Below are 56,486 nucleotides of genomic sequence, written 5' to 3'. Positions count from 1 at the left end.
GTCGATCCGCTGAGCCTGGTTCAGCGGGCGTTGGCCGCTTCTTCGGCTTCCGGCGAATAGGGATGCTCGAAGAGAGACGAGGCGATGACGAAATCCGCCGTGGCCGCGTTGCAGGCCATGACGACCTGTTCGAGCGTGGCGATCCGGGTCAGTGCCTTGACATCCACGTCATGCGGCATCGCGGTCAGCGGGTCGGTGAAAAAGATCAGGATATCGAGCTGGCCATCGGCGATCATCGCGCCGAGTTGCTGGTCGCCGCCGAGCGGTCCACTCTTGAGCCGCCGCACCTCGAGCGCCGCGCCTTCGGCCACGAAGCCGCCCGTCGTTCCGGTGCCGACGAGTTCATGCGCGGACAGCACGTCGCGGTTGCGCTTCGCCCAGGCGACCATCGCCGGTTTCATCGCGTCATGCGCCACCAGCGCGATACGCTTCCGTGCAGCCATACGTGTCATCGGGCGTTCCTCATCTGATCTCGCGACATCCTCGCGGCCCTCCTACGCTTCAACCACGCGTTTGCGCAAGCCAGCGCAAGCCGGGACCCATGGCGGCCTGCGAACCAGTGCCCGATAGCGTCAGGACTGGTATTGCACCTTCATGCTGCCTGCGGGGGGATGGCTTGCCATGATCTCTGCAATCCCGGCCAGGTCCAGCCGGTGCGTGACGACCTTTTCGATCGACGGGCCGATATCGGAGATTACGGCGAGCGCCTCGGGAATGTTGTGATTCAGCGAATGGGTTCCGAACACCGTCAGCTCGCGCCGGAAGATCTCGAAAGGCGAAAACTCGACGCGCGCATCCGGAGGGCAGACGCCAAAGACCAGCGCCGCGCCGCCATTGGCGACATACCCGGTGAGCGATTGCACCACCGCGGGGACGCCGGTCGCATCCGCTGCCAGATCGCAACTCAGCGCCAGGCGTTCGAGAGACTCGCTCCCGACGGGAACGCCGGTCAGACCCTGCATCTCGGCCAGTTCGAGGCGGGATTCGTCGAGATCGACCATGTTGACCTCGGCGATGCCGCGCGCCTTCAGCGCCATCCCCATGAGGAGCCCGATCGGCCCTGCTCCGAAGACCGCGGCGCGTTCGATGAGCCGGCCCTTGAGCGGCCTCAGCCCATTGAGAATGCATCCCAACGGTTCGGCCAGCGCGGCCATCTCGAAGGGCATGTCACCGATCTTGTGCAGCCGGTCGGCGCGCAGGACGCTTAGTTCCGCGAAGCCGCCATTCGTCGTCACGCCATAGGCCCCCAGCGTTTCGCAGAGATGCGCCCAGCCTCGCCGGCAGGCCTTGCAGGTCCCGCATTCGAGGTTGGGATCGACCACGACACGGTCGCCCACGGTGAAGCCGGTCACCTCAGGCCCCGTCTCGATCACCTCGCCGGCATATTCGTGCCCGGGCACGAGCGGATAGGTTCCGGTGCCGTAATTGCCCTTCTTGACCTCGAAATCGGTGTGGCAGATGCCGCTCGCCCGAACCCGGATGAGAACCTCGCCCGCGCCGGGGACCGGGTCGGGCAACTCGCCAGACGTGGCCTCATTGCGTGCCGGGAAATAGACAGCTTCCATTTCAGTTCCTTTCAGCCGGCGAGATAGGCGCGCAGGGCCGCTTCGGTTCCATCGCTGTAGATGATCCGCAGCCAGGACTCGAACGCGTCGGCAAAGCGCGGTTCGTCGGCGAGATCGCCATAGGTCTGCCGCATCGCGAGCCAGGCGCGCGGCGTGTCCCGGGCCTCGAGCGCAACGGCCTTGAGATCGTCCCAGAAGGGATCGTTCGGTTCGATCGTGCTGCCGTCCTCGCGCGTGCCGGTGCACATCCGCGCCCAGAGCGCCTCGACCAGCGCCAGACCGGCGACAGGCCCTCCCGCGGCGAGCGCATCGCGCAGGATCGGCAGGACGAAGCCGGTGTGGCGCGATGAGCCGTCGAAGGCGACGCGACGCGAAGTGTCCACGATGGACGGGTTGGAAAAGCGGCGATCGATCAGTTCGACATAGGCCTCAGGCGTCATGCCCGGAACGGGCTCGACATAAGGGGCGATCTCCTCGGCCTCGACCTTGCGGAAGAACGGGCCGATCAGCGGATGCTCCATGCAGCCGGAGATGGTCTCGACCGACAGGATCTCGCCCGGATCCGAAATGACCTGGTGACCCGCGTTCAGGATGCGGATCTTCATCGTCTCGTAGGAATGGACGTCATCGGAGAAGGTCGCACCGGCCTTGTCCCAGTCGGGACGGCCATTGCAGAAATTGTCCTCGATCACCCATTGGCGGAAGTTCTCATGCGTGACCGGCGCGGCATCCTCGATGCCGAACTCGGCAACGAACCCCCTCTCGCGCGCACCGGTGGCCGGCACGATGCAATCCACCATTGCGTTCGGGAAGGTGCAGGAGGCGTCGATCCAGTCCGCCAGGTCCGGGTCGGAGAGCCGTGCGAGGGACACGACCGTCTGGCGCAGGATATTGCCATTGCCCATCAGGTTGTCGCAGCACTGGCCAGTGAACGGCGCGATGCCGGTATCGCGCCGGCGCTTCAGCGCGGCGACCATGGCACCGAAGGCCGTGCGGGGCGTGTCGGGGTTGGCGGCGTCGTGCCGGATGTCGGGGTGGTTGGTGTCGACGCTGTTGGTCACCGGGTCGATATAGTAGCCGCCCTCGGTCACCGTCAGCGCGACGATGCGGATATCGGGCTGGGACATGCGGTCGATCAGCGGGCCGTTGCCCTCCTCGATCGGCACATAGTCGATCATCGAGCCAACGACTTCGGCCGAGGTTCCGGCCGGATCGAGTTCGATCAGCGTGGTCAGGCAATCCTGCGCGAGCAGCTTCTCCCGCATGGCCGCGTCGTAGGAGCGGACACCGGCGCCGATGATGGCCCAGTCCAGCGCCAGCCCTTGCTGCATCAGCCGGTGAAGATACCACGACTGGTGCGCCCGATGGAAATTACCGAGCCCGATATGCACAATGCCGGGCGTGAGCTTCGAGCGGTCATAGGTTGGGCGGACCACGTTTTCCGGCAGGTCCTGCAGGGTGGCGTTCGACAGCTTGATGACCATTTGTATCTTCTTTCAGGTGGTTTTCAGCATTCCGCCATCGACATGATAGGCGGAGCCGACGCTGTAGGATGCGCGGGGCGAGCAGAGGAAGACGCAGAAATCCGCGAGTTCCCCGACCGTGCCGAAGCGTCGGATGTCGGCATTCTCGTCGGCGACCTCCTGGAGGTATCCCTCCCAGTCGTCGCCGCGCAGTTCGCGGGCGGTGTTCTCCCAGTCGGGCGTGCGGATCAGGCCGGGATTGACGGTGTTGACGCGGATGTTTCGCTTGATCATCTCAGTCGAGAGGCACTTTCCGAACATCAGCAGCGCCGCCTTGGTCGTGTTGTAGATCGGCTCGTACCAGAGCGGCTGGACCGCACAGATCGAAGCGTTCATCAGCATCGCGCCGCCGCCCTTTGCGTCCATCTGGTCTGCGAGGCCGCGGCTCAGGCGAACCGCGGCCATCACATGGAGGTCCCAATAGCTCTGCCACTTGGCATCCGGCGCCTCGGCGATCGTCTCGTTGGACCCGGTCCCGGCATTTGAGACAAAGACGTCCGCTCCGCCCATCTCGGCGGCGGCGTCGATCACTGCCTGGCACCCCTCGGGCGTCGACACATCGGAAGCGACCGCACGGGTATTGACGCCGTATTCGGCGGCAATCTCTGCGGCCGCCGCCTCGACGGCATCGGCCGTTCGGGCGGTGAGGACGACATCGGCGCCCTCCCGCGCGAAGGCCCGGGCGATGCCGAGCCCTATCCCCTTGCTGGCACCAGTAACGATCGCGAGCTTGCCCGTCAGCCCAAGGTCCATTGCAGGGTTCCTCAACTCATCCAGTTGCCACCGTCGACATTGAGCGTCTGCGCTGTCACGTAGCGTGCGTCCTCGGAGGCGAGGAACACGCACGGGGCGGCGATCTCTTCCGGGCTGCCCATGTAGCCAAGCGGCACGGCCTCGCCGACGAGGCGCTTCTTCTCGCCTTTCGGGCGGTTCTCGTATTTCGCGAAGAGCCCGTCGACAACGTCCCACATCGGCGTGTCGATCACGCCCGGCGCAATGGCATTCACACGAATGCCGTCCTTCGCGAGTTCAAGCGCCATCGATTGCGTGATCGAAATCACCGCTGCCTTGGTCGAGCAATAGAGCAGCACATTGGCCTCGCCCCGGCGGCCAGCCTGGGAGGAGAAGTTGATGATGCAACCGCCGCCGCGCTTCTTCATCCCCGGGACCACCGCTTGCGCGGTAAAGATCGTGCCGCCGACATTGACGTCATATTGCTGGCGATAGGACGCGTGCGTGATTTCCTCTATGGTCGACATGGTAAACACGCCGGCATTGTTGACGAGGATGTCGATTCCGCCGAAGGCCTCCTCGACCTTGGCGACACCCGCGGCGATGGAGTCGAGATCCGTCACGTCCATTGCAACCGCCATCGCGCTCTCTCCGAGCGCAGCGGCGGTCTCTTCGGCATCCTTGGCAAGGAGATCCGCCACCGCCACCTTTGCGCCCTCGGCCACAAAGGCCGCGCAAATCGCCGCGCCTATTCCGCGCGCGCCGCCGGTAACGAGGGCAACCTTGCCGTCGAGCCGTTTCGTCATAACCGTAGTCCTTCCTTGTCAAAGCGGTGCAGATGCGCCGCGTCCGGTGTCAGAAACACCTTGTCACCGTAGTGGAGATCGACCTCGCCGCCGGCGCGCACCGTGAGCGGGTCGGCAAATCCTTCGCAAGTCACATGGAAGAAGGTGTCAGAGCCCAGATGCTCGGAGACGCCGACGACACCGGGCCAGTCTCCGCCTTCGGTGGAAACCTGCGTATGTTCGGGACGGATTCCGATGGTGTGCGCATCGTGCTTCGCTGCTTCCTGGCCGTTGACGAAATTCATCTTCGGCGAGCCGATGAAGCCGGCAACGAAGAGGTTGCGCGGATTGCGGTAGAGCTCCAATGGCGAGCCCACCTGCTCGATATTGCCGGCCCGAAGCACAACGATCTTGTCGGCCATGGTCATCGCCTCGACCTGGTCGTGGGTGACGTAGATCATCGTCGTCGCGAGGCGCTTGTGCAGTTCCGAGATCTCCAGCCGCATACCCACGCGCAGCGCGGCATCGAGGTTCGAGAGCGGCTCGTCGAAGAGGAAGGCCGCGGGTTCCCGCACGATTGCCCGACCGATGGCGACCCGCTGGCGCTGGCCGCCGGAGAGCTGGCCCGGCTTCCGCTCGAGGTAGTCAGTGAGGTTCAGAACCCGTGCCGCCTCCTCGACCTTCTTGTCCTGCGCGGCCTTGTCGAGCCCGGCCATGCGGAGCGGGAAGGCGATGTTCTTGCGCACCGACATATGCGGGTAGAGCGCGTAGGACTGGAAGACCATCGCGAGCCCGCGCTTGGCCGGCGGCACGTCGGTCGCCTCCGCCCCGTCGATCCGGATCTCTCCGTCGCTGACATCCTCGAGCCCGGCGATCAGCCGCAGCAGGGTGGACTTGCCGCAGCCCGACGGGCCGACGAAGACCACGAATTCGCCGTCGTTGATCTCGAGATCGAGCGGAGGAATGACCTCGACCTCTCCAAAGCACTTGCGAACCTTGTTCAGAGTGATTTGTCCCATTGGTCTTCCCCTTACTTGACGGCGCCGAAGGTCAGGCCGCGGACCAGTTGTTTCTGGCTGAACCAGCCCATGATCAGGATCGGTGCGATGGCCATTATCGAGGCCGCACTCAGTTTGGCGTAGAACAGGCCTTCAGGGCTCGAATAGCTGGCGATGAACGCCGTGAGCGGCGCCGCCTTGGCCGCTGTCAGGTTCAGCGTCCAGAAGGCTTCGTTCCACGACAGGATGATGTTGAGCAGCACCGTCGAGGCAATGCCCGGCACTGCCATCGGGGTTAGCACGTAGAGGACTTCCTCGCGCAGGCTCGCCCCGTCCATTCGTGCCGCCTCGAGGATTTCCCCGGGGATCTCCCGGAAATAGGTGTAGAGCATCCAGATGATGATCGGCAGGTTCATCATCATCAGCACGAACACCAGTCCGACACGGGTATCGAGCAATCCCAGATCCCGGAAGATCAGGTAGATCGGCACCAGGACGCCCACCGGCGGCAGCATCTTGGTCGACAGCATCCACATCAGCACGTCCTTCGTGTGCTTGGCGGGCACGAAGGCCATCGCCCAGGCGGCCGGGATGGCGATCAGCAGACCCAGGAAGGTGGAGCCGAGGGAGATCGTGACCGAGTTCATGAAGTGCTTGAAGTAGTCCGACCGCTCCTGGACCGTGGCGAAGCTGTCCATCGTCCAGCCGGAGCTGAACAGAACCTGAAACGGCGCCCGGATCGCGTCTTCTTCCGTCTTGAAGGACAGGATGAGGATCCAGAGGATCGGAAAGAACATCAGGAAGCCGATTGTTCCTGCAACGGCCGTGTTGAAGACCTTGGTCTTGTGCGGAACTGCGCGTGCCATGGATCTCTCCTCCCTATGCGTCGAGGTTCTTGCCGATCATCCGCATCAGGAAGATGGCGACGATGTTGGCGAGGATGATGGCGATGACGCCACCGGCGCTTCCCATGCCCACGTCGAACTGAAGCAGCGACGAGACATAGATGAGGTAGGTCAGGTTCGTTGTCGCCGTGCCCGGCCCGCCATTGGTGGTGACCAGGATTTCGGCGAAGACCGAGAGCAGAAAGATCGTCTCGATCAGGATAACGACGGTGATCGCGCGCGCCAGATGCGGCAGGATGATGAACCAGAACCGGCTCGACCAGCTTGCACCGTCCATCTCGGCGGCTTCGAGCTGTTCCTGATCGAGCGACTGCATCGCGGTGAACAGGATCAGCGTCGCGAATGGCAACCATTGCCAGCTGGCGATGAAGATGATCGAAAGAAGCGGGATTTGCCCGAAGAAGTCGACCGGCTCGAACCCCATCCCGGTGGCCATCTGCCCGAAGATCCCGTTGACGGGATTCATGAACATGTTCTTCCAGACGAGCGCCGACACGGTCGGCATCACGAAGAAAGGTGCGATCACCATGATGCGGATGACGCCTTGGCCGAACATCGGCCGGTCCAGAAGCAGCGAGAGCAGGATACCTCCGATAACCGTGATCAGCAGGATGCCTCCGACCAGGAGCAGCGTGTTGATCATCGCCGCCTTGAAGCTCGGATCGGTCACGAACCAGTAGTAGTTTTCCCATCCCACGAAGGGATTCCCTGTCGGCGTGATCAGATTGTACCGCAAGAACGAAAAATAGATCGTCATCGAAAGCGGAATGATCATCCAACCGAGCAGAAGGATCACGGAGGGCGAGATCATCATCCTGGCGGCGGTGCGGGAAGCCTTGGTTGCCATTGGTATCTCCCGGAGAGCCTTGAGCGCAGCATTGAAGGCAAGGGGCCGGAGGGCACAGTCTTCGATGCCGAGCTACAGTAAAAACGTGGCGTCTGACAAAGCGGGCCGACCCTTTCGGACCGGCCCGCCCTGGGAGGAGGTTACTTGATGTAACCGGCCTTGGTCATTTCGCGGACCGCGAATTGCTGGCTGTTGGCCAGTGCATCCTCGACGCTCGACTGGCCTGCGAGTGCCGCGGCGATTTGCTGACCGACATAGTTGCCGATGCCCTGGAATTCGGGGATCGCAACGAACTGGACGCCGGTATAGGGAACCGGATCCTTGGTCGGGTTCGCCGGGTCGACCGAGAGGATCGCTTCCTTGATCGTCGCGGCGAAGGGCGCGGCTTCAAGGAGTCTCGGATCGTCATGAACCGACGCGCGGGTTCCGCTCGGAACGGCGACCCAGCCTTCGGTCTCGCCGACCATCTCGAAGTATTCCTTCGAGGTGCCCCACTTCAGGAAGTCCTTCGCGACGTCGATCTTCTGAGAACTCGCCGGAATGGCGAGAGCCCAGGACCAGAACCAGCCGGTGCCGTTCGAGGTCACCTGCATCGGCGCCTTGAAGAAGTCCGTTACGTCGGCAACGCTCGAGGTGTTCGGGTTGCGCACGTCGTTGGCTGCCGAGGTCGCGTCCACCCAGGTTGCGCACTTGCCGTCCTTGAACAGGGCGCGGTTCTCATTATGGCCGTTCGCGGTCGCACCCGGCGGGCCATAGTTGGTCATCAGGTCGACATAGTAGGTGATCGCGGCATTCCACTCGGGGCTGTCGAGCTGCGGTTGCCAGTCCATATCGAACCAGCGGGCGCCGAAGGCGTTGGCGAGCGGGCCGATGAAGGCCATGTTTTCACCCCAGCCGGCCTTGCCGCGCTGGCAGGTGCCGTAGATGCCATTCTCCGGATCGTGCAGCTTGGCAGCCATCTCCATGAAGTCGGGATCGTACAGGATCTGCTCGGTCGGCGCCTCGATGCCGGCCTTCTCGAAGAGGTCCGTCCGATAGAAAGTGAACGACGTTTCCGAGTAGAGCGGCACGGCGTAGAGGTGACCATCCGCGGACAGGCCGTTCCGCACCAGCTGGAAGATGTCCTCGAGATCGTAGTCCGCATCATCGGCGAAGTCGTCCAGAGGAGTCAGCCATCCATTGGCGCCCCAGATCGGAGCCTCGTAGGCGCCGATGAAGATGATGTCGAACGAACCGCCGTTCGTTGCGATATCCTGGGTCGTCCGCTGACGCAGGACGTTCTCTTCGAGCACGACCCAGTTGATCGTATTACCCGTCGCTTCTTCCCATTGCGGAGCAAGTTTCTGCATGACGATCATGTCGGCGTTGTTCACCGTTGCGATGGTGATTTCTTCCGACATCGCAGCGGTGGCCGCGACCGACACAAGTGCAGTGGCTGCGCAGAGTGCGCCTCTCAAGTTCATTCGATTTTCCTCCCATAGGTCTGCGTAAAGCAGTGTTGTTAGCTAAGACCCGCACCAACGAGGAGTCAACCAAAAATTTTACTCACGTAAATTTTTGCTGCGGCGCGGCGAAATCTTTACGCTGACGAGCGCAGGATCAGCTTCCCGTCGAAAAGGATCTCCGGACGCTCTCCGCCGCGCTTGCCGCCTTCCACGAGGTCGAACAGGGTCGCCACGCTCTTTCTGACGATGGACGTGTAATCCTGCGAGACCGTGGTCAATGGCGGCGTCGTGAAGCGCGACCAGGGATGGTCGTCGTGGCCGGCCACGCGCAGCGCGCATCCCTGCCCGTGACCAACGCGCAATCCCCGCTCGAAGGCCGCGGCGATGAAGCCGATGGCAAGCCGGTCATTGCTGCAGAGGATCGTGTCGGATGGCAGCGTCCGCTCGTCAAGAAGACGTCCGCCCTCATCGAGGCCGATCTGCTCGAAGTCCCAGCCTCTCCCCTCGACCCGAATCACTTTCGGATCGTGGCCGAGCTTTTCCATGGCCATGATATAGGCGTCACGCCGCTTGTTCGCATTCGGGTTGACTGGAGGCATCTCGAAGAAGCAGGGCGGCTCTCCGGTCCGGCAGAGATAGTCTACCATCATCGGGATGCTCTGAAAATTGTTCGATCCGACAAAGGCTTCGCCGAGCGGCACGTTGCTGTCGAAGATCACGGTCGGCACGTCACGGGTGAAGCGCTCGATCACCTCGAGATCCGAGGCCCTCCCCAGCGGAGCGAGCAGCGCTCCGGTCGGCCGCAGCGACAGCAAGGTCGCAAGAGCCTTGTTCTCGAGCTCCTGTTCGCCATGCGCGCTGAACAGAATCGGCCAGAATCCCGCGTCGATGCAGCGTCTCTCCATCAACCGGACCATCTCGGCGAAGAACGGGTCCGCGAGATATGGCACGAGGATCCCTATGCATTTGGTCAGCTTGCGATTCTGGTTGATTGCGAAAATGTTCGGCTGGTACTGGTGCTCCTTCAGCGCGCTCTCGATCTTGGCGCGAGTCGTCTTGCGTACACTCTCCGGATCATTGAAATATTTGGAGACGGTTGGGCGCGAGATGCCAATCGCTTCGGCGAATTCTTCCATCGTCCTGATTTTGCGCCCGGACATCTTTCTCCACCCGTGATCTTTTCCCGCGGCCCTTGGTGGTTGGTGGCCGTAGAAGGTCTACCGCACCAAGTAAAAACTTTACGCGAGATATTTTTTTATTGACAGTAAGGTCGCGGAGTGCCAACCGTCAAGAAGTTGTTGCTCCCGCCCGCATCGGGTTTCACCGCTCCGGATGTACCGGGTCGCGGGGCCGGCGGGACGCCGGCAGCGGAGGATGCAATGAAACCAATCGCCGTCATCGGGGAAGTCCTCGTCGAGATCATGGCCGACACGATCGGCGAGGGATTTCGCGGGCCCATCGCTCTGACGGGCCCCTACCCTTCGGGCGCACCGGCAATCTTCGCGGACCAGGTCGCCAGGATGGGACAGCCCAGTACCGTCATCTCGACCGTCGGTGACGACGATTTCGGTCGGCTGAACCTCGACCGGCTCGCCGTGGACGGTGTCGACATATCGGGCATCGGAATCGACCCGGACCGACCGACCGGCAGCGCCTTCGTGCGCTACCGCGCCGACGGATCGCGGGATTTCATCTTCAACATCCGTCACAGCGCCTGCGGCGTGCTTCCGGACACCGAGGCCGCGCGGAAAGTTCTCGACGCTGCCGGTCATCTGCACGTCATGGGCTCGTCGCTTTCAAGCCCGGACTTCGTGGCCCTCAATCTTCGCGCGGCCCGTGATGTCAAGGCGCGCGGCGGCTCGATCTCCTTCGACCCGAACCTGCGAAAGGAGATCCTCGACGCGCCAGGCATGCGCGCCGCGATGGCGGAGATCCTGCGCATGACGGATCTCTTCCTGCCCTCCGGCGAGGAATTGTTCCTGCTCACCGAGGCCGGCGAAGCGGAGGCCGCGGTCGCCGAGTTGCTCGGGCTCGGCATCGGGACCGTCGTGCACAAGCTCGGCGCCGAGGGCGTTCGGCACCATGATTCGGCCGGCAGCACGTTCTTTCCGGCCTTCACGGTCGAGGAAGTCGATCCCACCGGGGCCGGCGACTGTTTCGGTGGCGCTTTCACGGCGCTCTGGCTGCAAGGCGCCGGATTGGACGAAGCGCTGCCGCTGTCCGCCGCCGCAGGCGCGCTCGCGGTGACCCGTCGCGGACCGATGGAGGGCACCACGCCGCTCGACGCACTCCGCGCGTTCGTGGCAGGCCAGGAAAGGCGAACTTCATGACCCACCCGCTCCTCGACATTCCCGCCGCCTTTCATGCCGGCCGGCCGGTCGGCATCACTTCGGTCTGCTCGGCGCATCCCCTCGTCATCGAGGCCGCGCTGCGGCTCGCCTGTGAGACCGGCCGACTTGCGCTGATTGAGGCGACATGCAACCAGGTCAACCAGGACGGCGGCTATACCGGAATGACGCCGGAGGATTTCCGCACCTTCGTCGAGGGCATCGCAGACAAGGTCGGCCTGGCGCGGGAACGCATCATCTTCGGCGGCGACCATCTCGGACCCAACCCCTGGAAGGACCTGCCGGCCGATGAAGCGATGGAGAAGGCAGAGGTCATGATCGCCGCCTTCGCCGCGGCGGGCTTCACCAAGCTCCATCTCGACTGCTCCATGGGTTGCGCGGGCGAACCCGTCGCACTGCCTGACGCGGAGACGGCTGACCGCGCCGCCCGCCTGGCCGCCCGGGCCGAGGCGCATCGCGGCGCGGTCGATCCGGTCTATGTCATCGGCACCGAGGTCCCGGTGCCGGGCGGAGCACTCGAGGAGCTCGACGAGCTCGCCGTCACCACGCCCGACGCCGCCGCGCAGACCTACGAGGTTCACCGCGCCGCCTTTGACGCGGCCGGGTTGCAGGACGCCTTTGCTCGCGTCATTGCGCTTGTCGTCCAGCCCGGTGTCGAGTTTGGTCATACCGACGTGATCCACTACGTGCCGAAGGCGGCGGAGGCCCTCTCGGCATGCCTCCGCGGGATGCCGGGCCTCGTCTTCGAGGCCCATTCGACCGACTACCAGACGCGCGATGGGCTCTCCGCACTGGTCCGGGACGGGTTCGCGATCCTCAAGGTCGGCCCTTGGCTGACTTTCGCCCTGCGCGAAGCGCTCTACGGGCTCGATGCTGTGGCGGATGTCCTCGACGGGACGCTGCCCAGGGGCGGGCTGATGACGGCAATGGACGAGGTCATGCGCGCCGCGCCCGGGCACTGGTCAAAATACTACGACGGCACGGAAACGGATCTGTGGCTGCAACGCCATTTCAGCTATTCCGACCGGATCCGCTACTACTGGCCGCGCCCGCAGGCGCAGGCCGCCCTGCGCGATCTGATGGAACGGCTGTCCGGGCGTGAGATTCCCGATCCGGTTCTCCACCAGTACGTTCCGGCGGCCCCGACCGGTGGCGACGCGGAGCAGATCCTTGTGAACGCCGTGCAGGAAGTGCTCCGGATTTACGAGCGCGCCTGCACGACACAGCACGGCGTGGATTGACGGACCGCGAGACGCGCAGATGGGCGTCACACCCGGATCCGCGACGCCGGAGGTCATACGGCGAATTGTTCGTGAGGCAACATGAGTATCGAGAGTTTCCTTGCCGTCGGCGGCGAAAACCTGATCGACTACGTGACACAGGACGGCAAGGCCACGGCCCATCCCGGCGGCTCGCCCTTCAACGTGGCCATGGCGCTCGGACGACAGGGCGTCGACGTGCATTACGTCTCGCCGATCTCGACCGACACCTGGGGAGACATGCTGGCCGATAAGCTCGAGGCCTCGGGTGTCGTTCTCACAGGCGGGCGGAGGCCCGAGCCGACCACAATGGCGCGCGTCACCGTGAGCCACGGGCATCCGAGCTACAGTTTCGAGCGCAGCGGAACGGCGGAGCGGATGGTGTCTACGGCGTTCCTCCGCGCGCGCCTTCCCGCGGGCGCCAAGGCGCTTCACACGGGCTCGCTGACCCTGACCGACGGTGCAGATGCGACGGCCTGGGAGGAAATCTGCGCGGAGAGCTTCGCGGCCGGACGGCTGGTCTCACTCGATCCGAACGTGCGGCTGTCCGTGATCTCCGATGTGGATGGCTACAGGGCGCGCATCCGGCGGATGCTGACAACTTCTCATCTCGTCAAGCTCAGCGACGAGGATCTCGCGGCGCTTTTCCCCGAGTCCGCGCAGGAGGACGCGCTGGCGACGCTTCGTGGGCAAACGTCGGCCCGGCTGATCGTTCTGACCCGGGGGGATGTGGGGTGCACCGCCCTGATGGGAGAGATGCGGCTCGATCTGCCGGCGACGCCGGTCAGTGACCTGGTCGACACCGTCGGCGCCGGCGACACCTTCACCGCAACGCTTCTCGCCGGCCTCGCCGCGCAGGACGCGCTCGGCCCCGCGGCGCTCGAAAGGCTGACCCGCGACCAGTTGACCGCGCTGTTGCATTGTGCGTCCACCGCCGCCGCGATAAATTGCGGCCGGGCCGGATGCAATCCGCCCAGCCGCGCCGAACTCGACGCTGCGCTGCAATGAAAGGCTCTCCCCATCATGGATCTCTATCTCGACACCGCGGACGTCCGGGAGTGGAAGGAACTCATGCCGACCGGCCTCTTCCACGGCATCACGACCAACCCGCTCCTCGCCCACAGGGCCGGACTCGCCTATCCGGAAATCGACTGGCCGGCGCTGATGCGACAGGCCACGGATCTCGGCGCGAAGGAGCTGCATTGTCAGGTGGTCGGACCTGTCGAGGGCTTCGCCGACTGGGCCGGCGAACGCTATGAGCAAGGCCGGCGGGCCGGGCTACGCGTCGTCATCAAGGTCCCGCTTACCGAGCCTGCCATCCGGGCGATGCCCGGCATCAAGACCCTCGGCGGACCGATCCTGATGACCGCCTGCTACAGCGCAAAACAGATGTTCGTCGCCTCGGCTCTCGGCGCGGAGTACATCGCACCCTATTTTGGCCGGATGCTGGAAATGGGACTGCCGGCCTATGACGCGCTGGAGCAGATGCGCGCCATCGGCGAACTCGCGGGCGGCAAGACGCGCATCCTCGTCGCGTCGCTCCGCGATACGCGGCAGATGGCTCTGCTCGCGCGGCAGGGCCAGGACTGCTTCACCATTGCACCGGGCATTGCCCGCGACCTGCTGAACGATCGGAACACGGTTGCGGCGGCTGACGAGTTCGAGGAAGCCGCCGGGATGGCAAAAGGACCTGCGTAGGCGACCTCTGACACGGGCGGTCTCGCGCCGACTTCCGAAGACAGCAAACCCGCACCGCTGCGTAGCAGGCTGACATCGGTTGTGAATCGTAATGAAATAGTGCCGTTGCGGCGTGCAGCGCCGTCAATGACCGGGCTTGCGGAGAAGTCGGATGCGCGCTTGTCTCGCACCGGAGGTAGTGTGGTGGAGGCATTCCCGGTCCAGAGAAGCGAGCGACTTCAACGACACGGACACCATCTTTCAATCTTGTTGAAAGCAGCCCTTGTGCCGGCGACTGAAAGGCCCCATAGTTTTGAGGCGACGTTATCTCTTTGACCACTGGCTCCCTAACACGGCTTCAGTATCGACTTGATCTGACTGAGCCGGGTTGCCGCATGTACGCGGGCAACATCTATGTTAGGAGACGACACGATGGCTAATGGCACCGTGAAATGGTTTAACTCGACCAAAGGCTTTGGCTTTATCGAGCCCGAAGGCGGAAAACGCGACGTATTCGTTCACATCAGCGCCGTAGAGCGCGCGGGACTGACCGGCCTCGAAGACGGCCAAAAGGTCACGTTCGACGTGGAATCTGGCCGCGATGGCCGGGAATCCGCAGCGAATCTCGCTCTCGCCTGATCTGCCGACGGCGCTTTTCAGGCGCCGTTCCGCATAAGCTGCTCCTTCGAGAACGGGTTTTCGGAGTACTGCAGCAGGGCGCCCCGCCGCCAATGTATTTGCGTCCAGCGTGTCATTCACGTGCGGCTCGCGATTCAGACGGTGACGAATGACGGGCCACGCCGGCCGAGGTGCCGGCGGGCCCGAACATCCACGATCCCCGACCCGGATCGATTTCCGGCGGATCTGATGGATACCAGCCCAACCTAATCATGAAACTGAAGTACCGGCACGGAACCGATTCCGTGCCTTCGAACCAAGAACGGAAAAGATTTGAAGAACCAAGGAATGATACGGAACATTCAGGCAGAACTTGCTGAGCTCATTGCGCGCCTCGGTCCGGCACCATCACAGCCGCGCCCGACCGACGAGGCGCGTGACATATATTCAGAAGTCCGCTTCGGACGGGACCGGCGTGCATTTGCATTGGCGACCATCTGCTACTGGTGCGGGTTCCATCCGGCGGATGCCCTGCAACATGAAGCCAATTGGTCGTAGCCAGTCTAGCTCCGAACTCCGACGGACTTGCCTTCCTCAAGAATGTCTCCGTGCAGCGTCGCGCGGAGATCAACTGCACAAAGGCAGCCCGCTGACGAAAAACCCCGCGTCGGACCGGCGCGGGGTTTTCAATGTTTCGGCTCGGGTGGACCGGCTCAGACCATGTCCTCGAGGAGCTGCTCGAGATCCGCGACGAATTTCTCCACAACGTCCTTGTGGTCGCCCTCCGCCTCGGTCGCGCGCTTGCGGGCATCCTCGAGGAAACCCTCCAGCGCCGCCCGGCTGTCAGCATCGCCGGCGGCGGCGTGTTCGGCGAGCACCGACGTTGCCTCGGCATTGATCTCGACGAAACCGCCGGTGACGGCAAAGCTGGTCTCGCTCCCGTCAGCGCCGGTGACCTTGACAAGGCCCGGACGCAATGTGGTGATGACGGGCGCGTGGTCCGGCATCGCCGTCATGTCGCCCTCGGCGGCCGGAATCTGGACCTGGGTGGCCTCGAGCGACGCGAGCCGCTTCTCCGGGCTAACCAGGTCGAACTGCATCGTGTTGGCCATAGGCCCTCCTTACGCGGCGGCCGAGGCCATCTTCTCGGCCTTGGCAACGGCTTCTTCGATATCGCCGACCATGTAGAAGGCGGCTTCCGGCAGGTGATCGTATTCGCCGGCAACCACGGCCTTGAAGGAGGCGATGGTCTTTTCGAGCGGCACCTGCACACCCGGGAAACCGGTAAAGACCTGCGCTACGTCGAAGGGCTGGCTCAGGAAGCGCTGGATCTTCCGGGCGCGGGCCACGACCAGCTTGTCCTCTTCAGAAAGCTCGTCCATGCCGAGGATGGCGATGATGTCCTGAAGCGACTTGTAGCGCTGGAGGATCCCCTGCACGTCCCGCGCGACCTGGTAGTGCTCCTCGCCGATCACGGCGGGGTCCATCAGGCGCGAGGTTGAATCGAGCGGGTCCACGGCCGGGTAGATGCCGAGTTCGGAGATCGCGCGCGACAGCACCGTGGTGGCGTCGAGGTGCGCAAAGGAGGTCGCCGGAGCGGGGTCGGTCAGGTCGTCCGCGGGAACGTAGACAGCCTGCACGGACGTGATCGAACCGGACTTGGTGGAGGTGATGCGTTCCTGCATCGCGCCCATGTCGGTGGCGAGCGTCGGCTGGTAACCCACCGCCGAGGGAATCCGGCCCAGAAGCGCCGACACCTCGGACCCGGCCTGGGTGAAGCGGAAGATGTTGTCGACGAAGAACAGCACGTCGGCGCCGGTCTCGTCTCGGAACTGCTCAGCCAGGGTCAGGCCGGACAGGGCGATCCGCATACGGGCTCCCGGCGGCTCGTTCATCTGGCCGTAGACCAGAGCGATCTTGGAATCCTCGAGATTGTCCGGGGTGATAACGCCCGATTCGATCATCTCGTGGTAGAGGTCGTTGCCTTCCCGGGTCCGCTCACCGACACCGGCGAACACGGACACACCGGAGTGCACCTTGGCGATGTTGTTGATCAGTTCCATGATCAGAACCGTCTTGCCGACGCCCGCGCCGCCGAAGAGGCCGATCTTGCCGCCCTTGGCGTAGGGGGCGAGGAGGTCGACGACCTTGATGCCGGTAACCAGGATCTCGGATTCCGTCGCCTGGTCGGCGAATTTCGGCGCTTCCTGGTGAATGGCACGGTGGGTCTCTGTGTCGACCGGGCCCTTCTCGTCGACCGGCTCGCCGATCACGTTGAGGATCCGGCCGAGGGTCGCCTTGCCGACGGGCATGGTGATCGGCCCCTCGGTGTCGGTCACTTCGGCGCCGCGGACCAAACCTTCGGTGGCGTCCATCGCGACGGTGCGGACCGTGTGCTCGCCAAGGTGCTGGGCGACCTCGAGGACGAGGCGCTTGCCATTGTTTTCGGTTTCAAGGGCGTTCAGGATTTCGGGCAGTTCGCCGTCGAAGTGGACGTCGACCACGGCGCCGAGGACCTGGGTCACTCTGCCTTTTGGCATTCGATCTTCCTTCCGTCTAGTGTTTGAGTATATAAAGCTAACGGGTGGGACAGTTTGTCAGTAACCCTCTGGAACAAAGTCCGCCAGCGCCTCACCCGAACCATTCAGCGCAAGATGCAGAACCTTTGCGAGGTTGCGTCCTGCCGCCTCATCCGAGTATCGAGTTTTCCATGCGCTATGGGCGCGTTGCGCAAGACCGGCACGCAACTCGGGATCTTCAGCAACTCTTTCCATGGCGTCACGAAGCGCTACAGGATCTTCGGGCGGAACCGTCAACGCCGTATCCCCGTCCGTGACATAGTCGGCTATGCTGTCACATCTTGTTGCGATGACCGGAACACCAAGCATCATCGCCGTCAATAATGTGATGTGTCCAGATGCCGTGTTTTTCGACGCGATAGGCAAAACCATTGCCTCTGCACTTTTGGTCAGAGCACAGCACTCGACGTACGATATACCGTTTCGAAGCCCCACGTTCGGCGGCAATCTGACGCCTTTAAGTGCATGCTGATCCGCGATCAGAAGAAGCTTCAAATCACTTCCCCGCATTGCGTCCGCAAGAGTACGATAGTCTCGCGACATCGAACCCATGGCAATCAAATAAGGTTTCTCGACCGGTTCGAAAGGTTCTGCTTCGGGAAGCCGCCCTCTTTGAAACGGAACAAAAACCAATTTGTGCCGTGGTATACCGTAGAAACTCGAATAAATCTCAGTTTCAACGCGCGAATGGGGCACCATCAAGTCAATTCGCCTCGAGAGAAATGCGATCACAAATCTCTTAATGCGGCTATCCAAAGGTGGTATGTTATAGGACCAAGCTACAATTTTCGTGCGCCGGAACATTACCATCTTCCAAAACGCCACACTCAATGCAAGATGCGGGAAATTGGCAACCACTACGTCCGGACTGTTATGATACGCACGCCACCCCATTCCCAGCCGGCCTATCCAACGACGGAAGAGAGATGAAGTCGCTTTAAACGGCTCCACCTTTTTAAACGTGAAGCTGCTGTCTTCGACGAAATCGTCGATCCAGTTTCCGGCCGCTGAGATAGTCGGATGCGCAACAACGACATTATATGGGGGGCGAGCCATTTTCATAGAGCCTCGGCGCCCGAAATGATTTCGATGAGCTCGTTGGTGATCGCCGCCTGACGCGAGCGGTTGAACTCGATGGTCAGCTTTTCGATCATCTCGCCCGCGTTGCGCGTGGCGTTGTCCATCGCGGTCATCCGCGCGCCCTCTTCGGAGGCCGCGTTCTCGAGGAAGGCGGTGAAGATCTGGGTCGAGATGCTGCGCGGCAGCAGGTCGGCCAACACACCCTCCTCGCTCGGTTCGTAATCGTAGGGCGCCGCGGCGCTGGCTTCCGCCTCCGCGTCGGGGGCATCGAACACCGCCGGGATGATCTGCTTGACCGTCGGTTCCTGGCTGATCACCGAAACGAAACGGTTGAAGAAGATCGTGCAGACGTCGAATTCGCCATCTGCGAAACGATCCATCAGCGACTGGGCGATCCCCGCGGCATCGTCATAGCCGACCTTCTTGACGTCGCTCATGTCGATATGGGCGACGAAGAGGTTGGCATAGTCCCGCTTGAGCTGCTCGCGGCCCTTCTTGCCGATGGTGATGATCTTCACCGTCTTGCCGGCGGCCTGCAGTTCCTGGATCTTCAGCCGCGCCGCCTTCACGATCGAGGAGTTGAAGCCACCGCAAAGGCCGCGTTCCGAGGTCATCACGACCAGCATCTGCACCTGGTCGCTGCCCGTCCCGGCGATCAGCCGGGGCGCGTTGTCGCTGTCGCCGACCGAAGCGGCGAGGCCGCTCATCACGGCCTCCATGCGCTCGGCATAGGGCCGCGCGTTCTCGGCCGCGTCCTGCGCCCGCCGCAGTTTCGCGGCGGCCACCATCTGCATGGCCTTCGTGATCTTTCGCGTCGACTTGACGCTGTCGATCCGGTTTTTGAGGTCCTTAAGGCTGGGCATCTACCACTCCTCGCTTACGCGAAGCCCTTGGCGTATTCTTCCACCACGGCCTTGATACGGTCGGACGCGTCACCCTTCACCTTCGGATCTTCCTTGGTGATCCAGTCGAGAAGATCCGCATGCTTGGAGCGGACGAAGTTCAGCAGGCCCTTCTCGAACCGGCTGACGTCCTTCACCGGGATCTTGTCGAGGAAGCCGTTCACGCCGGCATAGATCACGACGACTATCTCGGCATTGGTCAGCGGCGAGTATTGCGGCTGCTTCATCAGCTCGGTGAGCCGCGCGCCGCGGTTCAGCAGCTGCTGGGTCGCGGCGTCGAGGTCGGAGCCGAACTGCGCGAAGGCCGCCATCTCGCGATACTGCGCGAGCTCGAGCTTGACCGGACCGGCGACCGACTTCATCGCGTTTGTCTGGGCCGAGGAGCCCACGCGGGAGACCGAGAGGCCGGTGTTCACAGCCGGGCGGATACCCTGGTAGAAGAGTTCGGTCTCAAGGAAGATCTGGCCGTCGGTGATCGAAATCACGTTGGTCGGGATAAAGGCCGAGACGTCGCCGCCCTGGGTCTCGATGATCGGCAGCGCGGTCAACGAGCCGGAACCGTGATCCTCGTTGAGCTTCGCGGCACGCTCGAGCAGGCGCGAGTGCAGGTAGAAGACGTCACCCGGATAGGCTTCGCGCCCCGGCGGGCGGCGCAACAGAAGCGACATCTGGCGATAGGATACGGCCTGCTTGGAGAGGTCGTCATAGATGATCAGCGCGTGGCGGCCATTGTCGCGGTAATACTCGGCCATGGCACAGGCCGAATAGGGAGCGAGATACTGCATCGGCGCGGGGTCGGAAGCGGTGGCGGCAACGATCGTGGTGTATTCGATCGCGCCCGATTCCTCGAGCTTCTTGACCAACTGCGCCACGGTCGAGCGCTTCTGACCGATGGCGACATAGATGCAGTAGAGCTTCTTGCCCTCGTCGTCGCCCGCGGCCTCGTTGTAACTCTTCTGGTTCAGGATGGTGTCGAGCGCCACGGCGGTCTTGCCGGTCTGACGGTCGCCGATGATCAGCTCCCGCTGGCCACGACCGATCGGGATCATCGCGTCGACCGATTTCAGGCCGGTCGCCATCGGTTCGTGCACCGATTTACGCGGGATGATGCCCGGTGCCTTGACGTCGGCGACGCGGCGTTCGGCGGCCTCGATCGGGCCTTTACCGTCGATCGGCATACCGAGAGCGTCGACCACGCGGCCGAGCATCGCGTCGCCCACCGGCACGTCCACGATCGACTTGGTGCGCTTGACGGTGTCGCCTTCCTTGATGTCGCGGTCAGAGCCGAAGATCACGACGCCGACATTGTCGACCTCGAGGTTCAGGGCCATGCCGCGGATGCCGCCGGGGAATTCGACCATCTCGCCGGCCTGGATGTTGTCGAGCCCGTGCACGCGGGCGATGCCGTCGCCAACGGAGAGCACCTGGCCGATTTCGGCGACCTCGGCTTCCTGGCCAAAGTTCTTGATCTGGTCCTTGAGGATTGCGGAAATTTCCGCAGCTTGCAGTGCCATTACCCGACCTCTTTCATAGCATTCTGGAGACTGGCGAGACGCGCGCGGACCGACGTGTCGATCATCTTCGAGCCCACCTGGACAATTAGTCCGCCGATGAGTCTCTCATCGACGGTGGTGTTCAGCTTGATTTCCTTGCCGAAACGGGATTTCAACATCTCGGTGAGTGCCGCGGCCTGCGCGTCGCTCAGCGTGGCGGCGGAGGTGATTTCGGCGGCGATTTCGCCCTTTTCTTCGGCGATCATCGCGCGCAGCGCGGCCAGCAGCTGCGGCAGCACGAAAAGACGACGCTTGGAGGCCATCAGCGCCAGCGCGTTCTTCGTCGTGCCGTCGAGCGACATCGCGTCCGCCAACGCGGTGATGGCAGCGGCCTGCTCGTCGCGGGAATAGACCGGCGAGGCGATCATCGCCTTGAAGTCGTCGGAGGATTCGAGCGCCGCCAACAGCGTGTCGGTGTCGGCCTCGAGCGCGGCGAATTTGCCCTCGTCCCTGGCCAGTTCGAACATCGCCAGCGCGTAGCGTTTGGCAATGGTGGAGGAAATCGAAGCCGTCTCTGCCACGTCCATCCCTCTTGCTTTGTCGCATCCGGGCGAGTGCCCCCGGACGCAAGGTGTCCCGGGCGGAAAACTGCGTTCCCCCCTCAAATCGAAGAGCCGTGTAACAGACCCGTCAGACCCCCGCAACTCTCTTGGAAGGCCCGATATCGCTCCAAAATACGGGCGCAAACCGGAGAAATCTACTGCTTGCTCTCATATTCATAGGGCTGAAGCGAACGTTAGCGCCCAAAGAAGATAATTTCTGTGTGCAACTGCATACAATGCAATGCTGCGCCGCCGCATTGCACCTGCGACATTACCTAGCGTCAGCTTATCGCGGGAATCACGCAGACCGGCCTGGGCGGGACGCCGCGGGCCGCGTCCGGCCCGGTCTACCGGCCGCAGGCAGGGGCGCGACAGAATCACCCCTCCTTCGATAACCGACGGGAATCACGCTGGCTCCGGACCGGAGGGCGCGTTCACGGCATCGAGAACGCGCAGCGGGTCTCGGACCATGTCCTTGACCGCCGAGCCGCCCGGTGTCTGCGCAAGCTTGGTCGCCTCGGCGAGAAAGACGCCGCCGGCGAGCGACGTGAAGGCCTGCCGCCCAAAGCGCTCCCACACGCCCGAGGAGCGCAGCCAGAAGCGCTTTTCCGAGGGCGGACCGAACAGAGCGGCGGTGTGGCGCTCCGGCTGGAAGCCATGCATCAGGAGCTGTGATTCGAGCTGGCCGGAAGAATAGGGACGGCCGTAGCCGAACGGCGTCGCGTCGCGTCGCGCCCAGAGGCCGGACCGGTTGGGAACGATGAAGAGCGCCTTGCCGCCCGGACCGAGCACGCGGAGGCATTCGGACAGCACCTCGGTAGGGTGGCCCGAGGTGTCGAGCCCGTGGAGCAGCACCAAGAGGTCGACCGAACCGGTGTCGAGCGGCCAGAGCATTTCCTCGCAGAGGACTGAGATATTCGGCTGGCCGGAGGGCCAGGGCATGACTCCCTGCGGCCCCGGCATCAGTGCGATGACCCGGCGGGCATGGCCGAGATACGGCCGGAGCAGCGGCACCGGGAAGCCGAATCCCGCCACCGTTCGCCCGCGCGCCTCCTCCGGTGGCCAGAATTCCACCATCCGGTCGCGGATCACCCGCTGCGCTACCCGGCCCAGCTTGGTCCTGTAGTAGAAGTTTCTCAGCTCCAGCACATCGAGATGCATTGCGCGCGGAAGGCTCCCTTGCCACCTTGGGCAAACCATACCGGGTCTCGGGCAAAAGGAAATGTCATGTCGCTGGAAATCGTCACCCTCCCCTGTCTGTCCGACAATTACGCCTATCTGCTGCATGATGCCGAAAGTAGCGCCACGGCTGTGGTGGACGTTCCCGATGCCGCACCGATCCGCGACGCGCTCGCGGATCGCGGCTGGACGCTCAGCGACATCCTGATCACCCATCACCACTACGACCATGTCGACGGTGTCGAGGAACTCCGGGCGGAAACCGGCGCGAAGGTCACCGGCGCCGCCGCCGACGCCCACCGCCTTCCGAAGCTCGACCGTGCGGTGGCGGAGGGTGACACCGTGGCGGTCGGCGGTGTCGAGGGACAGGTCCTCGACGTTTCCGGCCACACGATGGGCCACATCGCCTTCGTCTTCCCCGGCGCGGCCTTCACCGCCGACAGCCTGATGGCGCTCGGTTGCGGCCGGCTGTTCGAGGGCGACGCGGAGACAATGTGGGCCTCGCTCACCAAGCTCGCCGCGCTTCCCGAAGACACGCTGGTCTATTCGGGCCACGAATACACGGCCGCAAATGGCCGCTTCGCAGTCACGGTCGATCCCGACAACGCCGCGCTGCGCGCCCGGATCAAAGATGTGGCGCGGGCACGCGCCGCCGGCGAGCCGACGGTGCCCTCGGCGCTGTCACTGGAAAAGGCCACCAACCCCTTCCTGCGTGCCACAGCGCCGGACGTGAAGGCGGCGGTCGGGATGGCAGCCGCCCCGGATGCCGAGGTATTTGCCGAGATCCGGCGGCGCAAGGACTCGTTCTGATCCCGCACGAGTCCGCGCCCACCGAACGATCTGCGGGTTTTCCGGCCCTGGCTTCTCCCCGCCCTTCGCCCCCCGAAAGGCGATCACTTTTTGTGCATTCCTGCATCGGCGGGGCAGTACTGCCAAAAAAAACACTTGAAGCCGCGCGCACACCCACCAAACTTTAAGCAAGACGGGCCAGTCTCGACGTCGGGCGCTCCCGCCGCAGGCCCCGCAGGACAAGGAGCACGAACCGTGCCATCGTTTTCGAACACGCTCGAGCAAGCAATTCATGCCGCGTTGGGTTCCGCCAACGCGCGACGCCACGAACTCGCGACGCTGGAGCACCTCCTCCTAGCGCTGATCGACGAACCCGACGCCGCCAAGGTCATGCAGGCTTGCGACGTCGATCTCGAGGCACTGCGTGGCAAGCTGACCCAGTTCATTGAGGAAGATCTCGCCACGCTGGTGACCGAGGTGGAGGGCTCCGAGGCAGTCCCCACCGCGGCCTTCCAGCGCGTGATCCAACGCGCCGCGATCCACGTCCAGAGCTCCGGTCGCACCGAGGTGACGGGTGCGAACGTGCTCGTGGCGATCTTCGCCGAGCGCGAATCGAATGCCGCCTATTTCCTGCAGGAGCAGGACATGACGCGCTACGACGCGGTAAACTTCATCGCTCATGGCGTCGCCAAGAACCCGAGCTTCGGCGAGAGCCGGCCGGTGACCGGAGCCGACATGGAGGAGGAAAGCCGCCAGCAGGAGAGCTCCGGCTCCGAAGCCAGCGAGTCCCGGGAATCCGCGCTCGGCAAGTATTGCGTGGATCTCAACGCCAAGGCCCAGAAGGGCGACGTCGACCCGCTGATCGGCCGCGAGGCCGAGGTCGAGCGCTGCATCCAGGTGCTCTGCCGGCGGCGCAAGAATAACCCGCTGCTGGTGGGTGACCCGGGCGTCGGTAAGACCGCCATCGCCGAGGGGCTGGCGCGCAAGATCGTCTCCGGCGAGACGCCGGAAGTGCTGTCGAGCGCGACGATCTTCTCGCTCGACATGGGCGCGCTGCTGGCGGGCACCCGCTACCGCGGCGATTTCGAGGAACGCTTGAAGGCGGTGGTGTCCGAACTCGAGGACCACCCCGACGCCGTGCTCTTCATCGACGAGATCCACACGGTGATCGGCGCCGGCGCGACGAGCGGCGGGGCGATGGACGCTTCCAACCTGCTGAAGCCTGCGCTTCAGGGCGGCAAGCTGCGCTGCATGGGCTCCACGACCTACAAGGAATACCGCCAGCATTTCGAGAAGGACCGCGCCCTGTCCCGACGGTTCCAGAAGATCGACGTCAACGAGCCCTCGGTCTCCGACAGCATCAAGATCCTCAAAGGCCTCAAGCCCTATTTCGAGGAGCATCACGACATCAAGTATACCGCCGACGCGATCAAGACGGCGGTGGAACTGTCGGCGCGCTACATGAACGACCGGAAACTGCCCGACAAGGCGATCGACGTGATCGACGAGGCCGGCGCGGCGCAGCATCTGGTGCCCGAGAGCAAGCGGCGCAAGACGATCGGCACCAAGGAGATCGAGGCCGTAGTGGCCAAGATTGCCCGCATCCCGCCGAAGAACGTCTCCAAGGACGATGCCGAGGTGCTTCGGGACCTCGACGCCAGCCTCAAGCGGGTGGTGTTCGGCCAGGACACGGCCATCGAGTCGCTGGCATCCGCGATCAAGCTGGCACGCGCCGGCCTGCGCGAGCCCGAGAAGCCGATCGGCAACTATCTCTTCGCCGGCCCCACAGGCGTCGGCAAGACGGAGGTCGCCAAGCAGCTCGCCGACACGCTCGGTGTGGAGATGTTGCGGTTCGACATGTCGGAATACATGGAGAAACACGCTGTCTCGCGGCTGATCGGCGCGCCCCCGGGCTATGTCGGCTTCGACCAGGGCGGGCTCCTGACCGATGGTGTCGACCAGCATCCGCATTGCGTGTTGCTGCTCGACGAGATCGAGAAGGCGCATCCCGATGTGTTCAACATCCTGCTTCAGGTGATGGACCACGGCACGCTCACCGATCACAATGGCCGCTCCGTCGATTTCCGGAACGTGATCCTGATCATGACCTCCAATGCCGGCGCCTCGGAACTCGCCAAATCCGCCATCGGTTTCGGTCGCGACCGGCGCGAGGGCGAGGACACTGCGGCCATCGAGCGCACCTTCACGCCGGAGTTCCGCAACCGGCTCGACGCGGTGGTGAGCTTCGCGCCGCTCGGTCGCGAGGTGATCCTCCAGGTGGTCGAGAAGTTCGTGCTCCAGCTCGAGGCGCAACTGATGGATCGCAACGTGACCATCGAGCTCACCACACCGGCGGCCGAATGGCTGGCCGACAAGGGCTATGACGACAAGATGGGCGCCCGCCCGCTCGGCCGGGTGATCCAGGAGCACATCAAGAAGCCGCTCGCGGAGGAGCTGCTCTTCGGGAAGCTCACCAAGGGCGGCATCGTCAAGGTGGGCGTCAAGGACGGTGCGCTGGACCTCAAGATCGAGGAACCCGGCGCGCGGCGGCTCTCGTCGCGCAAGCCGCCGCTGCTCACCGCGGACTGATCGCTTGACGGTCTCTCGAAAAACGGGGCGCCTTCTGGCGCCCCTTCTCTTTCTGGCCTTCTCCGGTCAGGCGCCTGCCGAACCGCCCCGGCTGATACAACCCGTCGAATGCCGGCTCGGGCAGGACTGCCACATCCTCCAGAATGTCGACCGCCGGCCCGGCCCAGGGGTGGAGGATCATGCCTGCGGCACGCTCTCCAGCGAGGGCCACACCGGAACCGATTTCGCCCTCGCGACCGAGGCGCAGATGGCCGCGGGCGTCCGCGTGCGCGCCGCCGCGCCCGGACGGGTGCGCGGCCTGCGCGACGGCATGCCCGATATCGACACGAGCCTGCCCACGGCCCCGGACGTCACCGGCCGGGAATGCGGCAACGGCGTCACGATCGACCACGGTCAGGGATGGCGCAGCCAGTATTGCCACCTGCGCGCGGGGTCGATCCGGGTGCGCAAGGGGCAGATGGTCGAGGCCGGCGAAACTCTCGGCCTGATCGGCATGAGTGGAGCGGCCTCCTTCCCGCACTTGCATTTCGCGCTCCGCCGGGGCAGCGCGGCGGTCGACCCGTTTCGCCCGGATTCCTCGCGGGGATGCGGTCGGGACAGCGGACGCGGACTCTGGCAGCAGGCGATGCCCTATCGACCGGCCGGGCTGCTCGGCGTCGGGATCGCCGACCATGTCCCGGACTACGCCGTCGTGAAGCAGGGACTGCCTGAGTTCAATCCGGGGGCTCACGTCCCTGCTCTCGTTGTGTGGGGATTCGCCTTTGGCGGCCGGCAGGGCGACGAGATCCGGCTTACTCTGGAGGGGCCCTCCGGCTCGCTCGGCAGCCAGCGGTTGCGGCTCGAGGAAGATCGCCCGCGCTTCTACCGCGCCTGGGGCAAGCGTGCGCCCGAAACCGGTTTCGCGCCTGGCCGCTACAGCGCCCGTGTCGAGCTGCGGCGCGGGGTGGCCGTCCTCGACCGACGCGAGAGCTTCGTCGTCCTGCCCTGACCCTCAGCGCTCGGTGAGTTTCAGCTCGATCCGCCGGTTCCGCGCTCTCGCCTCGTCGGTATCCTCGCGGCTGACCGGTTGGAACTCGCCGAATCCGTTGGCCGCCAGCCGGTCGGGCGGGAAGCCGAGCACTTCAGTCATGAACCGCACGACCGAGAGGGCGCGGGCCTGGCTCAGCTCCCAGTTGTCGGCATATTCCCCGAAACCCGAAAGGGGCTGGTCATCGGTGTGGCCATCGACACGGATTACCCAGTCGATCTCGGGCGGAATTTCCTGCGAGATCTCTTTCAGCGTATTGGCGACGCGGGCGATCTGTGTGCGCCCACCCTCGGAGATCTCGGCCGAACCGGGCTCGAACAAAACCTCAGAGGAGAACACGAAGCGGTCGCCCTCGATCCGCACGCCTTCGCGCCCGCCGAGGATCTCCCGAAGCCGGCCGAAGAATTCCGACCGGTAGTTCTTCAGGTCCTTCGCCTCCGCCTCGAGCCGCGTCTTCTCTGCCTCGAGCCGGATGCGCTCGGCCTCCTCGAGCCGGGCCCGCTCGGCCTCCGCCTCGGCCCGCGCCGCCTCTGCCTTGGCCCGCCGCTTCTCCTCGGCCGCGACCTGCGCCAGCGCGGTGTTGAGGCGCGATCCCAGCGACTGGATCTCGACATCGGATTGCGCGTCCCGCGCCTCCGCTGCGTCCAGAAGCTCCTCGAGCGAGGCAAGCTGGCTCCGGAGCGAGGAGATATTCTCGTTCAGCAGCGCCATCCGCCGCTGGCTCTCGGCCGATTCCGCCTGTTTCTGCGACAGCTCCGTCTGCGCCGCCGCCAGCAACGCTGCGCGCTGCTCGGCTTCGCTCAGCTGCTTCGCGGCCTCCTGCTCGGCCGCCACCCGCGCCGCCAGGGCGGCGGCGAGCTTGCGGCGGATGTCCTCCGCGTCCCCGGTCTCCGCGCGCAGGCTCTGGTTCTCGGCCTCGAGCCGCGCCACTTCGGAGCGCAGATCGGCCAGATCGCCCGAGAGCGTTTCGATCGTCCGCTCGGCCTCGGCCAGCCGCTGGCCCACATCCTCGCCCTGGGAGAGCGCCGCGTCGCGTTCGGTGACCAGACGCGTCACCGTCGCGCGCTCCGCCTCGAGCTCGGCCCCGAGGCTCTCGGCCCGCGCGCGCGCTTCGGCCAGCGCCGCGACATTCGCCGCGCCGCCTTCTTCGGCCCGTGCCAGATCCACCGAAAGCGAGGCGTTCCTGGCCTCCAACCCCTCGACCGCCGAGGTCAGACGCGCGATCTCGTCCCGTGCCGCGCCGAGCGCCGCCGCCCCCTCGGACTGACCGCTGCGCGCATCCTCGAGCGACGCGGCAAGCCGGGCCCGCTCGGCCTCGGCCGATGCCAGCGCCTCACGCAGGCGCGCCGCCTCCGCGCGCGCCTCGGCCAGCGCCGCCGCGCCGGACTCCTTCGCTGCGCTCTCCGCCGCCAGGTCTTCCTCGAGCGACAGCCGCTCGAGCAGGGCCGCCGCGAGCTTTTCGTCGAGCGCCGCCTCGGCCGACTGCGCCGCTGCCAGCATCGTCAAGGTCTCCTCGGCTTTCTTGCGCTGCGCCTCGAGCGCCAGCGTCATCGCCGTCAGTTCGTCCTCGGCCCCCTTCAGCTTCTCGCGCAGCGCCTGCGCCGCGGCTACCTCGGCGAGCCGCGCTGCCTCTTCTTCGTCGAGCTTGCCGCGCAGATCATCGGCTGCCGCCTGCTGCGCCGCCAGCGCCGCGTCGGTTTCAGCACTGCGGGCCCGCAGATCGGCCACCAGCGCCTCCAGCGCCTCCCGCTTCGCCGCGGCGAGCCGCGCTTGCTCGGCCTGGTTGTCCATCTCGCTGCGGGCCGACGCCAGCGCCGTCTCCAGCGCCGCGCGTTCGCTGGCCAGCGCATCGCGTGCCTCGCTCAGCGCGTCGCGCTCCTCCTCCAGCGCGCTCCGACGCTCTTCGAGATCCGACGCCTCGTTGCGCGCCTGGTCCCGTTCCAGCAGCAACCGCGCCACCTGGGACTCGAAATCGGAAATCTGACCCGCCGCCGCGGCAAGCGCATCCTCCTGCTGGCTCACCTGCGCGGTCAGCGCTGCGATCAGGTCGGCCTGCTCGCTCGCCTCGTCGCGCACGGCCGCTAACGTCGTGTCGAGCGTGTCCACCTGGCGTTCGAGATCCGACGAGCGCGACTGCTCCAGCCCGAGCGCATTGGCCAGTTGCGAGATCTCCCGGTGCAGCAGGTCGAGTTCGCTTTCCTGTCCGGTGATCGTCTCGCGCAACATGAACTGCACGATCATGAAGATCGAAAGTACGAACATCAGCACCAGCAGGAGCGCCGTCATCGCGTCGACGAAACCGGGCCAGATCGAGGCCGAGAACCTGTCGCCACGCCTGCGCGAAAGGGCCATGCGCTCAGCTCTCCGGCCGGCCGTCCGGGCCGATCGCCAGTCCGGACTCGTCCTGCCCGGCATGCCGCCGCGACCGGCGCAGCTCGCGGATCAGCGTGGCGAGGTCTGCGCGCAGGTCGGCCACGGCCTCCTGCCGGCCCGCGGCCATTTCCTCGAGGATGCGCAGGAGCTGAACGTCGATCGAGCGCAGCCGCATCCGCGATTCCGCATCGCCCCCGGTCTCGGACATCTCACCCTCGGCCCGGGAAGCCTCGAAAGACCGGCGCAGGATCTGCTGCTGCGTCTCGTGCATCCGCGCCTGGCCTTCGAGCATTCGCTCCTGCCCTTCGACGACCCGCTCCTGGCCCTCGGCAATCCGACCCTCGACCTCGGCAAGCCGGTCCTGCCCGTCAGCGACCCGTGCCTGCGCCGCGGCAAGGCGGTCCTGCCCCTCCGAGAAGCGCTTCTGCCAGCCCTCGATCCTGTCCTGCCCCTCGCCGAGGCGCTCCTGTCCCTCGGCGATGCGCTCGAGCACATCGGTCACGCGGTCGCCGTGCTGAAGAGTGCGGGTGAGCGCGGTCACTGCCACGGCGACCTCGGTCAGCTTGTCGTCGACCATCGACCGGCTGGCATCGGATGCGTGCTGCGATCCGCGCATCGCTTCCATCTGCTCGGCCATGTGGTCGAGCACGGCGACAAGCGCGCCCGCCTCGCCGCTCATCTCGGTGTCGCCCCCCGCAAAGCCGAGCCGCGTGATCGACGAGAGCCATTCCTCAAGCTCGCGATAGAAGCGGTTCTGGCCGCGAGAGGCAAAGAGCTCCAGAAGCCCCACGACCAGCGAGCCGGCGAGGCCGAGCAGCGAGGACCCGAAGGCCGTACCCATGCCGCCGAGCTGCGCCTCGAGCCCGCCCATCAGCTTCTCGAAGACCTGCACACCGGTCTCGCCCTCCTTGGGAGCCAGCGAGCGGATGGTCTCGACCACCGCCGGCACGGTCGTGGCGAGACCGTAGAAGGTTCCAAGAAGCCCAAGGAAAATCAGAAGGTTGACCAAGTATCGCGTGATATCGCGGCCTTCCTCGATTCGGGTCGCAACCGAGTCGAGGATCGATGTAGCCGAGGTCGAGGAGATCTGCCGGTTTACCCCGCGCGAGCGCAGCAGCGCCGCGAGCGGCGCCAGAAGCCGCGGTGTCGGCGAAGAGGCGGCGGACTCGTGATCGCGGGCGAAGGCCTCGATCCATCGCACGGAGGCCGAGAGCTGCGCCACCTGCGCAAAGCAGGCCAGAATGCCTATGACAAAGACCAGCGCGATCGTGCCGTTCAGCCAGAGGTTGGACCAGAAGACCGGCTTCACGGATGGAAAGATGACCCAGCTACCCGCGGCGAACAGGGCGCAGACGATGAACATCTGGGTTATCTGGCGCACCGGCTGGGAAAACTGGGTCGGGGCTGGCCTGTCGCTCATGTCTCGGCTGCGTTCCGCGCATCGTTGAACTCGGGCGCACGTTAGTTGCGCCTCGGTCGAAAGCCAATGCGCCATCTTCAACTCGCTTCAAAGTGAGTCGGGCTGTAGCAGACACGCAAAATGCGCTGCGGATTCCGCTTCAGCCCGCAGGACCGCCTGTCAGCGCGCGCACCCGTTCCGAGAGCCATTCGAGATCCGCGTCGTGCAGGCCAAGTTCGGCGAGATGCTCGGTTGTGTTGAAGAGATACTCGGTGTTCGGTCCGCGCCCGCCGACTGCGCGGGCGATGATCTGCGCCTGTTCCTCCAGCGCCATGCCGCCGCAATACTGCACATGCGAGGGCTCAATGACATAGGCGAGCGCGATGACACTGCGCCCGTCCCGCAAGTGCAGGCGCACCAGCTCCTCGACATAGGCCGAAGACACCAGCTCTCGGGCACGCAGGGCGTCGAGGGTCTCGGCCTCCGCCCCGCGCATCACGCGGAAGGCCAGGCCATCGCAGCTCGCCCCCTCGGCGCGGTCGAGCGCGAGCACGAGCCCCGGGTCCTCGACGGTGCCACGGTGGTGGATGGAGGACATGCAGAAGGCCCTGTGATAGCCGGTAAGCCGCGCCACTGCCTGCTCCTCGACCGGAAAGCCCGGATGCCAGATCAGGCTGCCATAGCCGAAAACCCACAGCGGCTGGTCGGTATCGATTTCCTGTAGCATCTCTGGTCCCTCGCGCGCCGCACAGGTAAACCGCAAATCGGCACGATGTGAAAGGGGCCGTTCAAAGCATGCTGAGACCGATCCGCCTTTTGTGGCTCGTGGCGCTGTTCGCGGTCGGCTGGAGCGCCTGGTGGGGCTGGGGCGCCTGGCGGGCGCAGACCGGGCTCGAAAGCTGGATGGAGGCGCGTCGCGACGCGGGCTGGCTGGCGGAATGGGACAGGATTTCCGTCGCCGGCTTCCCTACGCGCATCGACCGCACGATCTCCGGGTTGGTGTTGGCCAACCCGGCCGGCGGCTGGGTCCTGACAATGCCGTTCTTCCAGATCCTCGGCCTGAACTACGAGCCAAACCACCTCGTGCTGGTCTGGCCGGACGAGATGGAGCTGGCGACGCCGCAACAGAGGATCGCGATCAGCGGCGCGGATCTGAAGGGGAGCGTGACCTTCCGGCCCGGTCCGGCGCGGGAGGTCGAAGCTGCGACCCTCGTTTTCAAGGACATCGCGCTTGCCTCGGATTCCGGCTGGACCAGCCGCGTCGGCGAGTTTCGCCTCGCCACCCGCCCTGCGGCGGGCGCGGACGCGATGCGAGATATCGGCCTCGAGATCATCGGCCTCAAACCGCGGTCGCCGGCGCTGGAGCAACTGGCCGATGCCGGCATCCTGCCCGGCGAGGTCGAGACGCTGAAAGCCGATCTCGCGATTTCCTTCGACCGCCCCTGGGATCGGAGAGCGCTTGAGGAGGCACGGCCGCAGCCGCGCGAGATCCGCATCCGGGAGATCGCGGTTCGGTGGGGCGCGCTGGAGCTTCGGCTGGCCGGATCCCTGAGTGTCGACGCGGAGGGCGCGGCGAGCGGCGAAGTCATGGTCAAATCGACCAACTGGCGGGAGATGCTGGACCTTGCTCGGCAATCCGGCGCGATTCCGGACAGTTTCATCGACACGATCGACTCGGCCTTCACCCTGCTCAGCGGGCTGGCCGGGCGGAAGGACACGCTCGACATCCCGCTGACGCTTCGCGAGGGGCGGATGTCGCTCGGCCCGGTGCCGCTCGGGCGCGCGCCGCGGCTGCGTCTGCCGTGACGACGGGCAGCGACGCCGCCCTACACTCAAGCCCAGGAGGGGATGGACCATGAGTACCGACATTCTGCAAACCGGCGACGGCTTCTGGAACATTCGCGGCACGTTCCGCGCGTTCGGACTCGTCGATGTCGGCACCCAGGCCTCGCTTGTGCGGCGGGCCGGCGGGGGCTTCCTCCTGCTCGACAGCTGGACCCTTACAGATGCACAGAAGCGCGCCGTCCACGCGCTGACCGACGGCGGCGCGGCCATCGAGGCGATCCTCAACCTGCACCCGTTCCACACGCTTCACTGCGAGGCGATGCATCGCGATTTTCCGGCTGCGAAACTCTACGGCACCCGCCGGCACCTCGAAAAACTCCCGCATCTGCCCTGGCAGGATGGGGTGACCGAGGATCCCGAAACGCAGGCGCTCTTCGCTGAGGATCTCGACTTCTTCGTGCCGCGCGGCACCGTGTTCATTCCCGAAAACGACCGGTTGCATTTCGCCTCGGTGCAGGCGCTGCACCGTGCCTCCCGAACGCTCCATGTCGACGACACGCTAATGTTCATTCGCCCGCCCGCACTGCTGCGCGCGTTCGGGATGCGCCCGCGGGTCGCCTTCCACCCGACGCTCCGGCACGTGCTCGAGCCGCGTGCCGGAGCGGCGGAGGAGTTCCGCGCCTGGGCAATGGAACTCGCCGAGGCGAATGCGGAGACGAAGACGCTGTGCGCGGCTCATATGACCGGGCCATTCGCTCCGGCGCCGGGCGAGAAGACGATCCGCGCGCGGATACTCGCCGCGCTCAAGCGCGTCGAGCCGATCCTGGCCGATCACGCCCGGAAGCATCGCTGAGCGTCGTCCGCCCGTCCTGTCGGTCGGCCGCGACCTGCGCCGCGACGGCGAGCAGACCGATCAGCGCAGTCTTACGTTTCGGACGCCCCTGCACTCCGTCCCTCTTGACCAGGGCCCGGCTTTGCGGCACCCAGCCCGGCATGGTTCCCGAGGACAGATTGAACGAGATCGTCGAGCGTTTCGAGTTTCTCGAGGCGAAGATGGCCGACGGCGTGCAGGCGGGCGAAATCTCCCGGCTCGCCAGGGAATATTCCGAGCTGAAGCCGGTGGTGGCCGAAATCGCAGCCTGGCGGCAATGTCGGGCAGGTATCGCCGAGGCCGAGGCGATGCTGGCAGACCCGGAGATGCGGGCGCTGGCCGAGGAGGAGCTGACAGCCCTCCATGCCCGCGTGCCGGAGCACGAGGCGGCATTGCAACTAGCGCTGCTGCCGAAGGATGCGGCCGACGCCCGCCCGGCGATGATCGAGATCCGCCCGGGCACCGGCGGCGAGGAAGCCGCGCTCTTCGCGGGTGACCTTCTGCGGATGTATCAGCGCTTCGCCGAGGCGCAAGGCTGGCGCTTCGAACTGGTCGCGGCGCAGGAGACCGAGCTCGGCGGTATCAAGGAGGCGATCGCCCATGTTCAGGGCGAAGGTGTCTTCGCGCGGCTGAAATACGAATCCGGCGTCCACCGCGTGCAGCGCGTCCCGGAAACCGAGTCCGGCGGCCGCATCCACACCTCCGCCGCGACCGTGGCGGTGCTGCCGGAGGCCGAGGAGGTCGATATCGACATTCCTGCCACGGATCTGCGCATCGACACGATGCGAGCCTCGGGCGCCGGCGGCCAGCATGTCAACACCACCGATTCCGCGGTCCGCATCACCCACCTGCCGACGGGAATCGTCGTCACCTCCTCGGAAAAATCCCAGCACCGCAACCGCGAGATCGCGATGCAGGTGCTGCGCGCCCGGCTCTACGACCGGGAGCGGCAGGCCGCCGACGACGCCCGTGCCGCCGACCGCAAGGCCCAGGTCGGCTCCGGCGACCGCTCCGAGCGTATCCGGACCTACAATTTCCCGCAGGGCCGGATGACCGACCACCGCATCAACCTCACGCTCTACAAGCTCGATCAGGTCATGCAGGGCGACCTGGGCGAGGTGATCGACGCGCTCGTCGCCGACGACCAGGCGCGCAAGCTGGCCGAGTTCGGAGCGTGACCTACGCCGAGGCGCTCGCGGCGTCCGTCGAGCGGCTGCGTGCCGCCGATATCGAGACGCCGGAACGCGACGCCCGACGCCTGCTCGCGTATGCCGCCGGGCTCGCGCCGGACCGGCTCACACTGCATCTGCGGGACGCATTCGACGCCGAAGCCGCTCTGGAGGCGGCGCTGATTGCGCGCGAGGCGCGCCAGCCGGTTTCCCAGATCACCGGCACGCGGCTCTTCTGGGGCCGGACCTTCCGGGTCACCCCGGACGTGCTCGACCCCCGTCCCGAAACCGAGACCCTCATCGCCGCCGCCCTGGAAGAGCCTTTCGCGCGCCTTCTGGACCTTGGCACCGGAAGCGGCTGCATCGCGCTTACGCTGCTTGCCGAACGCCCCGGCGCCACCGGGCTGGCCACCGACCTCTCGCCCGCGGCTCTCGACATTGCGCGCGAGAATGCACGCAAGCTCAGGATCGCCGCCGACTTCGCTCTGTCCGACTGGTTCGACGCGGTCACCGGTCGTTTCGACCTGATCCTCTCCAATCCACCCTACATCCCGGCGGCGGACATCGCCGGCCTCGCCCCCGAGACGCGCGACTGGGAGCCGCGCATGGCGCTGACCGACGAGGGCGACGGCCTTGCCTGTTACCGCCGCATCGCGGCCGGTGCGCCGTCCCATCTCGTCCCCGGCGGCTGCGTGATGGTCGAAGTCGGCCCCGGCCAGTCGGAGGGCGTCGCCGCGCTTTTTCGCGCCGCCGGACTTGACGCCATCCGAATCCATACCGACATGGATGGACGTGACCGGGTGGTCTCCGCCCGGCCGAAAGCAGCCTGATCCGCGCCGGAATGCGCGGAATGTCGTACCGGAACGGCAACTTGCTGCCGAAAACCCGGATTTTTGGGCTTGCCACGACGCGCGGCCCATGCAAAGCAGGTGTTGCGCGGTGTGCATGGCCATTCGGCCCCTCGCGCAGACAGTCACAAATGATTGGACCCGCCGGCGGAGATTGAAGTTCCGCAGTGGTGCGCAGGTCCCGAAACCGCAACAAGGCGGACAGTACAAGAAAATGAGATCATCCAAGTCACGTTCGCGTTCGAAGTCGAACCGTCAGCGCTCGATGGGCAACATTGTCAATCGGGTCTTCGACTCCTCCGGTCCGGAGGGCAAAGTACGTGGCACTCCGCAGCAGATCATCGAGAAATACGTTCAGCTTGCGCGCGACGCCTCGCTCGGGAACGACCGCGTCGCGGCTGAGAACTTCCAGCAGCACGCCGAGCATTACACCCGGATGCTGGGCGAGGCCCAGCGCGAACAGGAGGCGCGGCGCGAGCAGCAGGACCAGCAGCAGCAACGCGACCGCCAGCGCGACCGCAACGACGGGCCGGGCAACGGGAACGGCTACAATGGCGGCCAGCCGCAGCAGCGGCAGAACTCCGAGCCCGAAGCGTTCCAGACGGTGACGCCGCGGGACAGCCAGCCCGACCTGATCGACGATGACCCGCAAGGCGATCCGCAGCCCGACCTTCTGGTCGACAGCACCCCGCCGCGCGCCGATGCGGAGCCGGCCGCCGATCCGGCGGAAAAGCCCGAGGACGCTCCGCGTGCGCGCAAACCGCGCAGCCGCAAGCCCAAGTCCGAACCCAGCGCAGAGGATGACTCGGCCGAGAAGGCGCCCCGGCGTCGGCGGTCCCGCAAATCCGCAAGCGAAGGCGACTCCGGCACCTCGCCGGACGGGGACGGATCGTCTCCGACCGATCCGGCCGAAGCGGCGGAGTGATCCGGTCCCGGCGGACCGAAACGTCCCCGCTTACGGCAAGGGCAATGCCCGCTCCACCAGCCGCGCGAAGAAGCTTGCGCCGAGAGGCGCAACCGCATCGTTGAAATCGAATGCCGGGTGGTGACAGCGCGGCCCGAGCCCCTGCCCCAGGAACAGATACGCCCCCGGCCGCGCCTCGAGCATGAAGGAGAAGTCCTCCGCGCCCATCTCGGGCGGATGCTCGGACGTCACGTTGGTCGCGCCCGCGACCTCGCGCGCCACCTCGACGGCAAAGGCGGTCTCGGCAGGATGGTTCACGGTCACGGGATATTCCTCGTGGTAATCCAGCACGATCTCGACTGCCATCGCCGCCGCGATCCCGTCGCAGATCTCGCCGATCCGTCGTTTCACCAGCGCCTGAGCCTGCTTCGAGAAGCTGCGCACCGTGCCGGCCAGGAGCCCCTCGGCGGGGATCACGTTGCTCGTGCTGCCGGCCTCGATCCGGGTCACCGAGAGCACCACGTTGTCGAAGGCGTTCACGTTGCGCGCCAGTACCGTGTCGAGTGCCGAGGCCAGCTGCACCGCCGCGGCGACCGGGTCGGCGCAGCGGTCGGGCCAGGCCGCATGACCACCGACCCCGCGGATCCGGATCTCGAAATCGTCAACCGCCGCCATGATCGGCCCGGCCCGCGTGGCAAACACCCCGGCCTCATGGTCCGGCGAGCAGTGGAGCGCATAGACCTGCTCGATTCCGAATCGTTCCATGATGCCTTCGCGGCACATCACCTGCCCGCCGCCGCCAAGCTCCTCGGCCGGCTGGAAGATCAGCACCGCCGTGCCGGCGAAGCGCCGCGTTTCGACGAGATATTTCGCCGCGCCGAGCAACATCGCCGTGTGCCCGTCATGGCCGCAGGCATGCATCCGCCCGTCTGTCTCGCTGGCATGGGCCGCGCCGGTTTCCTCGCGGATCGGCAGCGCATCCATGTCGGCCCGAAGCCCGATCGCAGGCCCGTCACGTTGTCCACGGACGAGCGCCACCATGCCCGTGCCGGCGATCCCCTCATGCAACTCGTCGACGCCGATCTCGCGCAGCCGTTCGGCAACGAATGCCGCGGTCTTGGGCAGCTCGAAACCGAGTTCGGGGTTGCGATGCATCCAGCGCCGCCAGGTCTGCATGTCCTCGGCGAACTCGGCGACACGATTGAGAACCGGCATGGACATGCCTCCCCGAAACACCCTAATTCGGCGCGACAGTAGAACAGGCCGGGAGCGAAGCCCATGTCCAAATCTCTGATCCACGACCCGGCTGGCGGTATGGACCGCCTGCTCGAGATCATGGCGCGGCTGCGGGATCCGGAGACCGGCTGCCCCTGGGATATCGAGCAGAGCTGGGAGACCATCGCACCCTACACGATCGAGGAAGCCTACGAGGTTGCGGACGCTATCGACCGACAGGCATGGGGCGAGCTAGAAGGCGAGTTGGGCGACCTGCTGCTGCAGGTGGTCTATTTCGCCCAGATGGGCTCCGAGGAGGGCCGCTTCACCTTCGACCGGATCGCCCGGACGATCGGCGACAAGATGGTCGCCCGCCACCCGCATGTCTTCGGCGCCGAGAGCCGCGACAAGTCGGCCGAGCAGCAGACCCGCGACTGGGAGAAGGTCAAGGCGGCGGAACGCGCGGCCAAGGGTGAGGCGCGGGTGCTCGACGGGGTGGCGCTCGGCCTGCCGGCGCTGCTGCGGGCGCTGAAGCTTCAGAAGCGCGCCGCGCGCGTCGGCTTCGACTGGTCGCACAGCACCGACGTGATCGACAAGCTCCGCGAAGAGGCCGAGGAACTCGCCCGCGCCGCGGCCTCCGGCGACCACGACGCGGTCGAGGACGAGATGGGCGACATGCTCTTCGTGCTGGCCAACCTCGCCCGCCATCTCGGGGTCGACCCTGAACAGGCGCTGCGCCGCACCAACGAGAAGTTCACCCGTCGTTTCAACGCTGTCGAGGACGCGCTCCGGTCCGAAGGCCGCGCCCCCGCCGAAGCGACGCTGGAGGAGATGGACGCGCTCTGGAACGAGGCCAAACGGCAGGAGTCGCGTTGATCCGCGCGCGTTGAGTCCGAGCCATCACAGCCCTATTTCCCGAACAGGGAACACGCCGCAAGCGCAAGATGTCGCGATAGGTTTACAACCCGAGCCCCTTCAGGACCGCGGGAATCTCCTCCGGAAGATCCTCCGCAATCATTCCCGGCCCGAAGCGGCGCGCGGCTTCCACATGCAGCCAGGTGGCGGTCTGCGCCGCGCTCACCGGCCAGGCTCCCCGCGCCAGCAACCCGCAAACGAGCCCGGCAAGCACATCGCCCGACCCCGCCGTTGCCAGCCACGGCGCGCTGCGCTCGTAGCTTGCCGAATGCACCACCGCGCGCCCGCCGGGCTCCGCTATGACGCTATCCTGCCCCTTGAAGAGCAGGACGCAGCCGGCGCGCGCCGCTGCCTCCTGCGTCGCCTCGACCTTGGAGAAGGCCGGGCCGTGCTCAGGAACGGCCGCGAGCCGTTGCGCGATATCCGGAAAGAGCCTGGCGAATTCGCCGGCATGCGGGGTCAGGATCACCTTCGAATGCAGATGCGCGAAGAGTCGCGCCGGCTGGTCGGCGAAGGAGGTCAGGGCGTCAGCGTCGAGCACGCAGCGGCGGCGACTGCCGAGCGCGGTCATTACCATGTCGCAGGTCGCGGCGCCGACACCGAGGCCGGGGCCGAGACAGAGCGCATTGAGCCGCTCGTCGCCGAGAATAACGCCGAGCTCGGAGGCGCCATTGCAGCGGCGGAGCATTACCGATGTCAGATGCGCCGCGCATTCGGCCATCGCCGAGCCCGGAGCCGCGAGCGTCACCAGACCGGCACCGACACGCAGCGCCGCGCGCGCGGCCAGCCGCGCCGCGCCTGTATGGCCTGGGCCGCCGCAGAGCACGAGCGCATGGCCGTAGTCGTATTTGTGCCCGCGCGGAAAATCCTCGCCGCCCTTGCGAAGCAGCAGGGCGTCTGGAGCGGCGAGCATCGCCAGGTCCGACAGTTCCTCGCGCAGCACCTCCCGCGTGGCCCGCAGTCCGGGCTGGTCGAGCCCGATATCGGCCACCCGCACCTCGCCGCACCATTCCGGCCCGTCGGCCAGCACATGGCCACGCTTCAGCCGGTGGAAGGAGACCGTCAAATCCTGGTGCGAGGGCAGTTCGCCGTCATGATCAGGGTCGATCGGGCGGCCCGAATCCATGCAGAGCCCGGAGGGCGCGTCGACCGCGACCCGCCGAACCGTGCCCTCCGGCAGGCAGCTTTCGAGCTCCCGCAGCGCCGTGTCGAGTTCCGGGGCGAGCGGCCGGGTCAGCCCGGTGCCGAAGAGCGCGTCGACGACTAGGTCCGGCAGATCGACGGCGCGACCGGACGGGCTCCAGCGCAACGGGAACCGCCAGTCAGCGAAGGACGCGACCGGGCCGATCTCGGCCCAGCGGTCATGGTTCACCCGCGCGTCGTCCGGCAGCCGTGCCGGGTCGCCATAGAGAAAGCAGGTCACCTGCCAGCCGCGCTCCCGCAGCAGCCGGGCAATGACGAATCCATCGCCGCCGTTGTTGCCCGGCCCGCAGAGCACCGCGGCGCCAAGCGCCCCGGTGGCCAGTTCGGGAAAGCGATCGAGAATCGCCGCGACGACTCCCTCGCCCGCGCGCTCCATCAATTCCAGCCCGCTCGTCCGCCCGCTGTCGAACGCCGCCTGCTCGATGGCGCGCATTTGGGCAGATGTCAGAAGTTCGGTCATGGATGCCGCCTCATTTCTTCACATATTGCCCATCAAGTGGGCATTTAGCCTGTTTTTCGATCACCGCCTCGAGAAAGGCGGCGCCGCCCCGTCACTGCTCTCCCTCTTGAATTGTTCCGCTCCGGCGTTGATGGTCTGAGCATTGACCGGGAAGGACCTCAGGGGAGTCGGCTGCCAGCATGAAAAAAATCGAAGCCATCATCAAACCCTTCAAGCTCGATGACGTGAAGGAAGCGCTGCAAGATGCAGGAGCGCAAGGCCTCAGCGTGATCGAGGTGAAAGGTTTCGGCCGCCAGAAGGGCCATACCGAACTCTACCGCGGCGCTGAGTATGTGGTGGATTTCCTGCCCAAGGTGAAAATCGAGGTGGTCCTGCCCGAGGACCAGATCGATGCCGCCATCGAGGCGATCATGACTGCGGCCAAGACCGACAAGATCGGCGACGGCAAGATCTTTGTTTCGCCGGTCGAGCAGGCGATCCGAATCCGTACCGGAGAAGAGGGCGACGAAGCCCTCTGATCCGTGAGCCCGAACACACCACCACCCGTTTTTGACAGAGAGGGACTCAGGTCACCATGAGCACAGAAGACGTTGTCAAGAAGATCAAGGACGAAGACGTCGCCTATGTCGATGTCCGCTTCACGGACCCGCGCGGCAAGCTGCAGCATGTCACGGTCATGTCCGACGAGGTCGACGAGGACTTCTTCGAGGAGGGGTTCATGTTCGACGGCTCCTCGATCGCCGGCTGGAAGTCGATCGACCAGTCCGACATGAAGCTCATGCCGGATTCCGACTCGGCCTACATGGACCCGTTCTATGCCGAGAAGACGCTGGCCGTGCATTGCTCGGTGGTCGAGCCCGACACGGGCGAACCCTATGACCGCGACCCGCGCGGCACCGCGGAGAAATCCGAAGCCTATCTGAAATCGTCGGGCATCGGCGATGCCGCCTACATGGGGCCGGAGGCCGAATTCTTCCTGTTCGACGACGTCCGCTTCCAGGTCGGGATGAACAAGGTTTCCTACGCGGTCGACGCCATCGACGCTGCCTGGAACACCGACACCGAATACGAAATGGGCAACATGGGCCATCGGCCCGGCGTCAAGGGCGGCTACTTCCCGGTCAACCCCACCGACGACGCCCAGGATTTGCGCTCCGAGATGCTTTCGACCATGAAGCGCATGGGCATGAAGGTCGACAAGCACCACCACGAGGTCGCGTCCTGCCAGCACGAACTGGGCCTGATCTTCGGCACCGTCACCAAGCAGGCGGACGAGCTGCAGAAATACAAATACGTTGTGCAGAATGTCGCCCATGCCTATGGCAAGTCGGCCACCTTTATGCCCAAGCCGATCGCCGGCGACAATGGGACCGGCATGCATGTGAACATGTCGATCTGGAAGGACGGCAAACCGCTCTTCGCCGGTGACAAGTATGCCGACCTGAGTGACGAGGCGCTCTACTACATCGGCGGCATCCTGAAGCACGCCAAGACGCTGAACGCCTTCACCAACCCGTCCACCAACTCCTACAAGCGCCTCATCCCGGGCTTCGAGGCGCCGGTGCTGCGGGCCTATTCGGCGTCCAACCGCTCCGGCTGCGTCCGGATCCCGTGGGCGGAAAGCCCGAAGGCCAAGCGTGTCGAGGCCCGTTTCCCGGACCCGTCCTCGAACCCCTATCTCTGCTTCGCGGCCCTGCTGATGGCCGGCCTCGACGGGATCAAGAACAAGATCCACCCGGGCGAAGCCATGGACAAGGACCTCTACGACCTGCCGCCGGAAGAGCTGGCCGGCATCCCGACGGTCTGCGCATCCCTGCGCGAAGCGATGGAGTGCCTGGAGGCCGATCACGACTTCCTGCTGGCTGGCGACGTCTTCACTGCGAGCCAGATCGAGGGCTACATGGACCTCAAGTGGGAAGAGATCTACGCCTACGAGCACACGCCGCACCCGATCGAATACAAGCTCTACTACAGCTGCTGAGTCCGAAAAGGACCACGCGGGACAGTGACAGCGAAGGGCGCCTCAGGGCGCCCTTCTTTCGTTTGGGGCGGTCCGGCGCGCGGAGACATCGCCACGTCGCGGCGGACCGCAGCAAAAGGGAAAACATCCCGAAGATTCACGCGATACGCGGCGCGGTCCTACCGTTTCACCTCGGCCCGCAGGACCATCCCGAAGAGGTCCCGCGGGTCGTCCGGGTCGGCGATCATGTCGAGCATCTCGTATCGCCCGGTGCGCGCGAGTTGGTCGCGCAGATAGCGCAGCGCCGAGAAATCCTCGATCGCGAAGCCGACCGAATCGAAGAGCGTCACCTGACGCGCGTTGCGCCGCCCCTCGGCCTGCCCGGCGATGACCTGCCAGAGTTCGGTCACCGGGTGGTCGGCGGCAAGCTGTTGGATCTCGCCCTCGATCCGGGTCTGCGGCGGGTATTCCACAAAGATGTCCGAGCGCAGGAGGATGTCCCGGTGCAACTCCGTCTTGCCCGGGCAGTCGCCACCGATCGCGTTGATATGCACGCCGCTGCCCACCATGTTGTCGGTCAGGATCGTGGCATATTGCTTGTCGGCCGTGACCGTGGTGAGAATCTGCGCCCCCTCGACCGCCGCCTCGGCGCTGTCGCAGGTGGTGATCTCGAACCCCTGCCCCGCCAGGTTGCGCGCGCATTTCTCCGTCGCCGCCGGGTCGATGTCGTAGAGCCGGAGCCGGTCGATCCCGAGCAGCGTCCTGAAGGCAAGTGCCTGGAATTCAGCCTGCGCGCCGTTGCCGATGATCGCCATCGTCTCGGCACCCTCGGGGGCAAGGTATTTCGCTGCCACCGCCGACATTGCCGCCGTCCTGAGCGCCGTCAGCAGCGTCATCTCAGAGATCAGCAGCGGGTAACCGGTGTCGACATCCGCCAGAACGCCGAAAGCGGTGACCGTCTGAAGCCCCTCACGCATGTTCTTGGGGTGACCGTTGACGTATTTGAACGCGTATTCCGCGCCGTCCGAGGTGGGCATCAACTCGATCACCCCACGCGTCGAGTGCGCCGCCACCCGCGGTGTCTTGTCGAAGCTCTCCCAGCGGGTGAAATCCTGCTCGATATAGCGCGCGATCCCGGTGAGCATCTCGCCGATGCCGATATCCAGAATCGTCTCCATCATGTTCTCGACGGAGACGAAGGGAACGAGGTTGAGAGACGGCTTCGGCGAGGACTCGGAGGACATGCGCGCTTCCTGTGACATCGTTCGGGGAGAAGGCCCGTCGGGCCGGCACAGGATACGTGTTCCTTTCACCCGACAAAATGCAAAATGCTTGCAGGATCTGGCAGGACACTCTGCGAATCGACAAGACTTTCTGGCGGGATGACGCTCCATGAAAACCAGCGTCGATACCGGGCCGTCCCTCGACACACTCGACCGTGAACTCGTCTCGATCCTGCGTCGTGACAGGCGTTGGAATCTCGTGGCTGAGTTCCAAGCTCCCTCGCCAGGCGATTTCGACCGTGTCCTGCGCAAGGTTCGGTTGATCGAAGGGGTGTTGAACAGCGAAACCAGCCCGCTGCTCAGCAGCGTCTGAGCCGCGTCATTTCCACACCCACGCCGCATTCTGCCCACCATCGCACGCGAGGCTGGGGCCAATCATTCCCCGCGAGAGGCGTCTTCCCATGCCCCTGCCCACCGAGATAACCGCAACTCTCCTTCTCGCACGCCCGGCGCAGTTCGATCTCGACGCGCTTCGGGACGGTATTGAGGCCCAGCTCGGGCCTGCCTGTTCCGGCCTCCGGGAGCGTCGCTGGCGCCATGAGCCGCTGTTGAGTTCGGCGCGGCTGCACCTGCGGCTCTCAGCGCGCGATCTGCCTCTCGCGGAAGAACGGCTGCCGTCGGATATCGGCACCGGTCTTGCCGCTTTTCTGGGCGATGATCCTAACGGGTGTTTTGCGCGCCATCGAGCGGCGCTGACACTGACCGTGGGCGCCGGGCCGCTTCCGGCGGAAAAGGGCGCGGCTGTGGAGCCGACCACACCGGAACTGTTCGACCAGATGCTGATGGTCGCCCACGCGGCAGCGACGCGAATCGCCCGCACGAACCACGCATTGGCGCTCCATTGGGAGCAATCGAACCAGATACTCTCCGCCAGCCGCTTTGCCGCCATGGGCGCGATGCTGTTCCCGCTGCCGCTCTTCCTGCACCCCCGTCCGTTCCAGCAGGAGGATGAGGATCCGGCCTGGCTCTCGCTCGAGATCGAGGGCGCAGTTGATCTCGTCGGCCGGCCGCTGCGGACCGCGCCGGCCCCGGTCGAGCTTGGCTGGATCATACCGCGCGTCTATGCGCTGGTCTCGCATCTGCGGGCCACCGGTCAGCAGGTCCGGAACGGCATGGCCTTCGCAACCTGCGACGATGAGAGGTTCCAGATCCGCCTGGAGGAAGATGGCGGAATGTGCCTGGTGCTGCTGGAAAAGGACGGCAGGCCAGTTCCGAAGCCAAGCGCCCTGTCCACGGCGAGCGCCGCCTAGGCTCCGCCCAGCACCGCGCTCCTTCAGTGCAGCACTGCGAGATCTGCCGCTTCGAGGCCGGCGCGATCCAGGAGTACCGTGTGGATCGAGAACACCACCGCGCCGCTTTCGGGCAGGCGCAGCAGGCACTGGCGTTCCGACCGGAAGAAGCGCGCATCGGGTCCGCCGGCCGGGCGCGGGTCGTCCTCCGGGCGCGGCTGGAAGAGCGCCGGGTCGTCGTAGAAGAGCGCGTTGCTCCGGGCAAGCGGCTGGCCCGGCCGGATATTGTCGAGCAAACGCTGGACCCGCGCTGCCAGGGTCGCGTCGTACACATCGACGGGGACGTGGATCGCGGCCATCGGGCGGCCAAGCTTCTCCGAAAGGGTCCAGCTCGCCGGGAAGCAGAGCACCGCGCCAGCCAGCAGATGCTCCGCCGCGCCTTCGGGCTTCACCAGCAGGCAGAGATCCTCCTGCACGAGCCGACCGAGTGTGCGGAGCGGATCACTGCGATCGAGATGGACGCTCCGACCATCCGGGCATCGCATCACGTCGCCCTGACGCGCAAAGCCGGGGCGGCGCTGTAGCAGGCCGAGGACAAGGTCATAGAGCTCCCGGACCGGGGCATCGGCAGCGGGCAAGAGCGCCAGCACCGCCGCCGGATCCTCGGCGAGCAGCCGCTCGCGCTCGGCCATCTGTGCGGGATAGCTGTCGAGTTGCCAGAGCCAGTCGTCTATCCCGATCGGGGCCGTGCCGGGCAGGCGCCGGGCCTGCGGCAGACGCCAGGGCCGATGCGGGAGGTGCCGGTTGAGGATGGGGGGCATGCGCCTGTCCTGGCAGTAAAGGAAATCGTGGGCTGTCCGCCGGCCCGAAGTCTGACGGCTCCGCGGCGCTCAGGGTCCGGTCAGGTCAGCGCTCATCAGCAGGACGCGCTCGCGCGGCTCGAAACCCAGGCGCGCATAGAGCCGGCCGACCGGGCTGCCGCGATCGGCCTCCAGACGCAGCGCGCGTACGCCGGCATCCCTCAGCGCGCGGATGAGAGCCGCCAGCGCCTCGCTGCCCATGCCACGTGAGCGCACCGCCGGACGGATCCAGAACTCGTCGATGAAGCCGTCGATTCCACCATGTCCGATCGACCAGCCGAAGCTGATGGCGACATACCCGACCGGCGCGTTGCGCGGTCCGAGGATGTAGATCACTCCGAGCGGCGAGCCCTCGAGCAGCGGCAGGAGGGCCGCCCTGCGCGTCTCGACGTCCTGTTCGATGCCGCTCTCGGCATGAAAGGCCGCGACCATACCAAGGAGCCTCTCGAGATCCTCGGTATCCGCCATGTGCAGCTTGGTTTTCACCCTCGCCCCCCTTGCGCACGCGCCCGTAGCGCCCGCGTTTCGACCGTGTCGATCCAGTGCGACTTGCAACGGCCGTAGCCCGGCAGGTCCCGCAGGTGCAGCGAAGCACAGTGGCGTTTGCGCGCCTCGTAGGCAGCCAGCAGCATCGGGTCGGCGCGGAGCGCGTCGCGGAAGGCGAGATGGCGGTCGATCTCGCTGTCGCCCTCGGGCCAGCAATGCGCCTGCATCAGGCGTTTGCCTGTTGTCGGGCAGGAGCGCCGGCAGTAGCGTCGGCGTGGCAAGCCATTCTCGCCCAGCCACTCGTAGCCCATGGCGTGGACCCGTTCGCGCAGGCTGTCGGGGTCGACGCCGGGCGCAATCACCGGAATCAGGTCGATCACCGGCCTGGCCGAAAGATGCGGTACCGCTGTCGAGCCGATATGATGCACCTCAACCAGAGCGTCGCCGAGCGCAGTGTTCCAGCGCGCAATCTCGCTTGCGGCGAGGTCCGCCCAAGCGGGATCGTGGGCTTCGATCTCGATCTTCACAGCGCGGCCAAGCGTTCGGTGAGTAGGTCGAAGAAACCGTCCGCGTCGAGATCACCGATGAAGGTTGCATTGGCCGCCCGGTCGGTCACGCGCCACCAATCGGCAACCGTCATGCCGCGGGTCAACTCGCTCTGTGTTTCGATCTCGACATTGACGTGGCGCCCCGAGAACAGCTCCGGCCGGAGCAGCCAGGCGATCACGCAGGGATCGTGCAGCGGACCGCCCTTGCCGCCATATTTCTCCATGTCGAACCGTTCGTAGAAATCGAGCCAGCCGCAGACGGCACGGATCGCCGGCGTGTCGAGCGTGCTGATGCCGTCGAGCCAGTCGCGCGTGATCAGCGCCTTGTGGGTGACGTCGAGCGGCATCATGGTGATCTCGATGCCGGATTTCAGAACGATCTTGGCGGCTTCCGGGTCGACATAGATGTTGAACTCGGCTGCTGGCGTCACATTGCCAACCTCGAAATAAGCCCCGCCCATGAGCACGATGCCCCCCAGCCGCTCGGCGATTTCGGGCGCCTTGAGAAGCGCGCTCGCGACATTGGTGAGCGGCCCGAGCGCACAGAGCGTGACGCTGCCGCGGGGCTCGCGGCGGATATGGTGGATGATCGCCTCGACGGCGTGGAGATCGGCCACCGGCATGGTCGGTTCGGGCAGGTCATGGCCGTCGAGACCGGATTTGCCATGGACATGTTCGGCAGTAACGAGGGGGCGCTCGAGGGGCGCCGCGCAGCCCTCGTGAACCGGCACGTCGCGCCGCCCGGCGAGTTCGCAGATCACCCGCGCATTGCGCGAGGTCTTCTCCAGCGGCACGTTGCCGGCCACCACCGTGATCGCCAGCACTTCCAACTCCTCGGGCGCGGCCAGCGCCAGAAGGATGGCCACGGCATCGTCCTGGCCGGGATCGGTATCGATGAGGATCTTGCGGGGGGTCATTGGCGTCTCCGGATCGGGTCGGTCGCGAGATTGCCCAGAGAGGGCGGGCTTGTCCAGATCGGGTGCCGTGTCGTCAGTCCGCTGCCGCGAGCCTTGTGTCCACCGTTGCGCCGGCGTCGAGCGTCCGGTGGACCGGGCATCGATCGGCGATCTCCATCAGCCGGGCGCGCTGCGCGGCGTCGAGATCGCCCGTCAGGTGGACGGTCCGCTGGAACCGGTCGATCCTGTTCGGCCCGGTCAGGTCGCTGTCCTGCGCATGGACCTTCTCGTGGCAGACATCGACCGAGACATGCTCGAGCGGCCAGCCCTTGCGGCGGGCATACATCCGGATCGTCATCGAGGTGCAGGCTGCCAGCGCAGCCGCGAGCAGGCCATAGGGAGAGGGTCCCTGGTCGGCGCCACCATAGGCGGCGGGCTCGTCGGCAAGGAGGTGATGGCGCGGCCCCAGGCAGACATCCTGGAGGAAGCCGTCGGGATCGGCCTCCGAGGAGCGCACGATGCCTTCCGGTGCGCCGGGCGGTGGCGCGGGCCGGCGTAGGTCGAGATAGCGGCCGGCCCAGGCGGCGATCACCTCGGCCGCATATTCGGCATCCTCTGCGCGGCTGATGAGATGGTCGGCATCGTCGAGCGTGACGAAGCTCTTGGGGTGCCGCGCAGCGGTGAAGATCCGTGTCGCATTGTCGATCGAGACCACGTCGTCGCGCGGCGCATGCATCACCAGCAGCGCCTTGCCAAGCGACCTGATCGCGTCGGTCAGGTCCGCCTCCAGCACCTCCTCGACAAATTCCTGGCCCACCCGGAACGGCATCGCGCCAAGGCGCAGTTCGGCCGAGCCCTCTGCCTCGATCTCAGGCAGGAGATCTCTAAACGCGTGGGTCACATGGCCCGGGTCGAAGGGCGCGCCGAGCGTGACCACGGCGCGGACGCTGTCGATCCCGCCCGCGGCCTTCAGGGCGGCTGCCCCGCCGAGCGAGTGGCCGATCAGCATCGCGGGCGGCATGCCCTGGCTCGCGAGCCAGTCGGCGGCGGCCTTCAGGTCGCAGGCATTGGTGGTGAAGGTCGTGTTCTCGAACTCGCCCCCCGAATGGCCGAGCCCGGTGAAATCGAAGCGCAGCACGGCGATCCCCATCCCCGCAAGCCGCGCCGAGATCCGGCGCGCGGCGTGGATATCCTTCGAACAGGAGAAGCAGTGGGCAAAGATGGCGGTGGCCAGGTGCGGCCCCTCGGGCCGGTCGAGCCGGGCAGCGAGCGCATGACCCTGTGCGCCGGGGAAAGTGATGCGTTCCATGGGCTCCTCTCAAGCGGCTACGGCGACCGCCCCCGCAAGGTGGCTTCCTCCGGTCGCCAGCCCAAGCCCTGTGTCGATGCCGTCACGCGATGGTGATGCGGCGTGCGCTCAGCGGCAATAAGGCCCGCTGCGGTAGCTCGCGACATCGACGTGGAAATGGTCGCGGTGATAGCCGTCGGCATTGGGGCCGAGCACGGTGCCGAAGGGGCCGCAGGCGCTGCCATGGGCTCTGCGCATAACGGCCGACCATTTCCGGGACCGCCAGCCGTCGAGCACGGTGACCTCGGTTCCGTTCGCCAGCCGGATCGCCGAGATGTCGACCGCATGGCCCTTGGCATGTTCGGAAAGTTTGCCGGACGGGCGGTTGTTGCGCTTGCGGCAGGCGTAATGCGCCGCGACCTTCAGCTCGCTCACCCCGCCGCCCTTGCCTCCGAAGGCGGGCTTGATGCCCTTCTCGACCCAGGTGTTGAGCGCTCTTGCAGCATCGCAGTCGATCGTCGCGGGGGTGCTCAGGCGGACACCGGCGACCGAGGTGACCTTCACCGGATTGGCGACGCCGCACCCGCTGCTGGGGTTGCCGAAACTCTTCAGCACAGTGCCCTTGATCGCATTGACGCCGCAGACCGAGCCGTTGCGCGAATAGCCGCCGCTGCGCTTGGAGATGAGCTTGATGAAGCCCTCCGGCCGGGCCTCCGGTTGCGCGCTGGCGGCCTCGGCCGGACGGGCGCTCGCCGGGATCACGGCTGCGCCGGCCAGCGGATGCGCCGGTCTCGGGTTCGGCCGGATGGCGGTGACGACCACCATCCGCGACGCCCGCCGCGTCGTCTCGACCACGGGATGGCCGGAGGCTTCGAGTGCAGAATCGGAGTCACTGCGCGGCTTGGGCCGGATGTCGGCGCCGATCCGGACCACGACGCCGGCCCCGGTGACCTGCACGCGCGTGACCGCTTCGGGCGGCAGCGGCACGCCGCCGGGTCGGGCCATCGGGCGCGGGCCAAATGTGGGCGCCTCGGCCGTGGACAGGCCGGGGACGAGAAGCGCCGCGGCGCAGAGCAGCGCGCGCAGTACCGGTCTCATTCCGCCACCCCGTGGGCCCGACCGAAGTCCGGCGCGGACGTGTCCTGACCGGCCTCGATGATACCGCGTCGAATTGCGCGTGTGCGCGTGAAGTAGTCGAAGAGAAGGTCGCCATCCTCCTTGCGGATGGCACGTTGCAGTCGCATCAGCTCTTCGATGAAGCGGCCGAGGATCTCCATGGTCGCGTCCTTGTTGTTGAGAAAGACATCGCGCCACATGGTCGGATCGGAGGCGGCGATGCGGGTGAAGTCGCGGAAGCCCGCGGCGGAATACTTGATGACCTCGCTGTCAGTCACCCGGCGCAGGTCGTCGGCGACACCGACCATCGTGTAGGCGATGAGGTGCGGCGCGTGTGAGGTTACCATCAACACCAGATCGTGATGCTCGGGGTCCATCACCTCTACATTGGCACCCATACCGGTCCAGAACGCCTCGAGCTTCGCCAGGGCATCCGCATCGACGTCGCCGTCGGGGACGATGAGCGTATAGCGGTTCTCGAAGAGCTCGGCGAAGCCCGAGCGCGGCCCGGAATGCTCGGTGCCCGCCAGCGGGTGGCCGGGGATGAAATGCACGCCCTCGGGTAGATGCGGCTTGACCGCCTCGATCACCGCCCGCTTGACCGAGCCGACATCAGTGACCGTCGCGCCCGGCATCAGATGCGGGCCGATCTCCTCCGCCACCTTGCCCATCGCGCCCACCGGCACGCACAACACCACGAGATCGGCGTCCCGAACCGCGTCTGCCGCAGTCTCGGTGACGATGTCGCAAAGCCCGACCTCGCAAGCGATGGCGCGGGTTTCCGCGGAGCGGGCAGTGCCGGCGATCTCGCCCTGGAGCCCGGCCCGGCGGCCGGCATGGATCATCGAAGAGGCGATGAGCCCGAGGCCGATATAGGCGACGCGGTCGTAAATCCGGCTCACGGGCGGCCCTCCTGGAACGACCGGATCCCGTCGACGACGCGCTTGCAGCCGGCCTCGTCGCCCACGGTGATGCGCAGGCATTGCGGCAGGCCGTAGCCGGCCACCCGGCGGACGATGACCCCGAGCGATTTCAAGTGCAGGTCAACCGCCTCGGCCTCCGCGCGATCGGCGAAGCGGGCGAGGATGAAGTTGGCGCAGCTCGTGTCCGAAGGGATGCCGAGCGCGGCCAGTTCATGCGAGAGCCAGGCGCGCAGGCGGGTGTTCTCGGTGATGCAGCGCTCCGCCCAGGAACGGTCGCGCAGCGCCGCCTCTGCGGCGGCCATCTGCATTTCGGAGAGGTTGAAGGGGCCACGAATGCGGTTCAGCACGTCGATGATCGGCTTGGGTCCATAGCCCCAGCCGATGCGGAGGCCGCCGAGCCCGTAGAGCTTGGAGAAGGTACGGGTCATCACCACGTTGTCGCGCGTCGTCGCCAGCCCGGCCCCGCCGTCATATTCGCCCACGAATTCCGCGTAGGCGGCGTCGATCACGAGGATCGCGCCCTCGGGCAGCCCATCGGCCAACCGCGTCATTTCGTTGCCGCCGATCATCGTGCCGGTTGGGTTGTTCGGGTTGGCGAGAAAGACGAGCTTCGTCCGCTCGGTACAGGCGGCGAGCAGCGCATCGACGTCGGCCACCCGCTCGCGCTCCTTCGCGACGACCGGCGTCGCCCCGGCGGCACGGGCCGAGATCGGATACATCGCGAAGCCGTGTTCGGTGTGCAGCACCTCGTCGCCGGGCCCGGCGAAGGCCTGGCAGAGAAAGGTGATGATCTCGTCGGACCCCACGCCGCAGATGATCCGCTCGGGGTCGAGCCCATGGATTTCGCCGATGGCCCGGCGGAGCGGCCCGTGATCGGTGTTGGGATAGCGGTGGACCTGGCCGATGGTCGCGGCGATCGCCTCCTTGGCGTCCGGGCTCGGCCCAAAAGGGTTCTCGTTTGCGCTGAGCTTGAGGATATCGCGCACGCCCTCGACACGGGCTTCACCCGCCTCGTAGAGCGCGATCTCCATGATCCCGGGTTGAGGAGTGATCTTCGTCATGACGGCCTCCGTTCCCCGCGGTTCTAGGGTCAGGATCGGCCGTTGTCGAGAAGCCCTGTCGATGCCGGCGGCTCTTTGCCCGTTCAGTCTTCCGGCGGACCGGGCCGCCCTACGGGAAGCGGATGTTGCCGTAGTTGAAGTGTTGCAACCGCTCCAACACGGTGTCCATCGAATGCTGGCTCAGCGGGTCGCCCGAGGCGGAGATGTTGATGACATCGCCGTAATGCAGGCCGATCTGGCTGACGACGTCGCCCGAGAGCCGGTAGTTGTTGCCGTTGACGACATAGAAGGTCGCCGCGACATCGCGCGCCGTCTGCATCGGGTGGCGCAGCGCGCCCAGCAGGCCGCCAGCGATGCGGACCGCAGACATGTGGGCCGTAGAGGTGTGGAGGTTGCGCGAGGCGAAGATCGCCACGCCGGGCGCGTTGAAGGTGACGAAGGGAATCTGTCGGCGGTTGCCGACCACCTGGGCGATCGCGCCACCGAGCGAGTGGCCGGTGGCGACGACCGTGCCCTCGCTGGCATAGCGCGCGACATACTCCTCGGCCGCCGAGAAATAGCTCGTGCTCATGCCGACGCCGAGCTTGAGATCGGCGATCACGTCGTTGACCTGGGTCGGCGTGGTGCCCTTGAAGGCGACGACGATTTCGTCGCCCTTGGTAAACACGCCCGCCTGAAGGCCCTCGCCGAGACCATCGTGGAAATCGCGGCAGGCCCAGCCCTGGACGGAAGGGTTTGTTTCGTAGACCGCGTTGGACAGCAGTCCATAATCGTATATCGAAGCCATTTTTTTTCCTGTGCATCAGGGATAATGCGAACAGGCTAACCCGAGCCCGGGAATAGGCAAAGCGATTCCGGTCGTCGCAGCAGATCGGAACACAAAAGGCCCGCCCCAAGTGGCAGGACGCCCGGGGACGGGCCTTCTGGCTTGCGGGGGCGCGGCAGAGCGCGCCCCGCCGCTATCCGCCTTAGTTCTGGGCGTAGTATTCGATGACGAGGTTCGGTTCCATCTGCACGGCATAGGGCACGTCGCCGAGGCCCGGGGTGCGCACGAAGGTCGCGGTCATCTTGGAATGGTCGGCCTCGATGTAATCGGGCACGTCGCGCTCCGACAGTTGGACCGCCTCGAGCACCACGGCGAGTTGCTTGGAACGGTCGCGCACTTCGATGACATCGCCTTCCTTGACCCGGTAGGACGGGATGTTCACGCGGCTGCCGTTCACAAGCACATGGCCGTGGTTGACGAACTGGCGGGCGGCAAAGATCGTCGGCACAAATTTCGCGCGGTAGATCACAGTGTCGAGCCGGCGCTCCAGGAGGCCGATGAGAAGCTCGCCGGTGTCGCCCCGACGGCGCTCGGCCTCGGCGTAGATGCGGCGGAACTGTTTCTCGGTCAGATCGCCGTAATAGCCCTTCAGCTTCTGCTTGGCGCGCAGCTGCAGGCCGAAGTCGGACATCTTGCCCTTGCGGCGCTGGCCGTGCTGGCCGGGGCCGTATTCGCGGCGGTTGACGGGGGATTTGGGGCGGCCCCAAATGTTTTCGCCCATGCGGCGGTCGATCTTGTATTTGGCAGACGTGCGTTTGGTCACGGCTGATCTCCTTCGTTAGGCCGGCGCCCGAACGGGCACCTATGAAGGGCGTTGTCCTTTCCCGCTTGCGGGAGACAGGCATCCCCTTGCGGGGGCCACCAACACCAATGATTACCGCGGCCCGAGGGCCCGGATGGCGCTGCCTAGAGCGGCCGGCCGGGCTTGTCAAGCGCCGCGCTGCGGCACCGTCGTGAGGCCGAGTCCATTGGGGGCGGGACAAAAACCGAGACGAAATCTGCGGCCGGCCGCGCGGCAACCACTTGCCTTCTGCGCCGGCCTTCATTAGACGGCAACAACCACAACGGCTTGGCGAGTTGGCGGAGTGGTGACGCAGCGGATTGCAAATCCGTGCACGGGGGTTCGATTCCCCCACTCGCCTCCAAAAATTCCACAACATTTAGCGATACTTACTCCGCCCCGCGCTAGATCCTGCGCCTCGCGTTTGGTGCACAATTCGTGCACAGTCCGCATGCAGTTTGCGCCGCGTTGCTGCCTAACTTTTGGGTATAGCGATCAGCAACAGGCACTTAGCAGGAACTAGGCGCGATGAGCTACGGCACGAGCACCGTAAGTGTGCACAAGAAACTCAAGCTCGATAAGCGGCATGGCAGCGAGAACTGGTATGCGCGGCTGACACTGGACAACGGCAAGCGCGTGGTGAAGAGCACAAAGACGGACGACTTCGAAGAAGCGAAAGAGCGCGCGCTACAGCTCTACTACGACACCCAAGCCCGCATCAAAAACCAGCTCCCAGCCCAAACCCGCAAGTTCAAGCATGTCGCTGACCATGCCATACGGCGGATGCAGGACGAGCTGAACGAAAGCGGCGGAAAGCAAGCATACAAGGACTACATCTCCGCACTGCGTCGCTGGCTCATTCCCTACTTTGGCAGCACAGACATTGCGAAGATCGACCTGGCAGCGCTGAAGGCGTTCGACGCGTGGCGGACGGAGCAGAACAAGAAGCCGTTTTCGCAGAGCGGCATCAACAACCACAACGCTGCGCTCAACAGGGTGCTTGACGAGGCGGAGCTACACGGCTGGATCACCAAATCGCTGCGCCCTACCCTCCTCAACAAGGGCCTGAAGAGCGAAAGCAGAGGCAGCTTCAGCAACACAGAATACAAGAAGATCTACACGGCGCTGCGCACGTGGCACGAGCAGACGAGCAGCACGAAGGCGCAAGCAACGCGCGAGGTGCTGCGCAACTATGTCCTGTTCCTCGCCAACACAGGCGTGCGGCACGGAACGGAAGCGCTGGGGCTACGCTGGCGGAACATCGAATGGCACGAGCAGGACGGCGACCGCTACCTTGTCGTCAACGTGGACGGGAAAACGCGGAAGAGAGCCGCAGTGGCGCGCGACCGCGTGGAAGGCTACTTGGACAGGCAGCGCATGCTGAACCCTGCCATACGCTCAGAGAGCTTCGACGAGCTTCTCGCAGCGCGTAGCGACGAGCACGTGTTCACTACACGCTTGGGTGAGGTCGCTACGATCTTCAACCTAAATCGCTCGTTCAACGCGTTGCTGGACGAGCTTGGGCTGAAGGTGGGCGCGGACGGCAAGACGCGCACGCTCTACAGCTGGCGTCACTACTACGCGACGCAGGATCTGAAGCGCGGCGTCAGCGCGCACGTGCTGAGCAAGCAGATGGGGAACAGCACAGCGATGCTGGACAAGCACTACAGCAAATACAGCCCGCTGCTGAACGCGGACCTACACAGCGGGCGGCAGGTGCGTAGGAACGCGAAGCAAGCTGCACGACAAGAAGGACAAAGCGTAGCGCAGCTAGCATTCAACATGCTTCGCGGCGGCCAGCTGGACGAAACGGCGCTGTTGGCCGCGCTTGGCATTGGGCGCGACGGATACGTTGTGACTGAGGAAATTGCGATGCTGGCGCTCGCAGCGAAGCGGGACGAGATGATTAGAGGCGAAACGCTGTTGCGGATTCTGAATGGCTGACTGACGCGGCACAGGACCGCGCCAGCCGTAGCTTATTACTTGGACTTCTTCCTCAGCGCTGCCGTGCCCATCGCAGTGTCTAGTTCGCCTGCCGCCGCCGCCGCCTTTAGCGCCTCCAAGGCGCCTTGAACGTCAGCCAGTGCCTGCACGAACACGGCATTGCCCTTGCCCAGTGCCAGTGGTCTGCCCCCTGAAAAGTGGTCCTCCCTGAAGTAGGCTTTCGAGCCAGTTGGAGGACAGAGGAATGCCCCAGAAGAAGCATAAGCCCGAGGAGATCGTTGCGAAGCTCCGGCAGGTCGAGGTTTTGGTGTCGCAAGGACGGTCTGTGGCCGAGGCAGTTCGGTCGATCGGCGTGACGCAGTTCACCTATTACCGGTGGCGCAAGGAGTTCGGCGGTCTGAAGACGGACCAGGTGAAGCGGTTGAAGGAGTTGGAGAAAGAGAATGAACGGCTTCGCAAGGCTGTCTCCGATCTGACGCTCGAGAAACTGATCTTGCGGGAGGCGGCCTCGGGAAACTTTTGAGCCCCGCCCGCCGCCGTGCTTGCGTCGATCATGTCAGGCAGAAGTTCCGCGTCTCGGAGCGGTTCGCCTGCCGTGTCCTCGGCCAGCACCGCTCGACCCAGCGGAAGGTGCCGCGCGGACGTCCCGACGAGGACGCGTTGACCGCGGACATCATCGCGCTCGCGTCCCAGTATGGGCGCTACGGCTATCGGCGCATCACCGCCCTGCTTCGGGAAGCCGGGTGGGCTGTGAACGTGAAGCGCGTCGAGCGGATCTGGCGGCGGGAGGGGCTGAAGGTCCCGCAGAAGCAGCCGAAGAAAGGTCGGCTCTGGCTCAACGACGGGTCCTGCATCCGTCTGCGCCCAGAGCGTCCGAACCATGTCTGGTCCTACGACTTCGTCGAGAGCCGGACGCACGATGGAAGGAAGTTCCGCATGCTGAACCTCATTGACGAGTTCACCCGGGAATGTCTGGCGATCCGGATCGACCGGAAGCTCAATTCGACCGACGTCATCGACGTGCTGTCTGATCTGTTCATCCTGCGCGGTGTGCCGGATCACATCAGATCCGACAACGTCCTATGTCGGGAAGCTTTGGCGGCTTGAAGCATCAGGTCTTGGAGCATCCGGTATTCCGGATGCCCTGATATGGTTGCCCAGACGGGTTTCGCCGTCAAGAAACGGTCTCTCCCATAGCAAA

53 protein-coding genes, 1 tRNA gene and 1 pseudogene (1 of these 55 running past the window's edge) are annotated in these 56,486 nt (G+C 65.4%); 22 read left to right on the top strand and 33 right to left on the bottom strand.

The genetic code is table 11. The features are described from left to right. Nucleotides 1-13, top strand: the end of a protein-coding gene (locus EU800_RS12910; RefSeq protein WP_129632967.1) for a DNA polymerase IV. The gene continues 1,241 nt to the left of window position 1, outside the view; the window shows 13 of its 1,254 coding nt (coding positions 1,242-1,254); its start codon lies beyond the left edge, outside the window; the stop codon is at nt 11-13. 7 nt (nt 14-20) lie between these two features. On the opposite strand, the gene EU800_RS12905 is transcribed toward EU800_RS12910, so the two are convergent. From EU800_RS12905 to EU800_RS12860, 10 genes are all read right to left on the bottom strand, one after another. After that, the gene (locus EU800_RS12905) at nt 21-452 is read right to left on the bottom strand and encodes a methylglyoxal synthase (RefSeq protein ID WP_242500559.1); all 432 of its coding nucleotides are present in this window, start codon (nt 450-452) and stop codon (nt 21-23) included. Between the two features lie 120 nt (nt 453-572). Continuing rightward, the gene (locus EU800_RS12900; protein ID WP_129632965.1) at nt 573-1,565 is read right to left on the bottom strand and encodes an alcohol dehydrogenase catalytic domain-containing protein; all 993 of its coding nucleotides are present in this window, start codon (nt 1,563-1,565) and stop codon (nt 573-575) included. 11 nt (nt 1,566-1,576) lie between these two features. Beyond that, complete coding sequence (locus EU800_RS12895; RefSeq protein ID WP_129632963.1) at nt 1,577-3,049, bottom strand: mannitol dehydrogenase family protein; 1,473 nt, start codon at nt 3,047-3,049, stop codon at nt 1,577-1,579. A gap of 12 nt (nt 3,050-3,061) precedes the next feature. Beyond that, the gene (locus tag EU800_RS12890) at nt 3,062-3,841 is read right to left on the bottom strand and encodes an SDR family NAD(P)-dependent oxidoreductase (protein WP_129632961.1); all 780 of its coding nucleotides are present in this window, start codon (nt 3,839-3,841) and stop codon (nt 3,062-3,064) included. Between the two features lie 11 nt (nt 3,842-3,852). Next, nucleotides 3,853-4,626, bottom strand: coding sequence for an L-iditol 2-dehydrogenase (locus EU800_RS12885; protein WP_129632959.1), 774 nt, complete (start codon nt 4,624-4,626; stop codon nt 3,853-3,855). After that, entirely contained in the window at nt 4,623-5,624 is a 1,002-nt protein-coding gene (locus EU800_RS12880) for an ABC transporter ATP-binding protein (RefSeq protein ID WP_129632957.1), read from the bottom strand. Before EU800_RS12880 ends, EU800_RS12885 begins: the two co-directional genes overlap by 4 nt. Nucleotides 5,625-5,635: 11 nt before the next feature. Next, nucleotides 5,636-6,469, bottom strand: a complete 834-nt coding sequence (locus EU800_RS12875) for a carbohydrate ABC transporter permease (RefSeq protein ID WP_129632955.1) — start codon at nt 6,467-6,469, stop codon at nt 5,636-5,638. Between the two features lie 13 nt (nt 6,470-6,482). Beyond that, nucleotides 6,483-7,355, bottom strand: a complete 873-nt coding sequence (locus EU800_RS12870; RefSeq protein WP_129632953.1) for a carbohydrate ABC transporter permease — start codon at nt 7,353-7,355, stop codon at nt 6,483-6,485. 140 nt (nt 7,356-7,495) lie between these two features. Further along, entirely contained in the window at nt 7,496-8,818 is a 1,323-nt protein-coding gene (locus EU800_RS12865; protein ID WP_129632951.1) for a sugar ABC transporter substrate-binding protein, read from the bottom strand. Between the two features lie 116 nt (nt 8,819-8,934). Continuing rightward, nucleotides 8,935-9,960, bottom strand: coding sequence for a LacI family DNA-binding transcriptional regulator (locus tag EU800_RS12860; protein ID WP_129632949.1), 1,026 nt, complete (start codon nt 9,958-9,960; stop codon nt 8,935-8,937). Between the two features lie 219 nt (nt 9,961-10,179). Between EU800_RS12860 and EU800_RS12855 the strand changes: the two genes are divergently transcribed. From EU800_RS12855 to EU800_RS12835, 5 genes are all read left to right on the top strand, one after another. Beyond that, nucleotides 10,180-11,130 (top strand): sugar kinase, encoded by a 951-nt coding sequence (locus tag EU800_RS12855; protein ID WP_129632947.1) that lies wholly within the window; start codon nt 10,180-10,182, stop codon nt 11,128-11,130. Beyond that, entirely contained in the window at nt 11,127-12,389 is a 1,263-nt protein-coding gene (locus EU800_RS12850; RefSeq protein ID WP_129632945.1) for a D-tagatose-bisphosphate aldolase, class II, non-catalytic subunit, read from the top strand. Before EU800_RS12855 ends, EU800_RS12850 begins: the two co-directional genes overlap by 4 nt. 81 nt (nt 12,390-12,470) lie before the next feature. Continuing rightward, nucleotides 12,471-13,415 carry a carbohydrate kinase gene (locus tag EU800_RS12845; protein WP_129632943.1) on the top strand — a complete coding sequence of 315 codons (945 nt, stop codon included), beginning with the start codon at nt 12,471-12,473 and terminating at the stop codon, nt 13,413-13,415. A gap of 15 nt (nt 13,416-13,430) precedes the next feature. After that, nucleotides 13,431-14,105: a transaldolase family protein gene (locus EU800_RS12840; protein WP_129632940.1), complete on the top strand. Its 675-nt coding sequence runs from the start codon at nt 13,431-13,433 to the stop codon at nt 14,103-14,105. 411 nt (nt 14,106-14,516) lie between these two features. Next, a complete protein-coding gene (locus EU800_RS12835) occupies nt 14,517-14,723 on the top strand; it encodes a cold-shock protein (protein WP_129632937.1) in 207 nt (68 codons plus the stop codon). Nucleotides 14,724-15,415: 692 nt separating this feature from the next. On the opposite strand, the gene EU800_RS12830 is transcribed toward EU800_RS12835, so the two are convergent. From EU800_RS12830 to EU800_RS12800, 7 genes are all read right to left on the bottom strand, one after another. Beyond that, the gene (locus tag EU800_RS12830) at nt 15,416-15,814 is read right to left on the bottom strand and encodes a F0F1 ATP synthase subunit epsilon (protein ID WP_129632934.1); all 399 of its coding nucleotides are present in this window, start codon (nt 15,812-15,814) and stop codon (nt 15,416-15,418) included. A gap of 9 nt (nt 15,815-15,823) precedes the next feature. Beyond that, complete coding sequence (atpD, locus tag EU800_RS12825) at nt 15,824-17,242, bottom strand: F0F1 ATP synthase subunit beta (protein WP_129632931.1); 1,419 nt, start codon at nt 17,240-17,242, stop codon at nt 15,824-15,826. A 57-nt stretch (nt 17,243-17,299) separates the two neighbouring features. Beyond that, nucleotides 17,300-18,343, bottom strand: a complete 1,044-nt coding sequence (locus EU800_RS12820; protein ID WP_129632928.1) for a glycosyltransferase family 4 protein — start codon at nt 18,341-18,343, stop codon at nt 17,300-17,302. Then, nucleotides 18,340-19,224 (bottom strand): F0F1 ATP synthase subunit gamma, encoded by an 885-nt coding sequence (locus tag EU800_RS12815; protein WP_129632925.1) that lies wholly within the window; start codon nt 19,222-19,224, stop codon nt 18,340-18,342. Before EU800_RS12815 ends, EU800_RS12820 begins: the two co-directional genes overlap by 4 nt. A gap of 14 nt (nt 19,225-19,238) precedes the next feature. Next, complete coding sequence (atpA, locus tag EU800_RS12810; protein WP_129632922.1) at nt 19,239-20,777, bottom strand: F0F1 ATP synthase subunit alpha; 1,539 nt, start codon at nt 20,775-20,777, stop codon at nt 19,239-19,241. Continuing rightward, on the bottom strand, nt 20,777-21,337 hold the full coding sequence (locus EU800_RS12805) for a F0F1 ATP synthase subunit delta (RefSeq protein WP_165354654.1): 561 nt from the start codon (nt 21,335-21,337) through the stop codon (nt 20,777-20,779). Before EU800_RS12805 ends, atpA begins: the two co-directional genes overlap by 1 nt. 426 nt (nt 21,338-21,763) lie before the next feature. Continuing rightward, nucleotides 21,764-22,519, bottom strand: coding sequence for a class I SAM-dependent methyltransferase (locus EU800_RS12800; RefSeq protein ID WP_129632916.1), 756 nt, complete (start codon nt 22,517-22,519; stop codon nt 21,764-21,766). Between the two features lie 66 nt (nt 22,520-22,585). Between EU800_RS12800 and gloB the strand changes: the two genes are divergently transcribed. The 3 genes from gloB to EU800_RS12785 all read left to right on the top strand — a co-directional run bounded on the left by gloB (nt 22,586) and on the right by EU800_RS12785 (nt 26,903). Further along, a complete protein-coding gene (gloB, locus tag EU800_RS12795) occupies nt 22,586-23,347 on the top strand; it encodes a hydroxyacylglutathione hydrolase (protein WP_129632913.1) in 762 nt (253 codons plus the stop codon). A gap of 234 nt (nt 23,348-23,581) precedes the next feature. Continuing rightward, the gene (gene clpA, locus EU800_RS12790) at nt 23,582-25,915 is read left to right on the top strand and encodes an ATP-dependent Clp protease ATP-binding subunit ClpA (protein ID WP_129632910.1); all 2,334 of its coding nucleotides are present in this window, start codon (nt 23,582-23,584) and stop codon (nt 25,913-25,915) included. A 4-nt stretch (nt 25,916-25,919) separates the two neighbouring features. Further along, nucleotides 25,920-26,903 carry a M23 family metallopeptidase gene (locus tag EU800_RS12785; RefSeq protein WP_242500558.1) on the top strand — a complete coding sequence of 328 codons (984 nt, stop codon included), beginning with the start codon at nt 25,920-25,922 and terminating at the stop codon, nt 26,901-26,903. 3 nt (nt 26,904-26,906) lie between these two features. Here EU800_RS12785 and EU800_RS12780 read toward each other — a convergent pair whose 3' ends face one another. From EU800_RS12780 to EU800_RS12770, 3 genes are all read right to left on the bottom strand, one after another. After that, the gene (locus EU800_RS12780) at nt 26,907-29,294 is read right to left on the bottom strand and encodes a peptidoglycan -binding protein (protein WP_129632907.1); all 2,388 of its coding nucleotides are present in this window, start codon (nt 29,292-29,294) and stop codon (nt 26,907-26,909) included. Between the two features lie 4 nt (nt 29,295-29,298). Next, nucleotides 29,299-30,735, bottom strand: a complete 1,437-nt coding sequence (locus EU800_RS27530; RefSeq protein WP_242500557.1) for a biopolymer transporter ExbB — start codon at nt 30,733-30,735, stop codon at nt 29,299-29,301. Nucleotides 30,736-30,874: 139 nt separating this feature from the next. Beyond that, on the bottom strand, nt 30,875-31,441 hold the full coding sequence (locus tag EU800_RS12770) for a gamma-glutamylcyclotransferase (RefSeq protein ID WP_129632904.1): 567 nt from the start codon (nt 31,439-31,441) through the stop codon (nt 30,875-30,877). A 68-nt stretch (nt 31,442-31,509) separates the two neighbouring features. On the opposite strand from EU800_RS12770, the gene EU800_RS12765 reads away from it, so the two are divergent. The 5 genes from EU800_RS12765 (at nt 31,510) to EU800_RS12745 (ending at nt 36,312) form a co-directional block, all read left to right on the top strand. Then, on the top strand, nt 31,510-32,520 hold the full coding sequence (locus tag EU800_RS12765; RefSeq protein WP_129632901.1) for a DUF2125 domain-containing protein: 1,011 nt from the start codon (nt 31,510-31,512) through the stop codon (nt 32,518-32,520). Nucleotides 32,521-32,569: 49 nt separating this feature from the next. Next, entirely contained in the window at nt 32,570-33,352 is a 783-nt protein-coding gene (locus EU800_RS12760; RefSeq protein WP_129632898.1) for a hypothetical protein, read from the top strand. A gap of 140 nt (nt 33,353-33,492) precedes the next feature. Beyond that, the gene (prfA, locus tag EU800_RS12755; protein WP_129633065.1) at nt 33,493-34,548 is read left to right on the top strand and encodes a peptide chain release factor 1; all 1,056 of its coding nucleotides are present in this window, start codon (nt 33,493-33,495) and stop codon (nt 34,546-34,548) included. Further along, complete coding sequence (gene prmC / locus EU800_RS12750) at nt 34,545-35,369, top strand: peptide chain release factor N(5)-glutamine methyltransferase (RefSeq protein WP_129632895.1); 825 nt, start codon at nt 34,545-34,547, stop codon at nt 35,367-35,369. Before prfA ends, prmC begins: the two co-directional genes overlap by 4 nt. Before the next feature lie 232 nt (nt 35,370-35,601). Beyond that, a complete protein-coding gene (locus EU800_RS12745) occupies nt 35,602-36,312 on the top strand; it encodes a DUF4167 domain-containing protein (RefSeq protein ID WP_129632892.1) in 711 nt (236 codons plus the stop codon). Nucleotides 36,313-36,342: 30 nt separating this feature from the next. Here EU800_RS12745 and EU800_RS12740 read toward each other — a convergent pair whose 3' ends face one another. After that, nucleotides 36,343-37,506, bottom strand: a complete 1,164-nt coding sequence (locus EU800_RS12740) for a M20 aminoacylase family protein (RefSeq protein ID WP_129632887.1) — start codon at nt 37,504-37,506, stop codon at nt 36,343-36,345. Between the two features lie 63 nt (nt 37,507-37,569). Between EU800_RS12740 and mazG the strand changes: the two genes are divergently transcribed. Next, nucleotides 37,570-38,382, top strand: coding sequence for a nucleoside triphosphate pyrophosphohydrolase (mazG, locus tag EU800_RS12735; RefSeq protein ID WP_129632885.1), 813 nt, complete (start codon nt 37,570-37,572; stop codon nt 38,380-38,382). A gap of 82 nt (nt 38,383-38,464) precedes the next feature. Here the strand turns inward: mazG and EU800_RS12730 are convergent, their stop codons facing one another. Continuing rightward, nucleotides 38,465-40,084, bottom strand: a complete 1,620-nt coding sequence (locus tag EU800_RS12730) for an NAD(P)H-hydrate dehydratase (RefSeq protein ID WP_129632882.1) — start codon at nt 40,082-40,084, stop codon at nt 38,465-38,467. Nucleotides 40,085-40,263: 179 nt separating this feature from the next. On the opposite strand from EU800_RS12730, the gene EU800_RS12725 reads away from it, so the two are divergent. Beyond that, nucleotides 40,264-40,602 (top strand): P-II family nitrogen regulator, encoded by a 339-nt coding sequence (locus EU800_RS12725; protein ID WP_129632879.1) that lies wholly within the window; start codon nt 40,264-40,266, stop codon nt 40,600-40,602. 56 nt (nt 40,603-40,658) lie between these two features. Further along, entirely contained in the window at nt 40,659-42,065 is a 1,407-nt protein-coding gene (glnA, locus tag EU800_RS12720) for a type I glutamate--ammonia ligase (RefSeq protein WP_129632877.1), read from the top strand. Between the two features lie 158 nt (nt 42,066-42,223). Here the strand turns inward: glnA and EU800_RS12715 are convergent, their stop codons facing one another. Continuing rightward, nucleotides 42,224-43,288, bottom strand: coding sequence for an ornithine cyclodeaminase (locus EU800_RS12715; protein ID WP_129632874.1), 1,065 nt, complete (start codon nt 43,286-43,288; stop codon nt 42,224-42,226). 148 nt (nt 43,289-43,436) lie between these two features. Between EU800_RS12715 and EU800_RS27225 the strand changes: the two genes are divergently transcribed. Together EU800_RS27225 and EU800_RS12705 are read left to right on the top strand one after the other, a co-directional pair. Further along, a complete protein-coding gene (locus tag EU800_RS27225; protein WP_207209902.1) occupies nt 43,437-43,640 on the top strand; it encodes a hypothetical protein in 204 nt (67 codons plus the stop codon). Nucleotides 43,641-43,728: 88 nt separating this feature from the next. Then, the gene (locus EU800_RS12705) at nt 43,729-44,577 is read left to right on the top strand and encodes a hypothetical protein (RefSeq protein WP_129632871.1); all 849 of its coding nucleotides are present in this window, start codon (nt 43,729-43,731) and stop codon (nt 44,575-44,577) included. Between the two features lie 23 nt (nt 44,578-44,600). On the opposite strand, the gene EU800_RS12700 is transcribed toward EU800_RS12705, so the two are convergent. The 10 genes from EU800_RS12700 to rpsD all read right to left on the bottom strand — a co-directional run bounded on the left by EU800_RS12700 (nt 44,601) and on the right by rpsD (nt 53,323). Then, nucleotides 44,601-45,377 carry a DUF3445 domain-containing protein gene (locus EU800_RS12700; protein WP_129632868.1) on the bottom strand — a complete coding sequence of 259 codons (777 nt, stop codon included), beginning with the start codon at nt 45,375-45,377 and terminating at the stop codon, nt 44,601-44,603. A gap of 69 nt (nt 45,378-45,446) precedes the next feature. Further along, entirely contained in the window at nt 45,447-45,902 is a 456-nt protein-coding gene (locus tag EU800_RS12695; protein WP_129632866.1) for an N-acetyltransferase, read from the bottom strand. Beyond that, entirely contained in the window at nt 45,899-46,429 is a 531-nt protein-coding gene (locus EU800_RS12690; protein WP_242500556.1) for a GrpB family protein, read from the bottom strand. Before EU800_RS12690 ends, EU800_RS12695 begins: the two co-directional genes overlap by 4 nt. Next, nucleotides 46,426-47,367 (bottom strand): nucleoside hydrolase, encoded by a 942-nt coding sequence (locus tag EU800_RS12685; protein WP_129632863.1) that lies wholly within the window; start codon nt 47,365-47,367, stop codon nt 46,426-46,428. Before EU800_RS12685 ends, EU800_RS12690 begins: the two co-directional genes overlap by 4 nt. A gap of 73 nt (nt 47,368-47,440) precedes the next feature. After that, nucleotides 47,441-48,655, bottom strand: coding sequence for a bifunctional alpha/beta hydrolase/OsmC family protein (locus tag EU800_RS12680; RefSeq protein ID WP_129632860.1), 1,215 nt, complete (start codon nt 48,653-48,655; stop codon nt 47,441-47,443). Nucleotides 48,656-48,763: 108 nt separating this feature from the next. After that, nucleotides 48,764-49,732 carry an extensin family protein gene (locus tag EU800_RS12675; protein ID WP_242500555.1) on the bottom strand — a complete coding sequence of 323 codons (969 nt, stop codon included), beginning with the start codon at nt 49,730-49,732 and terminating at the stop codon, nt 48,764-48,766. After that, nucleotides 49,729-50,652 carry a prephenate/arogenate dehydrogenase family protein gene (locus tag EU800_RS12670; protein ID WP_129632857.1) on the bottom strand — a complete coding sequence of 308 codons (924 nt, stop codon included), beginning with the start codon at nt 50,650-50,652 and terminating at the stop codon, nt 49,729-49,731. Before EU800_RS12670 ends, EU800_RS12675 begins: the two co-directional genes overlap by 4 nt. Beyond that, nucleotides 50,649-51,734, bottom strand: a complete 1,086-nt coding sequence (gene hisC / locus EU800_RS12665) for a histidinol-phosphate transaminase (RefSeq protein WP_129632854.1) — start codon at nt 51,732-51,734, stop codon at nt 50,649-50,651. Before hisC ends, EU800_RS12670 begins: the two co-directional genes overlap by 4 nt. 109 nt (nt 51,735-51,843) lie before the next feature. Further along, a complete protein-coding gene (locus tag EU800_RS12660; RefSeq protein ID WP_129632851.1) occupies nt 51,844-52,521 on the bottom strand; it encodes a DUF2974 domain-containing protein in 678 nt (225 codons plus the stop codon). 181 nt (nt 52,522-52,702) lie between these two features. Beyond that, the gene (gene rpsD, locus EU800_RS12655; protein WP_129632848.1) at nt 52,703-53,323 is read right to left on the bottom strand and encodes a 30S ribosomal protein S4; all 621 of its coding nucleotides are present in this window, start codon (nt 53,321-53,323) and stop codon (nt 52,703-52,705) included. A 308-nt stretch (nt 53,324-53,631) separates the two neighbouring features. On the opposite strand from rpsD, the gene EU800_RS12650 reads away from it, so the two are divergent. From EU800_RS12650 to EU800_RS12640, 3 genes and pseudogenes are all read left to right on the top strand, one after another. Then, nucleotides 53,632-53,705, top strand: a tRNA-Cys gene (locus EU800_RS12650). 164 nt (nt 53,706-53,869) lie between these two features. Next, nucleotides 53,870-55,285 carry a tyrosine-type recombinase/integrase gene (locus tag EU800_RS12645; protein WP_129632845.1) on the top strand — a complete coding sequence of 472 codons (1,416 nt, stop codon included), beginning with the start codon at nt 53,870-53,872 and terminating at the stop codon, nt 55,283-55,285. A 244-nt stretch (nt 55,286-55,529) separates the two neighbouring features. Then, nucleotides 55,530-56,362, top strand: a pseudogene (locus EU800_RS12640) (IS3 family transposase); the annotation flags it as partial. Nucleotides 56,363-56,486: the final 124 nt, after the last annotated feature.

The sequence above is a fragment of the Tropicimonas sp. IMCC6043 genome, from assembly GCF_004146235.1.
In the GTDB taxonomy this organism is placed as follows: domain Bacteria; phylum Pseudomonadota; class Alphaproteobacteria; order Rhodobacterales; family Rhodobacteraceae; genus Tropicimonas.
The sequence above is the reverse complement of the archived record's forward strand: the minus strand, read 5'-3'. Positions and strand labels throughout refer to the sequence as shown.

Bases quoted from the DNA above. Each gene is read 5' to 3' on its own strand.
- EU800_RS12730 (WP_129632882.1), bottom strand. From the start codon at position 40,084: ATGACCGAACTTCTGACATCTGCCCAAATGCGCGCCATCGAGCAGGCG.
- EU800_RS12860 (WP_129632949.1), bottom strand. From the start codon at position 9,960: ATGTCCGGGCGCAAAATCAGGACGATGGAAGAATTCGCCGAAGCGATT.
- EU800_RS12890 (WP_129632961.1), bottom strand. From the start codon at position 3,841: ATGGACCTTGGGCTGACGGGCAAGCTCGCGATCGTTACTGGTGCCAGC.
- EU800_RS12745 (WP_129632892.1), top strand. From the start codon at position 35,602: ATGAGATCATCCAAGTCACGTTCGCGTTCGAAGTCGAACCGTCAGCGC.
- EU800_RS12660 (WP_129632851.1), bottom strand. From the start codon at position 52,521: ATGGCTTCGATATACGATTATGGACTGCTGTCCAACGCGGTCTACGAA.
- EU800_RS12880 (WP_129632957.1), bottom strand. From the start codon at position 5,624: ATGGGACAAATCACTCTGAACAAGGTTCGCAAGTGCTTTGGAGAGGTC.
- EU800_RS12900 (WP_129632965.1), bottom strand. From the start codon at position 1,565: ATGGAAGCTGTCTATTTCCCGGCACGCAATGAGGCCACGTCTGGCGAG.
- EU800_RS12905 (WP_242500559.1), bottom strand. From the start codon at position 452: ATGACACGTATGGCTGCACGGAAGCGTATCGCGCTGGTGGCGCATGAC.
- EU800_RS12850 (WP_129632945.1), top strand. From the start codon at position 11,127: ATGACCCACCCGCTCCTCGACATTCCCGCCGCCTTTCATGCCGGCCGG.
- EU800_RS12760 (WP_129632898.1), top strand. From the start codon at position 32,570: ATGAGTACCGACATTCTGCAAACCGGCGACGGCTTCTGGAACATTCGC.
- EU800_RS12840 (WP_129632940.1), top strand. From the start codon at position 13,431: ATGGATCTCTATCTCGACACCGCGGACGTCCGGGAGTGGAAGGAACTC.
- EU800_RS12800 (WP_129632916.1), bottom strand. From the start codon at position 22,519: ATGCATCTCGATGTGCTGGAGCTGAGAAACTTCTACTACAGGACCAAG.
- gloB (WP_129632913.1), top strand. From the start codon at position 22,586: ATGTCGCTGGAAATCGTCACCCTCCCCTGTCTGTCCGACAATTACGCC.
- EU800_RS12865 (WP_129632951.1), bottom strand. From the start codon at position 8,818: ATGAACTTGAGAGGCGCACTCTGCGCAGCCACTGCACTTGTGTCGGTC.
- EU800_RS12770 (WP_129632904.1), bottom strand. From the start codon at position 31,441: ATGCTACAGGAAATCGATACCGACCAGCCGCTGTGGGTTTTCGGCTAT.
- atpD (WP_129632931.1), bottom strand. From the start codon at position 17,242: ATGCCAAAAGGCAGAGTGACCCAGGTCCTCGGCGCCGTGGTCGACGTC.
- EU800_RS12705 (WP_129632871.1), top strand. From the start codon at position 43,729: ATGCCCCTGCCCACCGAGATAACCGCAACTCTCCTTCTCGCACGCCCG.
- EU800_RS12845 (WP_129632943.1), top strand. From the start codon at position 12,471: ATGAGTATCGAGAGTTTCCTTGCCGTCGGCGGCGAAAACCTGATCGAC.
- EU800_RS12740 (WP_129632887.1), bottom strand. From the start codon at position 37,506: ATGCCGGTTCTCAATCGTGTCGCCGAGTTCGCCGAGGACATGCAGACC.
- EU800_RS12815 (WP_129632925.1), bottom strand. From the start codon at position 19,224: ATGCCCAGCCTTAAGGACCTCAAAAACCGGATCGACAGCGTCAAGTCG.
- mazG (WP_129632885.1), top strand. From the start codon at position 37,570: ATGTCCAAATCTCTGATCCACGACCCGGCTGGCGGTATGGACCGCCTG.
- glnA (WP_129632877.1), top strand. From the start codon at position 40,659: ATGAGCACAGAAGACGTTGTCAAGAAGATCAAGGACGAAGACGTCGCC.
- EU800_RS12870 (WP_129632953.1), bottom strand. From the start codon at position 7,355: ATGGCAACCAAGGCTTCCCGCACCGCCGCCAGGATGATGATCTCGCCC.
- EU800_RS12855 (WP_129632947.1), top strand. From the start codon at position 10,180: ATGAAACCAATCGCCGTCATCGGGGAAGTCCTCGTCGAGATCATGGCC.
- EU800_RS12685 (WP_129632863.1), bottom strand. From the start codon at position 47,367: ATGACCCCCCGCAAGATCCTCATCGATACCGATCCCGGCCAGGACGAT.
- EU800_RS12830 (WP_129632934.1), bottom strand. From the start codon at position 15,814: ATGGCCAACACGATGCAGTTCGACCTGGTTAGCCCGGAGAAGCGGCTC.
- EU800_RS12820 (WP_129632928.1), bottom strand. From the start codon at position 18,343: ATGAAAATGGCTCGCCCCCCATATAATGTCGTTGTTGCGCATCCGACT.
- prfA (WP_129633065.1), top strand. From the start codon at position 33,493: ATGGTTCCCGAGGACAGATTGAACGAGATCGTCGAGCGTTTCGAGTTT.
- EU800_RS12765 (WP_129632901.1), top strand. From the start codon at position 31,510: ATGCTGAGACCGATCCGCCTTTTGTGGCTCGTGGCGCTGTTCGCGGTC.
- atpA (WP_129632922.1), bottom strand. From the start codon at position 20,777: ATGGCACTGCAAGCTGCGGAAATTTCCGCAATCCTCAAGGACCAGATC.
- EU800_RS12700 (WP_129632868.1), bottom strand. From the start codon at position 45,377: ATGCCCCCCATCCTCAACCGGCACCTCCCGCATCGGCCCTGGCGTCTG.
- EU800_RS12875 (WP_129632955.1), bottom strand. From the start codon at position 6,469: ATGGCACGCGCAGTTCCGCACAAGACCAAGGTCTTCAACACGGCCGTT.
- EU800_RS12895 (WP_129632963.1), bottom strand. From the start codon at position 3,049: ATGGTCATCAAGCTGTCGAACGCCACCCTGCAGGACCTGCCGGAAAAC.
- EU800_RS12835 (WP_129632937.1), top strand. From the start codon at position 14,517: ATGGCTAATGGCACCGTGAAATGGTTTAACTCGACCAAAGGCTTTGGC.
- EU800_RS12715 (WP_129632874.1), bottom strand. From the start codon at position 43,288: ATGTCCTCCGAGTCCTCGCCGAAGCCGTCTCTCAACCTCGTTCCCTTC.
- EU800_RS12780 (WP_129632907.1), bottom strand. From the start codon at position 29,294: ATGGCCCTTTCGCGCAGGCGTGGCGACAGGTTCTCGGCCTCGATCTGG.
- hisC (WP_129632854.1), bottom strand. From the start codon at position 51,734: ATGACGAAGATCACTCCTCAACCCGGGATCATGGAGATCGCGCTCTAC.
- EU800_RS27530 (WP_242500557.1), bottom strand. From the start codon at position 30,735: ATGAGCGACAGGCCAGCCCCGACCCAGTTTTCCCAGCCGGTGCGCCAG.
- EU800_RS12675 (WP_242500555.1), bottom strand. From the start codon at position 49,732: ATGAGACCGGTACTGCGCGCGCTGCTCTGCGCCGCGGCGCTTCTCGTC.
- EU800_RS12885 (WP_129632959.1), bottom strand. From the start codon at position 4,626: ATGACGAAACGGCTCGACGGCAAGGTTGCCCTCGTTACCGGCGGCGCG.
- EU800_RS12645 (WP_129632845.1), top strand. From the start codon at position 53,870: ATGAGCTACGGCACGAGCACCGTAAGTGTGCACAAGAAACTCAAGCTC.
- EU800_RS12725 (WP_129632879.1), top strand. From the start codon at position 40,264: ATGAAAAAAATCGAAGCCATCATCAAACCCTTCAAGCTCGATGACGTG.
- EU800_RS12680 (WP_129632860.1), bottom strand. From the start codon at position 48,655: ATGGAACGCATCACTTTCCCCGGCGCACAGGGTCATGCGCTCGCTGCC.
- EU800_RS27225 (WP_207209902.1), top strand. From the start codon at position 43,437: ATGAAAACCAGCGTCGATACCGGGCCGTCCCTCGACACACTCGACCGT.